At 59.7% G+C, this 57,671-nt stretch carries 45 protein-coding genes (2 of these 45 running past the window's edge); 20 read left to right on the plus strand and 25 right to left on the minus strand.

Annotated elements, in window-relative coordinates:
- The 8 genes in view from V1599_RS17485 to tssB are tightly spaced (at most 20 nt apart) and all read right to left on the minus strand, a layout consistent with a single transcriptional unit that may run on beyond the window.
- Positions 1-436 carry the beginning of a hypothetical protein gene (locus V1599_RS17485; protein ID WP_395300525.1) on the minus strand. The gene continues 455 nt to the left of window position 1, outside the view, so only the first 436 of its 891 coding nucleotides appear in the window; the start codon lies at positions 434-436; its stop codon lies off the left edge, out of view.
- Complete coding sequence (gene tssH, locus V1599_RS17490; protein WP_395300526.1) at positions 433-2,955, minus strand: type VI secretion system ATPase TssH; 2,523 nt, start codon at positions 2,953-2,955, stop codon at positions 433-435. Before tssH ends, V1599_RS17485 begins: the two co-directional genes overlap by 4 nt.
- Positions 2,946-3,878, minus strand: a complete 933-nt coding sequence (locus V1599_RS17495) for a type VI secretion system baseplate subunit TssG (protein ID WP_395300527.1) — start codon at positions 3,876-3,878, stop codon at positions 2,946-2,948. The genes tssH and V1599_RS17495 overlap by 10 nt, the downstream gene beginning before the upstream one ends.
- Complete coding sequence (tssF, locus tag V1599_RS17500; protein ID WP_395300528.1) at positions 3,842-5,563, minus strand: type VI secretion system baseplate subunit TssF; 1,722 nt, start codon at positions 5,561-5,563, stop codon at positions 3,842-3,844. Before tssF ends, V1599_RS17495 begins: the two co-directional genes overlap by 37 nt.
- A 19-nt stretch (positions 5,564-5,582) precedes the next feature.
- On the minus strand, positions 5,583-5,954 hold the full coding sequence (tssE, locus tag V1599_RS17505) for a type VI secretion system baseplate subunit TssE (protein WP_395300529.1): 372 nt from the start codon (positions 5,952-5,954) through the stop codon (positions 5,583-5,585).
- Positions 5,955-5,974: 20 nt separating this feature from the next.
- Complete coding sequence (locus tag V1599_RS17510) at positions 5,975-6,451, minus strand: Hcp family type VI secretion system effector (RefSeq protein ID WP_112010409.1); 477 nt, start codon at positions 6,449-6,451, stop codon at positions 5,975-5,977.
- Between the two features lie 19 nt (positions 6,452-6,470).
- The gene (gene tssC / locus V1599_RS17515; RefSeq protein ID WP_395300530.1) at positions 6,471-7,952 is read right to left on the minus strand and encodes a type VI secretion system contractile sheath large subunit; all 1,482 of its coding nucleotides are present in this window, start codon (positions 7,950-7,952) and stop codon (positions 6,471-6,473) included.
- A gap of 17 nt (positions 7,953-7,969) precedes the next feature.
- Positions 7,970-8,482, minus strand: coding sequence for a type VI secretion system contractile sheath small subunit (tssB, locus tag V1599_RS17520; RefSeq protein ID WP_112010407.1), 513 nt, complete (start codon positions 8,480-8,482; stop codon positions 7,970-7,972).
- Between the two features lie 551 nt (positions 8,483-9,033).
- Between tssB and V1599_RS17525 the strand changes: the two genes are divergently transcribed.
- The 6 genes from V1599_RS17525 to V1599_RS17550 are packed head-to-tail and all read left to right on the plus strand — an operon-like array spanning position 9,034 to position 16,308.
- Positions 9,034-9,384, plus strand: a complete 351-nt coding sequence (locus V1599_RS17525; RefSeq protein WP_395300531.1) for a T6SS protein Cts2N — start codon at positions 9,034-9,036, stop codon at positions 9,382-9,384.
- Between the two features lie 14 nt (positions 9,385-9,398).
- A complete protein-coding gene (tssK, locus tag V1599_RS17530) occupies positions 9,399-10,736 on the plus strand; it encodes a type VI secretion system baseplate subunit TssK (RefSeq protein WP_395300532.1) in 1,338 nt (445 codons plus the stop codon).
- Positions 10,717-11,466 carry a DotU family type IV/VI secretion system protein gene (locus V1599_RS17535; RefSeq protein ID WP_395300533.1) on the plus strand — a complete coding sequence of 250 codons (750 nt, stop codon included), beginning with the start codon at positions 10,717-10,719 and terminating at the stop codon, positions 11,464-11,466. The genes tssK and V1599_RS17535 overlap by 20 nt, the downstream gene beginning before the upstream one ends.
- On the plus strand, positions 11,463-14,999 hold the full coding sequence (locus V1599_RS17540) for a type VI secretion system protein (protein ID WP_395300534.1): 3,537 nt from the start codon (positions 11,463-11,465) through the stop codon (positions 14,997-14,999). Before V1599_RS17535 ends, V1599_RS17540 begins: the two co-directional genes overlap by 4 nt.
- The gene (locus V1599_RS17545) at positions 14,999-15,919 is read left to right on the plus strand and encodes an ImpA family type VI secretion system protein (protein ID WP_112010403.1); all 921 of its coding nucleotides are present in this window, start codon (positions 14,999-15,001) and stop codon (positions 15,917-15,919) included. Before V1599_RS17540 ends, V1599_RS17545 begins: the two co-directional genes overlap by 1 nt.
- Positions 15,916-16,308: a DUF4280 domain-containing protein gene (locus V1599_RS17550; protein WP_112010402.1), complete on the plus strand. Its 393-nt coding sequence runs from the start codon at positions 15,916-15,918 to the stop codon at positions 16,306-16,308. The genes V1599_RS17545 and V1599_RS17550 overlap by 4 nt, the downstream gene beginning before the upstream one ends.
- A 53-nt stretch (positions 16,309-16,361) precedes the next feature.
- Here V1599_RS17550 and V1599_RS17555 read toward each other — a convergent pair whose 3' ends face one another.
- Complete coding sequence (locus V1599_RS17555) at positions 16,362-16,622, minus strand: DUF2534 family protein (protein ID WP_112010401.1); 261 nt, start codon at positions 16,620-16,622, stop codon at positions 16,362-16,364.
- Positions 16,623-16,832: 210 nt separating this feature from the next.
- Here V1599_RS17555 and eco point away from each other — a divergent pair, with 210 nt between their 5' ends.
- A complete protein-coding gene (eco, locus tag V1599_RS17560; protein WP_112010400.1) occupies positions 16,833-17,333 on the plus strand; it encodes a serine protease inhibitor ecotin in 501 nt (166 codons plus the stop codon).
- Between the two features lie 106 nt (positions 17,334-17,439).
- Here the strand turns inward: eco and mqo are convergent, their stop codons facing one another.
- Entirely contained in the window at positions 17,440-19,089 is a 1,650-nt protein-coding gene (gene mqo / locus V1599_RS17565; protein WP_395300535.1) for a malate dehydrogenase (quinone), read from the minus strand.
- Between the two features lie 184 nt (positions 19,090-19,273).
- Between mqo and V1599_RS17570 the strand changes: the two genes are divergently transcribed.
- A complete protein-coding gene (locus V1599_RS17570) occupies positions 19,274-20,557 on the plus strand; it encodes a SulP family inorganic anion transporter (RefSeq protein WP_112010398.1) in 1,284 nt (427 codons plus the stop codon).
- On the opposite strand, the gene mgtE is transcribed toward V1599_RS17570, so the two are convergent.
- The 6 genes from mgtE to V1599_RS17600 form a co-directional block, all read right to left on the minus strand.
- Complete coding sequence (gene mgtE / locus V1599_RS17575) at positions 20,520-21,956, minus strand: magnesium transporter (RefSeq protein WP_112010397.1); 1,437 nt, start codon at positions 21,954-21,956, stop codon at positions 20,520-20,522. The genes V1599_RS17570 and mgtE overlap by 38 nt on opposite strands.
- 146 nt (positions 21,957-22,102) lie before the next feature.
- The gene (locus V1599_RS17580) at positions 22,103-23,746 is read right to left on the minus strand and encodes a multidrug ABC transporter permease/ATP-binding protein (RefSeq protein WP_112010396.1); all 1,644 of its coding nucleotides are present in this window, start codon (positions 23,744-23,746) and stop codon (positions 22,103-22,105) included.
- Between the two features lie 57 nt (positions 23,747-23,803).
- On the minus strand, positions 23,804-24,472 hold the full coding sequence (gene alkB, locus V1599_RS17585) for a DNA oxidative demethylase AlkB (protein ID WP_112010395.1): 669 nt from the start codon (positions 24,470-24,472) through the stop codon (positions 23,804-23,806).
- Complete coding sequence (gene ada / locus V1599_RS17590; RefSeq protein ID WP_112010394.1) at positions 24,472-25,530, minus strand: bifunctional DNA-binding transcriptional regulator/O6-methylguanine-DNA methyltransferase Ada; 1,059 nt, start codon at positions 25,528-25,530, stop codon at positions 24,472-24,474. Before ada ends, alkB begins: the two co-directional genes overlap by 1 nt.
- Positions 25,531-25,602: 72 nt before the next feature.
- A complete protein-coding gene (gene apbE / locus V1599_RS17595; RefSeq protein WP_395300536.1) occupies positions 25,603-26,658 on the minus strand; it encodes an FAD:protein FMN transferase ApbE in 1,056 nt (351 codons plus the stop codon).
- A gap of 116 nt (positions 26,659-26,774) precedes the next feature.
- Positions 26,775-27,866, minus strand: a complete 1,092-nt coding sequence (locus V1599_RS17600) for a porin OmpC (RefSeq protein WP_112010392.1) — start codon at positions 27,864-27,866, stop codon at positions 26,775-26,777.
- Positions 27,867-28,609: 743 nt separating this feature from the next.
- On the opposite strand from V1599_RS17600, the gene rcsD reads away from it, so the two are divergent.
- Both rcsD and rcsB read left to right on the plus strand, forming a co-directional pair.
- A complete protein-coding gene (gene rcsD, locus V1599_RS17605; RefSeq protein ID WP_297122065.1) occupies positions 28,610-31,282 on the plus strand; it encodes a phosphotransferase RcsD in 2,673 nt (890 codons plus the stop codon).
- A 16-nt stretch (positions 31,283-31,298) separates the two neighbouring features.
- Entirely contained in the window at positions 31,299-31,949 is a 651-nt protein-coding gene (rcsB, locus tag V1599_RS17610; protein WP_003859405.1) for a response regulator transcription factor RcsB, read from the plus strand.
- A gap of 74 nt (positions 31,950-32,023) precedes the next feature.
- On the opposite strand, the gene rcsC is transcribed toward rcsB, so the two are convergent.
- Together rcsC and gyrA are read right to left on the minus strand one after the other, a co-directional pair.
- The gene (rcsC, locus tag V1599_RS17615) at positions 32,024-34,870 is read right to left on the minus strand and encodes a two-component system sensor histidine kinase RcsC (RefSeq protein ID WP_395300537.1); all 2,847 of its coding nucleotides are present in this window, start codon (positions 34,868-34,870) and stop codon (positions 32,024-32,026) included.
- Between the two features lie 134 nt (positions 34,871-35,004).
- Positions 35,005-37,641, minus strand: a complete 2,637-nt coding sequence (gyrA, locus tag V1599_RS17620; protein ID WP_112010389.1) for a DNA topoisomerase (ATP-hydrolyzing) subunit A — start codon at positions 37,639-37,641, stop codon at positions 35,005-35,007.
- A 146-nt stretch (positions 37,642-37,787) separates the two neighbouring features.
- On the opposite strand from gyrA, the gene ubiG reads away from it, so the two are divergent.
- The 4 genes from ubiG (at position 37,788) to yfaE (ending at position 42,798) form a co-directional block, all read left to right on the plus strand.
- Positions 37,788-38,516: a bifunctional 2-polyprenyl-6-hydroxyphenol methylase/3-demethylubiquinol 3-O-methyltransferase UbiG gene (gene ubiG, locus V1599_RS17625; protein ID WP_100168266.1), complete on the plus strand. Its 729-nt coding sequence runs from the start codon at positions 37,788-37,790 to the stop codon at positions 38,514-38,516.
- A gap of 348 nt (positions 38,517-38,864) precedes the next feature.
- The gene (gene nrdA, locus V1599_RS17630) at positions 38,865-41,150 is read left to right on the plus strand and encodes a class 1a ribonucleoside-diphosphate reductase subunit alpha (RefSeq protein ID WP_395300538.1); all 2,286 of its coding nucleotides are present in this window, start codon (positions 38,865-38,867) and stop codon (positions 41,148-41,150) included.
- A gap of 263 nt (positions 41,151-41,413) precedes the next feature.
- On the plus strand, positions 41,414-42,544 hold the full coding sequence (gene nrdB / locus V1599_RS17635) for a class Ia ribonucleoside-diphosphate reductase subunit beta (protein ID WP_395300539.1): 1,131 nt from the start codon (positions 41,414-41,416) through the stop codon (positions 42,542-42,544).
- The gene (gene yfaE / locus V1599_RS17640) at positions 42,544-42,798 is read left to right on the plus strand and encodes a class I ribonucleotide reductase maintenance protein YfaE (protein WP_297122077.1); all 255 of its coding nucleotides are present in this window, start codon (positions 42,544-42,546) and stop codon (positions 42,796-42,798) included. Before nrdB ends, yfaE begins: the two co-directional genes overlap by 1 nt.
- Positions 42,799-42,901: 103 nt before the next feature.
- On the opposite strand, the gene glpQ is transcribed toward yfaE, so the two are convergent.
- Together glpQ and glpT are read right to left on the minus strand one after the other, a co-directional pair.
- On the minus strand, positions 42,902-43,960 hold the full coding sequence (glpQ, locus tag V1599_RS17645; protein WP_395300540.1) for a glycerophosphodiester phosphodiesterase: 1,059 nt from the start codon (positions 43,958-43,960) through the stop codon (positions 42,902-42,904).
- 11 nt (positions 43,961-43,971) lie between these two features.
- Positions 43,972-45,324: a glycerol-3-phosphate transporter gene (glpT, locus tag V1599_RS17650; RefSeq protein ID WP_297122083.1), complete on the minus strand. Its 1,353-nt coding sequence runs from the start codon at positions 45,322-45,324 to the stop codon at positions 43,972-43,974.
- Between the two features lie 256 nt (positions 45,325-45,580).
- Between glpT and glpA the strand changes: the two genes are divergently transcribed.
- The 3 genes from glpA to glpC are packed head-to-tail and all read left to right on the plus strand — an operon-like array spanning position 45,581 to position 49,603.
- Positions 45,581-47,209: an anaerobic glycerol-3-phosphate dehydrogenase subunit A gene (gene glpA / locus V1599_RS17655; RefSeq protein WP_395300541.1), complete on the plus strand. Its 1,629-nt coding sequence runs from the start codon at positions 45,581-45,583 to the stop codon at positions 47,207-47,209.
- Positions 47,199-48,416, plus strand: coding sequence for a glycerol-3-phosphate dehydrogenase subunit GlpB (gene glpB, locus V1599_RS17660; protein ID WP_395300542.1), 1,218 nt, complete (start codon positions 47,199-47,201; stop codon positions 48,414-48,416). The genes glpA and glpB overlap by 11 nt, the downstream gene beginning before the upstream one ends.
- The gene (gene glpC / locus V1599_RS17665) at positions 48,413-49,603 is read left to right on the plus strand and encodes an anaerobic glycerol-3-phosphate dehydrogenase subunit GlpC (protein ID WP_395300543.1); all 1,191 of its coding nucleotides are present in this window, start codon (positions 48,413-48,415) and stop codon (positions 49,601-49,603) included. Before glpB ends, glpC begins: the two co-directional genes overlap by 4 nt.
- A gap of 33 nt (positions 49,604-49,636) precedes the next feature.
- On the opposite strand, the gene V1599_RS17670 is transcribed toward glpC, so the two are convergent.
- The 4 genes from V1599_RS17670 to tctD form a co-directional block, all read right to left on the minus strand.
- Entirely contained in the window at positions 49,637-50,836 is a 1,200-nt protein-coding gene (locus V1599_RS17670) for a nicotinamide mononucleotide deamidase-related protein YfaY (RefSeq protein ID WP_395300544.1), read from the minus strand.
- Between the two features lie 94 nt (positions 50,837-50,930).
- Positions 50,931-51,470 (minus strand): YfaZ family outer membrane protein, encoded by a 540-nt coding sequence (locus tag V1599_RS17675; protein WP_112010380.1) that lies wholly within the window; start codon positions 51,468-51,470, stop codon positions 50,931-50,933.
- 127 nt (positions 51,471-51,597) lie between these two features.
- Entirely contained in the window at positions 51,598-53,007 is a 1,410-nt protein-coding gene (locus V1599_RS17680; RefSeq protein WP_395300545.1) for a sensor histidine kinase, read from the minus strand.
- On the minus strand, positions 52,994-53,668 hold the full coding sequence (gene tctD, locus V1599_RS17685; protein WP_112010378.1) for a transcriptional regulator TctD: 675 nt from the start codon (positions 53,666-53,668) through the stop codon (positions 52,994-52,996). Before tctD ends, V1599_RS17680 begins: the two co-directional genes overlap by 14 nt.
- Positions 53,669-53,820: 152 nt before the next feature.
- Here tctD and V1599_RS17690 point away from each other — a divergent pair, with 152 nt between their 5' ends.
- From V1599_RS17690 to V1599_RS17700, 3 genes are read left to right on the plus strand one after another with little or no spacing between them, the layout of a single operon-like run.
- Entirely contained in the window at positions 53,821-54,801 is a 981-nt protein-coding gene (locus tag V1599_RS17690; protein ID WP_112010377.1) for a tripartite tricarboxylate transporter substrate binding protein, read from the plus strand.
- Between the two features lie 11 nt (positions 54,802-54,812).
- Complete coding sequence (locus V1599_RS17695) at positions 54,813-55,244, plus strand: tripartite tricarboxylate transporter TctB family protein (protein ID WP_395300546.1); 432 nt, start codon at positions 54,813-54,815, stop codon at positions 55,242-55,244.
- Positions 55,245-55,255: 11 nt separating this feature from the next.
- Complete coding sequence (locus V1599_RS17700; RefSeq protein WP_297122107.1) at positions 55,256-56,770, plus strand: tripartite tricarboxylate transporter permease; 1,515 nt, start codon at positions 55,256-55,258, stop codon at positions 56,768-56,770.
- On the opposite strand, the gene menE is transcribed toward V1599_RS17700, so the two are convergent.
- Positions 56,771-57,671, minus strand: the 3' portion of a protein-coding gene (menE, locus tag V1599_RS17705) for an o-succinylbenzoate--CoA ligase (protein ID WP_395300547.1). Its footprint extends 461 nt past the window's final position; the window shows 901 of its 1,362 coding nt (coding positions 462-1,362); the start codon falls outside the window, past its right edge — the gene reads right to left on this strand; it ends in the stop codon at positions 56,771-56,773.

Raw genomic sequence — 57,671 nt, forward strand, 5'->3', positions numbered from 1 at the left:
GATGAATCATTTCTGGGTTATCTCCTCTCCAAAGAAGAACAAAAGCATGATCTATTCTTTTTGAGGAAACGTTACATACAGTCCATTCTGAAGAAAAATATTCCCGACATAAGACATAGGCCAAATCAGCGTGCTCCCCACAATTACCGGCACCAACCATTTTTGCAGCCAATGCCGAACGCCTTGTTCCACTTTTCCCTTTCCTCATTCCTGAAGATAGTTCCTTTGCTATACTCCTTGTTTCATCAACAAGATAACGAGCTGGAAAGTTTGTTGTTATTTGCTCTTTACTACTGTATGAAAACTTTGTGGGAATATTAAAATGAACCTGATTTCCAGCCCCATACCTTAAAACGTTCTTTACTGTATGGATAATTATATCGGCTAAATCAATAGCGTACTTATAATCAGTAGGTATATATGCTTTTTTATTCATAACACACCACCGTAACTAAATCCCATCATTTCCCCAACCACCAGATTCTCAACATCCCTGGCACCCACACCCTTACATTTCTCCATCACTCTCTCTACCAGCCCATCCTCCATATTCAACCTCTCCCCCGTTGCCACTAAATACCGCTGTGCTAATTTCTCCAGCTTCGCCAGCACAATCCCTTTTAATATTTCCTCATCCAGCGCCCGATACGCCACCGTCGTCATCCTTGCTAAAAACGCCGGGCGGAAATGGGTTAATAATTCCTCGCGCAGCGCCTCGTTGAACCGCTCGCTGTTTAATTCAGCCGCAGGCGTGTCGAGAATTAACTCCGCGCCGACGTTGCTGGTGGCCAGCATCACCGTATTTTTGAAATCAACAATCAGCCCGGTGCCGTCCTCCATTACGCCTTTGTCAAACACGTTATAGAACGCCTCCAGCACGTCCGGGTGCGCCTTTTCGATTTCGTCGAGCAGCACTACCGAATAGGGGCGACGGCGCACGGCTTCGGTTAACGCCCCGCCGCTGCCGTAGCCGACGTAGCCCGGCGGCGCGCCTTTCAGCTGGCTGACGGTGTGCGCTTCCTGATATTCAGACAGGTTAATGGTGATCAGATTGCGTTCGCCGCCGTAGAGGGCATCGGCCAGCGCGTAGGCGGTTTCGGTTTTACCGACGCCGGTTGGCCCTACCAGCAGGAATACGCCGACCGGTTTTTGCGGATCGGTCAGGCCGCTGCGATAGGCGCGCAGACGCTGGGCGATGGTCTCCAGCGCGGCCTGTTGTCCCATTACCCGCTCGCTCATCCGTTCAACCAGCGTGCGCAGGGCGTGGGCTTCGTCGGTCAGCATCTGCCCGAGCGGAATACCCGTCCAGCCGCCGATCACCGCCGCCACGGTCGCGGGGTCCACGCAGTCCGGCACCAGCGGCACCTCCTCACGCAGTTGCGCAGCGGCGGTTTCCAGCTTGCCGATCAGCGCCGCGCACTCCACCAGCTCCTGCTCAAGTTCTTCGTCATCGTCCAGCCGCTCGCTGAGATCCAGCATCCGCTGGCGCGCCGCCAGCAATTCGCCGACGCGCTGACGCTCATCCTGCCAGCGGCCTTCCACTTCCCGCGCCTGAACCTGGAGTTTCTCCGCCTGCGCCTCCAGCTCGCACAGCCTGTCGTGATGATCGACACCCACCAGCAGTTCACGATTCAGACGCTCGCTCTCTTCTTCTATGGCTGCGACCTGCTGACGGATTTCCTCCAGCGCAGGCGGCACGTCATGCTGCGCCAGCGCCACCCGCGCGCAGGCGGTGTCGAGCACGCTGATGGCTTTGTCCGGCAGTTGACGCCCGGAGATGTAGCGCTGGGAGAGGCGCACCGCCTCGCGGATCGCGGTATCCAGAATTTGCACGCCGTGATGCGCCTCCAGCTTGTCGGCCACCGCCCTCAGCATGATCACGGCGCTCGCTTCGTCCGGCTCTTCAATCTGGATGCGCTGAAAACGCCGGTCCAGCGCCGGATCCTTCTCAAAATACTTCTTATATTCCTGCCAGGTGGTGGCGGCGACGGTGCGCAGTTCCCCGCGCGCCAGCGCCGGTTTCAGCAGGTTGGCGGCGTCGCTGCCCCCCTCGGCGCCGCCCGCGCCAATCAGCGTGTGGGCTTCGTCGATAAACAGAATGATTGGCTGTGAGGATTTTTTTACCGCATCGATGACGCCCTTCAGCCGCTGCTCAAATTCGCCTTTGACGCCCGCGCCCGCCTGCAGCAGGCCGAGATCGAGCGACAGCAGCGCCACGTCGCGCAGCGGCGGCGGCACGCTGCCTTCGGCGATGCGTCGCGCCAGCCCTTCGGCCACGGCGGTTTTGCCGACGCCGGGCGCGCCCACCAGAATTGGGTTGTTCTGCCTGCGGCGCAGCAGGATGTCGATGCACTGGCGAATTTCCCCGTCGCGCCCGATGATCGGGTCGATACGCCCTTCTCGCGCGTCGCGGGTCAAATCGTGGGTGTATTGCTCCAGCACCCCGCCGCTATGCGTCGGCGCATCGCCGGACGCGGCATCGCGCTGTTCTTCAACGGAACTGAGGCACCAGTTCCGCCACTGGCTTTCCAGCGTTTCCGCGGAGAGCCTCAGCAGCGACGGCATTCCCTGCGCCAGCTGCGCGCGCAGCCGCTCGCGGGTGAGCAGCGTCAGCAGCAGCAGCGCCGAACGCACCTGCGCGCTGCTCTGGAAGACGGCCAGCAGGATCGCCCCTTCCAGCAGTTCGACCAGCTGGACGGAAAAGACCGGCATCCGCGTGCAGCCGGTTTTGAACTGCGCCTGCGCCCGGCGGATCTCTTCGCGCAACGCGTCAGCAGCGATCGCCGCGCCGTTCAGGCAGCAGGCAACGTCGCCGCGTTCCTCATCCAGCAGCGCCAGCAGCAAATGCTCGGGCTCCACAAACCAGTGCCCCTGCGCCCGGCTGCGCTCAGCGGCCTGCTCCAGCGCCCGCAGGCAGATCGGGTTAAGGCGTTGTACCAGCGCTTTTAAATCCATGTGTTGTTCTCCTGAAGCGACTGTTGGCAGCGAAACGACGCGGGCCTGCGCCCCGCCAGCTGTGCGGTAAAGCCCAGGCGCGGCGGCGCGGCGCGTATTAAACGATTGTCCAGCGTCAGCGTGCCGCGCATCATCAGCTCAAGCGTTATCCCCGCGCCAAACCAGAGATAACCAAGCCGGGTAAGCTGAACAAACCCAGGCTCGCCGGGCAAAAAGGTGCGCCACCGCGCGGCGTCTCCGGCATGCAGATGCACCCGCAGCGCCGCGTGCTGGTTCCAGACCCGCCGTCCGGCCACGCTATTGCGCCCGAGTCGGCATCCGGTGCGGCTCTGAGACGCCAGCGGCAAAGGCTGCCAGCGCCCGACAAACTCTTCAGGCTCCACGGCAATGCCGAGCACCTCCGCCACCAGCGCGACAAATCCCGCCGTTGAGCGCCTGCGGTTGATAAGCCCCGCGCAATGCATCAGCGCAGCCTCATGCTTTTTCATCGCCTCCACGTCGAAACCGCACAGCGCCCGCATCACCGCCAGCCCCGGCGCGTCCTCGCGGCGGGCGTAGGGCGTCGCCAGTCGATATAAACTCAGGCTGCGGCAGTGATGCTGAATAAAACGCTGCTCAAACAGATGGATAAAATCCTGCGGCGCGCGGTTTTTATCCTGCGTCGCCTGCTGCAGCCACTCCAGCCAGCCGTAGGGCAGCACGCCGTCCGCGTCGCCCGGCCCCAGGCTGCGCACCTGAAGAGCGCCCTCCTCCAGCGAGCTTACCTCCGCCGGGCTGAACGCCAGCCCCAAATCGCCCCGCAGCTCGGGCGCTTCGCCCGCCGCTTCGAAGATGCGGACGCACTGCTCCAGCGAGAAGCGCCACGGCTCGCGCCTCAGCTGCGCCATTACGCTATCAGCGCGGTTCGGTCGGCTTCTGTCCATAGCGACAGCTCCTCTCCTTCGTCCTGCAATACCGTATGCACAAAACCGTTCGCGGTGGCGTTGCGCGCCAGAAAGCGGGCGATAATGCCGGCAAACAGCAGGCGGCTGCTGCCGGTAAACGCCTGCGGATCGAGCTCCAGCGTCACCCGGATACCGTTTCGCCAGCCGCGCCAGGCGTCCCGCCCGCGATGTTCACTCACCCGCTGACAGCGCATCCCGCAGATGCCGTTGATGTGCTGCCAGATAGCGGGTGAAGCGGCAGAAGGGGCATACAGCGCCAGCTGCTCCTTCAGCGTCTCCAGCGCCGCTTCCCCTTCCGTCAGCGACAGATGGTTGAGCGCCAGCGTTGAGAGCAGCTTCCAGCGCGCTTCCCGCCGGGAGGCCGGTGCAGAAGGCGCCGTCGGCGTGCCGAGCAGGCAAACCTGCGCCACCGGGCCGGGCTGTTCAAAGGTCAGCGCGGCTCCCGCACAGAGCTGCGCCGCGCTGTCGCCGTTGGTACACCACAGCTTTGCCGTCAGGCTGGTTTCCTCCGCGCGTTCAAACGGATCGAACCGGCTGTCCACCAGCGTAAGCCACAGTTCGTTCCCCTGAAGGCGATTGCGCCTTGCGTGCCAGAACCAGCGGGCATCGCTGTGCCCGCGCGCCGAATAGTACGGCGGGACGCGCCAGGCCTCCTCGCGGCGGCTCATCCACAGCTCCTGCAGACGATAGATCTGCACGCTGCTGTCGTGATGGTCCGCCACCAGCCGATGCTCGCTGCGGGTGTGTTCGGCCAGCAGCGGTTCAGCGGTGCGGGTGAAAAGGTTCACGACCGGCGTGCAGCCCAGGCGGATATCGCCGGGCTGAACGTGCTGCGCGGCCTGCGGCGCCCTGTCGAACGGGATGCAGAGCGTCAGCGTGTCGCCGTCGCCCGTCTCGGGGAGCGGCAGGTCGAAGTACATCAGCGCCTGCGGGCAGTTCATCCACGCGCTCAGCGCCAGCGCGCTGGACTCCATGCCCGGTTCGCTGGGCAAAATCTCTCCGGCATTCATTAGCCCCACCGGCAGCGGACGACGCGGGCCCGTTGCGTGGGCGTACAGCAGGTCAAACAGCGCGGCGTTGATTTGCGGCGATCCGCAGAGATGGATCCGCAGGCGGTCTATCGCCAGCGTCGAAAACCGATGCGGCGGCAGGCAGCGCAGCGTGATGCGAAGCGCACCGCGCGCCTGCGGCAGCCCGCTCAGCTGTCGGGCCTGCGCGGCGTCGCACCAGGCAACATCGTCGATAGCCAGCGGCCACAGGGTGTGGGCAAGCGCCGTGCGCCACCAGAGGGTTTCCCCGCCTTCTTTTAGCGCGTACAGCGGCGTCCCGGCGGGGATCGGATAGCCCTGGCTGAGATCGCCCGCCAGCGGATCGGGGGTAAAACAGGCGGTCGCGCAGGCGGGGAAAGGACGCATGACGTGAGGAGAGAGCTGTTCCAGCAGCGATTCGCACAGCTCGCCAAAGCCGTCGTCAAGGCGCTGATGCAGCCGGGCGCTTTGCAGCGCAAAGCCTTCCAGCAGCCGCTCGACGTGGGGATCGGGGCAATCGAACTCGCTCAGCCGCAGGCGGGCCGCGACGTGCGGATGCCGACGGGCAAACTCGCCGCTGGCGGCGCGCAGCCATTTGAGCTCCTGCAAATAGTCTTCAAGCAAGCGATCGTCCATTGATCTTCTCCCGCGGAGGTTACCGCCAGCTGCCGTGCAGATAGGTCAAGTTCAGCGTCAGCGGCCTGTCGTCGCTGTGCAGCATGACGTCGAGATGCAGCGTCAGCGTCTGATGATGCGCCTCTTCGGCACGCACCGTGAGCGCCTGGATGCGCGGCTCATGGCGTAAAATGGCGGCGCGAAGCTGGCGGCAAAACCAGTCAAGCACCCGCTCATCGCCCCCGTTCAGGCCGTGCCATTCCGGCACGCCCCAGGCGAGCAGCGGCGGCAGGGCATCGGCATCCGCCGGGGCGCGGGAGTTGAACAGTCGGCTCAGCTCCCGGCGCACCGATTCTCGCGGGGCGATCTCCTCATCCTGTAGCCTGTCAAATAGTGCGACTGGCAATAACATGCTATAGCCTCAGCTTACGATTATTTATTCATCGCCATATCCCAGACGGAAGAAACATTGCCCTCTTTCTGACCCCCCAGTTTCTGAGCGGTGATTTCCCATTTTATTTTGGTGAAGTTCAGCGACATGGTTTCGACCGGTTTACCGCCGGAACCACCGCTAACGCTCAGATGCGAGATAATCACGTTATCCAGGGTGTAAACGATAAATGGCAGCATTTTGGCGTCATCATTACGACATAGCGTCAGCACAGCTGTTTTGACCATCTTTCCGCTGCAGCAGTATTCATTCAGTTTCGGCGTGGCAAGATCGACAAACTTAGTCAGTGACATTTCTCCGACATGCGCCCGTCCGGAGGTGCGTTCAGTGTTGCTGACGTCGTTGGTAACCTGCATCGCCACGTTATGGCTGAAGGACATAATTTCGATTTGGTCTTTAAATCCTTCGACCTGACTTTCGCCTTTAACATCATCGAGCTTTAAAAAAATCGCATCCATGGTTTATTTTCCTTTTTTATCATGCTGTTGCTGGCGGCGGCAGTTCAGCAACCAGGCGGATAGAGGTCGTCAACTCTTCCAGTTGGAAGTGCGGGCGCAGGAACACGACTGCGCGATAAACGCCCGGTTTGCCAGGCACTTCACTCACGTCCACCCGCGCTTCGCGCAGCGGATAACGCGCTTTGATCTCCTGCGGGGCGCTGTCAGTCAGTAATACGTAATCTGCAATCCAGTTGTTGAGATAGCGATCCACGTCATCGCGGCTCATAAAGCTGCCGACCTTGTCGCGCATAATCACCTTCAGGTAGTGCGCAAAGCGGGACGCGGCAAGGATGTACGGCAGCATTGCCGAGATCCGCGCGTTGGCGTTAGCCTCCGGCGTGTTGTAAATCCTGGCCTGATTGGTCGTCTGCCCGCCAAAGAACGCGGCGGTGTTGGTATTCTTCTTGTGGCACAGCGCGATAAACCCGAGATCGTTAAGCTCTTTCTCACGGCGGTCGGTGATGGCGATCTCCGTCGGGCAGCGCAGGCTGATGTCGCCAGACGGCGTGGCGAAGGTGTGCGCCGGAAGGCTTTCCACCAGCCCGCCCCCCTCCGCACCGCGGATCGCCGCACACCAGCCGTACAGGGCAAAGGCTTCGGTAATGCGGTTGGCCAGCACCCAGGCGGCGTTGCCCCACAGGTATTTGCTGGCGTCGAGGCCGTTCACGTCCTCAACAAAGTTGACGCCCTCCACCGGCACCGTGTCCGGGCCGTACGGCAGGCGCTGCAGGACGTGCGGCAGCACCAGCGATACATAGCGGGAATCGTCGCTCTCGCGGAACGCCCGCCATTTGATTAGCTCGGTGCTCTCGAAGATCTTCGCCAGATCGCGCGGCACGTTCAGCTCGGCAAACGAACCCATATCAAACAGGCGCGGGCTGGCGGAGGCGATAAACGGCGCATGGGCCGCCGCCGCAACCTGGGAGATTTTCTCCAGCAGCGCCACGTCCTGCGGATGGCGGCCAAACTCAAAATCCCCCACCAGCACGCTGTACGGATTGCCGCCAAAGGTGCCGTACTCGTCCTCATACAGCTTTTTAAACAGCGTGCTCTGGTCGAACTCCACCGCTTTTTCCAGATCGTCCTGAAGCTCTTTGCGCGAAACGTTCAGCAGGCGCAGCTTCAGCCGCGTGCTGGTTTCGGTGTTCATGACAAACTGATGCAGGCCGCGCCACGAGGCCTCCAGCTTCTGCATATCGGGATGGTGCAGCACTTCATTAAGCTGATCGCTGATAAGCGCATCGATCTGCGCGATACGGTGGTTAATCATCGCCACGGTGTCGCTCTCTATCGCCATCCCCTCGTCGAGGATCTGCGTCGCCAGCTCTTCCAGCATGTCGCGCGCGTAGGTCTGCTGCAGCTCATCGCGCGCCATTCTTCCTTCCTGGATAATGCGATCCAGCACGCTCAGCGTGACCGTCTGCCCGCCGGTTTCAGCTTGTTCCTGAACATTGTCCATTGCGCTTCTCCTTTCCGTTACGCGTTTTCGGCCGGTTGTTCTTCGGCTGCCGGTCTTAACGTCTGTAGCTCAGCGTTATCGTTGACCACCTGCTGCAACAGCGCGTCCAAATCGTCATTGCCGTCCAGCTTGGTCAGCAGATCGCGCAGGCGCTGCCTGGCCTGCAGCAGGCGCTGAAGCGGCTTCACCTGGTTGATAATATTGAGGGGGGAGAAGTCATCAAATTCGCCAAAGTGCAGCTCAACGTTGAGCTTGCTGCCATCGTTAGCGAGCCGATTTTCAACCTGCATGGCCAGGCGTGGAGAGAGGGACGAGAGCACATCATCAAAATTATCACGATCGATTTCGACAAAACGGCGCTCGCGTAATTTTTCAGGCGGCGATGCGGGCTGCCCGGATAAATCCGCTAAAATTCCCACGACAAGCGGAAGTTCTTTTTTCTCAATCGCACCGCCCGTTTCGACGTCATAGGTTATTTGCACGCGCGGCGGCCTAATACGGTTGAGTTTATGCTGAATGCTCTCTGCCATATTTAATCCTTTTTTAAAGCAATAGTATCCCTGGTGCTAAACCGGCAGCACCATTATTCGAAAACACGATTTTTCTGAATAACTACGGCTAATATAAAAAACACAGCCAAAAATAAATATCAATCTAATTTTTTACTTTTTTCACAAGAAATTATTTATTTGATAAATATCAATCACAAGAATTTAACCATTGAAATTCAAGGAGATAAAACAAAGATCATCAAAAAATAAAATACAAACACGCAAAACATTCATCATACGAATGCATTTCGATGGATACTTTTGTTCGGGAATATGGCTTGAATAATGATTCAAATCAAAAAGCAAACCAGGATCATTAATTACCTTCTTTAGAAAGAGACATTCCCCAAATGGCGCATATACAGTGATTACGCCTGGCTAATATATGTCATATTTCGTATGGCAGGCATAAAAGGATGTTTATGACAATCGGTCAATATCGGGCAGCCAAAATACTATTTCTGGGTTTCTTAATTTTTCTAAATAGCGGCTGTTCGTTCTGGCAAAACCGGGTTGAATTAAAGGCTGTCGTGATTGAAACCGTTCCAGATGCAAATGATAACGCTCCTGTTGCTGTGGATATTGTCGCCGTTTCCGATAGCGCGCTGATCCCCACCGTGCAGGCGCTCACCGCTGCGCAGTGGTTCAACGCCAAATCGCAGCTGCTGCGCGACGTGCCCGACGGGCTCCGCGTCTGGTCGCTGGAGCTGGTGCCGGGCTCCCGCTTCGTTGCCAATGAAAACCCGCTGCTGGGTGCCCAGGCAGAAGCGATCCTGCTGTTTGCCCGCTACCACAGCGAAGGCGAGCACCGGTTACGCCTGGATAACGCCGATGCTGTGCACCTGTTACTGATGACCGATGAGGCCGTCCTCGCGCCCTGAACAAGGAAGAAACGATGAGCACAATTCCGGCAATGGTCTGCTGGTATGAAGGAATGGCAATGCTGCCCCAGCATTTCCAGCTGCAGGCATTGCGTAATGAAATTCTTTCCGCCGCGCTTGCGCGGAGCGCTAACCCCTTTTTCTGGGGCGTAAAAGAGCTGCAGATCGATGAGGCGGCGCTGTGCGCTGGCGTGCTGCGCATTCTGCACCTGGAGGCCATCATGCCCGATGGTACGCCGGTTGATTACCGCGCGTACGGCGATTCACCGCTCGAATTTGACTGCGCGCGCCTGCTCCCGGCAGCGCCGGACAGCGAGCAGCGGCTCTGGCTGGCGCTGGCGCCGCACAGCCGCGCCGGAGAGTGGCAGCAGATGAGCACCCGCAACCGCTCCATTAACAGCGCGCCGCTGCCGGACCTGTGCAGCGGGGAATTTCCCGAAAGCATCCCCCTCTGGCAGCCCGCACCGCGCCTGCTGATGTCGCACGAGCGCGCCGATTTCGTCTGCCTGCCGCTGCTGCAGGTGGTCTACACCGAAGGCGGTTTTCGTCAAAGCGAGTGGTTCCCCCCCTCGCCCCGCGTCAGCGAAGCGAGCTATCTCAGCCGCCATGCGCGCCAGATCTGCCTGCAGGCAAGAGAGAAAATCCTGTTCCTGAGCCGGGAGATGCAGCTGGCGCAGCAGAATCAGCGCGGCGACGACTGGCTGTGGCTGACGCTGTCGCTACAGAGCATTCAGGGAACGCTGCCGCTGCTGGAAACGCTGGTCAACGGCGGAGAGACGCATCCGCAGGATCTCTGGCGCGCGCTGTGCCTGTTCGTTGGGCAGACGGCGATGCTGACCCAGGACAAAACGCTGCCCCTGCTGCCCGCCTTCGATTACCAGAACATGCATCACGGCTTTGCCACGCTGTTTTCACTGCTGAATGCGCAGCTGGCGCACGTTCATCGCCGCTACCTCCGGCTCAGCTTCAGCAGAGAAGGCGGCCATTTCTCCCTGCGGCTTCCGGCGGATGTGCACGCCGGGGAAGAGGTCGTTATCGGCATTCTGATGCCCAACGGCGACGCCGCCCGGGCCGACGCGTGGCTCCAGCGCAGCCTGATTGCCAGCCAGCCCTTTCTGCCCATCCTGCGCCGCCAGCGAATGCACGGCATGGCTTTCGTCCCGCTGGCGTCACAAAAGCGCGGCGACTGGGAGATCGACGGCAGCATCGCGCTGTTCACCCTGACGCTGCCCCCCCAGTGGTTTGAAAAGGAGGCGCCGCTGGTGGTCGCGCCGCTCCATGAAACGGACGCGATGCCGCAGCAAATGATGCTTTACCGACAGGAGGATCGCCATGACGCCCGCGGCTCCTGACATGCCCGCCAGCCGGCTGTTTGATGACGCCTTCTCCCGCTGGCTGGTGCAGTTCGACGGCTGGAAAAGCAGCACGCTGCCGCCCGATGCGCTGCATCTTCAGGCGTTTGAATACGCGAATCACCTCGTGGCGGAATACGGCCGACGCCTGACGCGCGAGCTGGGCTCGCCCTTTCAGCAGCAGATTGATGACGCCATTTACGCGCTGGTGGCGCTGATCGATGAAACGGTTCTTTACAGCGACTGGCCCGCGCTCGGCCTGTGGCAAAGCTGTCCGCTGGAATATCATCTGTGGCAAACCCACAGCGCGGGGGATCGGATCCCGCGCAAGATTGACAGCGTGCTCAGCGAGCGTCACCCGGGGCAGCGAGATATAGCCGCGGTCTGGCTACGCTGCCTGACGCTCGGGTTCGGCTCCCGCCGCGAGGATTTTAACCCCCAGTTCCGACAGGAAACCTGCCGCCTGCTCTGGCTTTTCGCCTTCCAGTGCGACGCGCAGGCCGATGATATCGCCGAGCGTATGGCCTCCGCGTCGCTGGGCTCGCCCCTGCTGCTCCCGGCGCGCCGCCGCCTGCCGGATAATTCCCAGCTGCACCTCATCGCCATTATCGTGCTGCTGGCGCTGCTGCTGCTAAGCCAGCGCCTGTGGTTCAGCATTGAAGAGGCGATTGGCGTCAACACGCTGCCGGACTTTCCGGTCACCCAGTCCTGCCCGGGAGATGAAAAGTGACGCAACCCTGGCTGACGCTGTTGATTATCGTGCTGGTAGTGCTGGCCCTTACGCTCTGGTGCGTCTGGTGGCAGTGGGAGTATCGCAACAATACCTTCATCCGCGCGCAAAAGGAGATCCAGCGCGCCTGCGGCGATCGGGATCCCTATGACAACATGCGCGTCCTGATGCTCGGCAACGAAGAGGACAACCGCCTGCTCTGCCGAAGCTGGTCGCTGACCGACGGCGCGGAAAACTGGTTCGGGCAGTGGTGGTTTAACCCGCAGTGCAGCCTGCTTTGCGTGCCGCAGGCGTTACAAGCCGCCGGAAAGAAACGGCTTATCCGCCAGAATGACTGGCAAAAACTGCTGGCCGCGCTGGTGAAAAGCCGCCCTCAGCGTCCGCTCGATGCCCTGGCTATCACCCTGCCGCTGGAGGCGCTGAGCGGCGATGGTGCCGCTCGCGCCGGCCTGCTGAACCACTGTCAGCAGATACAGCAGGTTTGCGGGCTAAGCCTGCCCATCTACCTGCTCATCAGCGGCATGGAATCGCTGGACGGTACCGCCGCGCTGCTTGCGCAGCTCCCTCCGGAGGCGCGCCGCAGCCCTGTCGGCAGCGCGATCCCCATGGCCAGGGAAGCGGTCTGGAAGCCGCAGCGGATCGACGATGCGCTGGACAGTACCCGGGCAGCGCTGCGCCAGACCATTACCGAACTCGGCGCGCTGCAGGGAAATACGCCGCCCGCGCTGTTCCGGCTGCCGGAGTCTATTCCGCCGCTCGCCGCGCCGCTCCACGACTATTTTGATACGCTGCTCAACAGCAACGCCCGCGACGAGCCGCCGCTGCTGAGGGGGATCTGGTTTGTCGCCAGAACCCTGACGGAGGACAAACCGCAGATGCAGTTTTGCCAGGCGCTGCTCGGCGGAAAAATCGCCGCGGAGCGCGGGCTCGCCCTGCCCGTACGCCGCCTGCTGCGCCTGAACCTGCGCCGCCATTTTATCACCCTCGCCTGCTACAGCTGTCTTTGCGTCGCGTTGCTTATCGCCATGATCTGGTGCTGGCGGTACCAATATCCTAACGCCCAGCAGCTGCACGACCGCCTGCAGATACTGGCGGCGCAAACCGCCGATGCCCCCGGCGATCGCTCGGCCGCCCTGTACTGGCGCGTGCTAAACGCGATCCCGCAATGGCAGTTTCGCTCCGTCGTCTGGCCCGGCTCGCTGTTCAGCCGTACCGATACCAGGCTGCGGGAAACCTTCAACAGCGCCACCCTGAGCAGCCTGCTGGTGCCCGCGACCAACGGCATCTGCCTGCAAAGCCGGGAAAACGACGGCCGGGACGGGGACGATCTGCTGCCGGAAGAACGCTACCGGCAGATCCAGCACCTTCTGGCCCAGGCAAAGCAGATGGAGTCGCGCTATCTGCCCTTGCTCCAGCTGATGCAGGTAAAAAAACCTACCGTGCAGACGCTGGCGACCGTCAGCGACAGCGTCTGGGGCGTGAAGGTCGACGCCGACTCGCTGCCATCGCAGGAGGCGCTGAACGCGATGTTCGCGACGCTTAACCTTTCTCGCCTGCGGTTGCCCGACGCCAGCGAACTGACCCAGCGCAACAGCGCGCTGTTTTCCCGTGAAACCCTGCGCTGGCTGGAGCAGAACTATGGCAACACCAGCCTTGATACCCATGAAGAGCAGCTCGAGCAGCTGCTTACGCTGTTCAGCAACGGCACGCGCGTCACCCCGCTGTTCGTGCGTTCGCTGGTCCGCCAGGTGAGCCGCCTGCAGGGTACGCTGACGACAATCAACAACCTCAGCCGCGACGCCACGCACACGCCGATCCGCCTGCCGCTGGACGAGCTGCTGGCCCAGGCCCGCGCGCTGCGGCTGATCGACAACGGCGTGATTGGGGCGCTGCTGCGTCACGAAGCCCTGCTGCGCCAGCGCTTCCTGGCGCAGGTCGACGGCTCCCGGCTGCACTTCTCTTCCCTGACCGAACAGGCGCCGGAAGGCGATTTCAACGTATCGCCGGATATTCTGGCGCTGCAGAAAAGCCTGCGCGACCTGCTGAATCAGCCCTTCTGGCAGCAGGGCGTTAGCGCGGATACGGAACCTGACGCGGGATACCCGGGCAACCTGCAGCTTCAGCAGGCGCAGGCGCTGTACGCCGGGTATGAGCGCTTTATGCAGCAGCTCCCGGACAGCGTCTGGCGTCCGAGGCTGGCCCAGCTGGCGCAGCAGGCGGCGGAAAACGCCATGCGCCAGGCGCTCTACGCGGGCGCGGCCAGCGTGGCGCAAAGCAACGCTATTAGCACCGCCAGCGCGGACCGGGTTATTGACGCGTTCGGCCAGCTTAATCGCCCTCAGGCCGCCGACGCGCTGCGCCGGCAAATTGCCGCTCAGGTGATTGCCCGGGTGCGTCAGGACGGCAGCGCGCTGCTCCCGGCGGTGGATCCCCCGCCCGTCAGCTACGCCACCGCCGAACAGGCGCAGGCCAGCGGCCAGAAGGCGGCAGGCTGGGCCGCCGCGCAGGCGGAGCAAATCTCCGCGGCGCTGGCCCGCTATCAGCAGGACATTGACTGGCTCGACAGGCAGCGCGGCTGGCTCGCGCCGGAGGATAATCAGCCGATCGCCCGCTGGAGCAGCTCGCTTCGGGCCATGCAGCGAATGCAGGAGCAAGATCCGGGGAGCCCGCCGGTCCAGATGAATGCCCTTGCCGCGGCGCTCCCGACGATGAGCGCGCAAAACTGCCGGGACGAACTGGCGCAGTACGGGGCGTCCGGCGGCATTGATTTTTACAGCCAGTCGCTGAACGCGCTGGTCAACGCCTCGCAGCAAAAGTGCCGTCAGCTGCGCCAGCAGGCGAGCGTCGGCGCGACGCAGAAAATTTTCACGCTCTACAACGCCTGGCTGTCGGGGCGGTTTCCCTTCACCGCCGTGCCGCACGCGCCGGATGCCGACGTCGACCGGGTGCGGGAGCTGAACGAGCTGCTCGCACAGCTTCCGGCGGAGGCGCTAGCCGAACAGCCGCCGCTGATTCAGCAGCTGGCGGCGGCACGGCCGCTGCTGGCCGCGCTGGTTGCGCCCGAAGGGGTGACCGTGCGGGTTATCTGGCGAACCTCGCGCCAGCGCGAAAGCGGCGCGGACCAGATAGCCGACTGGCGGCTAATCGGCAATCAGCAAAGCATCAGCTATCCGGGGGGAGCAACCGATCTCCAGTGGCGCAGCGGCGATAGCCTGAGCTTCAGCCTGCGCTGGGCCGCGAACTCCGCCTGGCGGCCCCTGCCGGGCAGCGCGCAAGCCAGCGTGACGGTAAGCGGAGATACGGGCCGCTGGCGCTGGCAGGGGGCGTGGTCGCTGCTGAGAATGATTGGGGAACAGCGCGTGGGCGGCGCGCTGGCGCAGCCTCTGCCGCTGCGCTTTATGCTTCCGGTGGGCGAGGGTCATCAGCAGATGCAGGCGACCGTCTTTTTGCAGATCGCCCTGCTGGATAGCAAAGAAAAGACGCAGCTACCGTGGATCCCCCTAACCGAGCAGGGATTATCAGGAGGACAATGATGGAACATATCGAGGCGCTGCTGGCGCCCATTGCGGCGGATAACCGCTGCGGAGATCCAATCCGCTACTCGCCGGCGTTCGACAGGCTGGTCGCCGCCCGGCAGCAGGATGACGAAACGCTGCCCACCGGCGTCTGGCAGAGCACGCCGCGGCGCGCCGACTGGGAGGACGTCGCCAGCATCGCCGTTGAGCTGACCGAAACGCTGAGTAAGGACCTGGTGATTATGGGCTGGCTGGGCGAAGCGTGGATCAGAACGCGCGGCCTGGCCGCCCTGCCCGACGCGCTGGCGCTGGCGACGCTGGCGCTGGAACGCTACCCGGAGGAGCTGCATCCGCAGATCAAAGAGGGGGATTACGACTATCGCGCCGCGCCACTGCGCTGGATGGCGCAGCATTACGCCGCGCTGATTGCCGAGGCCCCGCTCTTTTGCGTCAACGGGGAAAACGTCTCGTTAGCGCAATGGCAGCAGGGGAAGCTTGCGGCAATCCCACTGCCCGGCGCAGACGCCGCGCAGGTTCAGGCGTTGACGGAAAGCCTGGAGTGGCTTACGCGCCTGAATGCCGTATGCCAGAGCTGGCCCGCCGCCTCGGCCCCCTCCTTCAGCGCGCTGGAGCAAAAGATCAAAACGGGCCTGCAGGCGCTGGGGAACGTTGCGCCGCAAGCGCCGCCGCCGCTGGTAATGGAGACGCCGCCCGTGGCCAGCGAGGCTATCGCGTTGGCGGATCGGGAACAGGCCTATCGGGTGATGAAGCAGGTGGCGGATTACCTGGCGCGCACCGAACCGCACAGCCCGGTGCCCTATTTGCTGTACCGCGCCTTTGCCTGGGGGCATATGCCGCTGCCGGAGCTGCTCTCGGAACTGATTAACAGCGATGAATCCGCCCGCCGACTGTGGCGGCAAATGGGGGTGTTACCATGAGTTGTCCAGGAGTTTGTACCGGCGCAGTCATGCAGTGTTCATTCGGCGTCGCGCCCGCCACGCTGAACGTCATGCCCGTCAGCCGAACAATCGTCAACAACATGCCGATGGCAAATATTCTGGATAACAAGCCGTTTATTAATATCTTGCCCTTCGGGATGTGCAACAGCATCGCCAACCCGACCGTAGCCGCGGCCACCGCGGCGGCGCTTGGGGTTCTGACGCCGATGCCGTGCATTCCATCGACCATTGCCCCCTGGGTGCCGGGCTCGCCAACGATAATGGTGGGCAATGCGCCCGCCCTCACCGCACAGTCACAGCTCATGTGCATGTGGGGCGGCGTGATTCAGATAAGCTTCCCGGGGCAGGTCACGACGGTGGTGGCATAGACGAGGCGCCGGCGCGCTTCAGGGATGAAACGCGTCGGCGTCGTTCGATATGCTCAGTGCTTGTCGCGCCCGCCGAGGAAGAAGATGCCCAGCGGGATGGCAAGAAGAACGGTGAAGACCAGGCTGTAAACAAAGATCATGGCGGATTGCAGGACAAACATGCTGGTCGTCCACTGGGAGAGCGGAATGTTGTACTGTTCAATCACGCCAACGATGGTTGCCCGGCCAACGCACGCTGCGGCAATCATAAAGACCACCAGCAGAGCGAGGAGAAATTTGCGCCCTTCGGGCGTTTTCAGTTTTTCGCGAACCATGTCTCAATTCCCTTTACAGATGAATAACAATATCTGGCGCTTAAAATAACACGATCCTTCCCCTGACTCCACATCAGCACAAACCACCAGTCAATGCCATCAAAGGCAGTTCATCACGCTGTTCATTTCGAAAATATAAGTAAATCACTCCAATCATTCATATGGATTATGCTAGTCTGAATCCGTTCGTTTTAACAAAAAGGAATAACTGTGAAAAACGCCCCTAAATTTGCCATTGCCCTGATTGCCGCTGCCGTAAGCGTCAGCGCGTTTGCTAATGACGCTCAGAAAGAGCAGCCGCTGGAAAAAGTCGCGCCGTATCCGCAGGCGGAGAAAGGCATGAAGCGCCAGGTGATTCAGCTCCCCGTTCAGCAAGACGAAGGGAACTTTAAAGTTGAGCTGCTAATTGGCCAGACGCTTGAGGTGGACTGCAACCAGCATCGCCTGGGCGGCCAGCTGGAAAGCAAAACCCTGGAAGGCTGGGGCTATGACTACTACGTCTTCGACAAAGTGACGTCTCCGGTCTCCACCATGATGGCCTGCCCGGACGGCAAAAAAGAGAAGAAATTTGTGACCGCGTATCTGGGCGACAATAGCCTGCTTCGCTACAACAGCAAGCTGCCGATCGTGGTGTATACGCCGGAAAACGTGGACGTGAAGTATCGCGTGTGGAAGGCGGATGAGACAGTCGGACAAGCGGTAGTACGCTAAGAATAAGTCGGGTGACGGCTTCACCGGGCCCTCACCCCAACCCTCTCCCACAGGGAGAGGGAGAAGACATAAAAACGGTAACGGATGTTACCGTTTTTCTTTTACATTACAGCGCGATATCCGCCACCGGCTTGTTTTCCGGCTGAGGCTTCAGCTCGGCTTTAGGCGCAGCGTCTGCCGCCTGCGGCTTCACGTACTGCAGCTGCAGCACGCGGCTGGTGTACTCCAGCTCTTGTTCCGTTGCGTCGACGTTGCCGTTCAGCTTCGTGCCGTAAGACGGAATAATGGTTTTCAGCTTCGCCTGCCACTCCGGGCTGGCAACTTTATCTTTAAACACTTTTTCCATCAGGTGCAGCATGATTGGCGCAGCGGTTGACGCGCCCGGTGACGCGCCCAGCAGCGCGGCAATGGTGCCATCCTTATCGCTCACCACTTCCGTCCCCAGACGCAGCACGCCGCCCTCTTTCGGATCGCGCTTGATAATCTGCACGCGCTGGCCCGCCTGCCACAAACGCCAGTCCTCTTTCTTCGCCTGCGGATAGTACTCTTTCAGCGCCGCGAAGCGGTCGTCGTCGGAGAGCATCACCTGGCTAATCAGGTATTTCACCAGATCGAAGTTATCCAGGCCTACGTCCACCATCGGCTTGAAGTTGGAGGTGGTGGTCGCGCTCAGCAGGTCGAACAGCGAGCCGTTTTTCAGGAACTTCGTTGAGAAGGTGGCGAACGGCCCGAACAGCACCACGCGCTTGCCGTCCAGCATGCGGGTATCGATGTGCGGTACGGACATCGGCGGCGCGCCGACGGAGGCCTGGCCGTAGACTTTCGCCAGATGGCGGTTAACCACTTCAGGGTTCTCGGATACGAGGAACTGGCCGCCCACCGGGAAGCCCGCGTAGTCGTCCGCTTCAGGAATCCCGGTCTCCTGCAGCAGCTTCAGCGCCGCGCCGCCGGCACCGATAAAGACAAACTTCGCCTTGATGACGCGCTCGGCGTCGTTGTTTTTCAGATCGGCAACGGTCACGCTCCAGCTGTTGTCCGCGTTGCGCTTAAAGCCGCGCACCTCGGTGCTGAGCTGCAGGTTGAAGTTCTCTTTCTTCTTCAGAGCGCCCACCAGCTGGCGGGTGATTTCCCCGTAGTTCACGTCGGTGCCGATTTCGGTACGCGTGGCGGCCACCTTCTGGTTCGGATCGCGCCCTTCCATGACCAGCGGCGCCCACTCTTTGATCTGCGCGTGATCTTCAGAATATTTCATGCCGCGGAACAGGGTGCTCTGCTGCAGCGCCGCATAGCGCGCGCGCAGGAAGTTCACGTTCTGGTCGCCCCAGACGAAGCTCATGTGCGGTACGGTATTAATGAAGGAGTGCGGATCGTGCATCACGCCGCTGTTGACCTGGTGAGACCAGAACTGGCGTGAGATCTGGAAGGCTTCGTTAATCTCCACCGCCTTCTCGATACTAATGGAACCGTCCTTTTTCTGCGGCGTATAGTTCAGTTCCATGAGTGCCGAATGGCCGGTGCCGGCGTTGTTCCAGCCGTTAGAGCTTTCCTGCGCCACGCCGTCGAGGCGCTCGACCATGGTCATCGACCAGTCCGGCTGAAGCTCTTGCAGATAGGTTCCCAGAGTAGCGCTCATGATGCCGCCACCAATTAAAAGGACGTCCGTCTCCTGCTCTTTTGGTGCGTCTGCTTTCGCCGCCATTGAGACGGCGTTCAGCCCCACGGCCAGAGAAAAGAGCATGGCAGTCATTTTTTTCATAATTTTGCCTTCGTTGAATGTACTTGTGCGTGGAAATTGCAGGTGAAAAAACTGCGGAGGCAACGGTAGCAACTTTTAAATATTGTTTAAAGGTTACGAAATTATTGTAATTGTGAAATTTAATGGTGGAATGTTTGTGTGGCATTCCGCGTGCGGGTAGCAAAGCGCGACGATTGTGGCTACTATGCTGCACTTTGTGATCGCGCGCACGGAAGCCTGCCCTAACCTGCGAACTGCTATGCCTTTAACTCAATCTCAAGATCGCGTTATCAACGTGATTCGTTCCCCCTCTCGCCTGATGCGCGAAACGCTGGCGGGCGTGATTACCGCCCTCGCCCTGATCCCGGAAGTGATTTCGTTTTCCGTTGTCGCGGGCGTTGATCCGAAGGTCAGCCTGGTCGCCTCCGTGGTGCTCTGCTTTGCCCTCTCCGTGCTGGGCGGCCGCCCGGCGATGGTGACCGCCGCCGCGGGCTCCGTCGCGCTGGTCATTGGACCAATGGTCCACCAGCACGGCGTTCAGTACATTCTCCCCGCCGTCATCATGGCGGGCGTCATCCAGATCCTCTTCGGCGCGCTGGGGATGGCGCGGCTGATGCGTTTTGTGCCTCAGCCGGTGATGACCGGTTTTGTTAACGCGCTGGGAATACTGATTTTCTTCGCCCAGGTTCCGCATTTCTGGAGCCGCAGCCCGCTGATCCTCGGGCTGTTCGTCCTGACGCTGCTGATCGTGCTGTGGGTGCCGCGCTACGTTAAAAGCGTGCCGTCGCCGCTGATTGCCATCGTGGTGTTAACCCTGTTCACCGTCACCACCGGGCAGATCCTGCCGACCGTGGGCGACGAAGGCTCCATGAGCGGCGGCCTGCCGGGGCTAACGGAACTGCTGGTGCCGCTCAATCTTGAGACGCTGAGCATCATCTGGCCCTGCGCGCTGAGCATCGCGTTTGTCGGCCTGCTTGAATCGCTGCTGACCGCGAAGCTGGTAGACGAGCTGACCGCAACGCCGTCAAGCAAGCGTCGCGAAAGCATTGGGCTGGGCGTCGGGAATATTCTGGCCGGATTTTACGGCGGCATTGCGGGCTGCGCGATGATTGGGCAAACCATCGTCAACGTGGAGATGGGCAAAGGCCGCAGCCGCGTCTCCACCATTGCCGCCGCCGCCGTGCTGCTGGTGCTGGTCACGGCGCTGAGCGAGGTGATGGCAAAAATACCGATGGCCGTGCTGGCCGGGATCATGGCCATCGTGGCGGTGAAAACGTTCAGCTGGCACAGCGTTCAGCCCGCGACCGTCAAGCGCGCGCCGGTAGCCGAAACGCTGGTGATGCTGGTGACGGTGGCCGCCACCGTCTCGACCGGTAACCTGGCGATTGGGGTATTGGGCGGGATCGTAGTGATGGTTATTCTCCCTGCCCGCCTCAGGCGCGCGCGCCTGGCTAAAGAAGAAACACCGTCGCCAGCCCAAGGAAAATAAAGAAGCCGCCGGTATCGGTAATGGCGGTGATCATCACGCTCGACCCCACCGCGGGGTCGCGCCCCAGTTTGGTCATCGTTAACGGGATAATAACGCCCATCATCGACGCCACCAGCAGGTTCAGGACCATCGCCAGCATCATTACGCCGCCCAGCGCCATATCGTCGTACAGCCACCAGGTAATGCCGCCCATGATCCCGCCCCACACCAGGCCGTTGATCAACGCCACGCCCATCTCCCTGAAGATCAGGAAGGCAAAGTTGCCGGGCTGAATGTTCTCCAGCGCCAGGGCGCGAACGATCATGGTGATGGTCTGGTTGCCGGTGTTACCGCCAATGCCCGCCACGATCGGCATCAGCGAGGCCAGCGCCACCAGTTGGGAAATGGTGTGCTCAAACCCGTCGATGACGCGGGAAGCGATAAACGCGGTGCAGAGGTTGATCGCCAGCCACGCCCAGCGGGTTTTCACCGCCTTGCCCACCGAGGCATGCACGTCATCTTCCGCGCTGATCCCGCCGAGGGCGCGCAGGTCGTTGTCGGTTTCTTCGTAGACGACGTCCACGATCTCGTCGATGGTCAGACGCCCCATCAGCTTGCCGACGGAGTCCACCACTGCGGCGCTGACAAGGTCATCACGTTCAAAGGTACGGGCCGCTTTCTCAGCGTCATCCTCCGGGGAGAAGACCATCGGCTCGGTTTCCATCACCTCGCTCACCCGCCGCTGCGCGCTGTTGAGCAGGATGGTTTTGAGCTCCAGCTCGCCGAGCAGGGTTTTGTCCCGCGAGGTGACGAACAGCTTATCGGTGTTGTCCGGCATCTTGCCGAGGCGGCGCAGGTAGCGCTGCACGGTGCCGAGCGTGACGTCCGGGCGCACCATGATGACGCCGAACTCCATGATGGCGCCGACGCTGTTTTTCTCGTAGTGCATCACCTGACGCACGCGGGCGCGCTCGTCCGCCGGCAGCGAGGCCAGCAGGCGTCCCGTCAGGTTTCGCGGCAGGTGCTGCACGAGGTAAATCTGCTCGTCGATGTCGAGCGTCTGAACCGCATCGAGAATGTCCCGGTCGCTCATCTCATCGATCAGGTCGTCCCAGACGTTTTCAGAGGCTTCAAGCAGAACCTGCCCGCGCTCGTGATCCTGCACCAGGCGCCACAGGGCGTGACGCTCCTCGGACGGGAGGGCTTCAAGCGTATCCGCCAGGTCAGGCGGCGGTAAATGGGCAACCAGCGCACCTACCTCAGCAATATCGTCGGCTAACGTACCGACATCATATTGCTCAGCCAGGGTCAATTTTCCCAATAGCGTAGAGGTGACCGCTTTATCGGTCGTAAGGAGCCAGATGAGGCGCGCACGCTCCTGATCGCGCAACCTTGCGCTGTTTTTGTTCAATACCGACATTAATCATAAATCCATGAAATGAGATGGCATTAAGCATAGCGCGGAGATATGTAAATAAGAATAAACAACGGCGGGAGATGGAGAAAAAAACGGCATACGGGCCGCGATTTGTCCCCTCTCCCTGTGGGAGAGGGTTAAGGTGAGGCTCAGGCCGTGCGCGCCACCGCATCACGCGACGCGGCGTCGCGCTCGTCGCCCGTCAGCTCGCTTAACCTGCCGTCGCGCATCTCCAGCAGACGATCGGCATGGATGAAGTAGTGGTCATCATGGCTGATCGCAAAGATGGTCTTGCCCATCTCCTTCATCAGCGGCAGCAGCACCTGGTAAAATTCGCGGCGGAAGTGCGGGTCCTGATCCGCCGCCCATTCGTCCAGCAGGATAATATCGCGCTCCTCCGCCAGGGCCAGCAGCAGCGCCACGCGCTTTTTCTGCCCTTTTGAGAGCTTAAGATTGAGGATCTTGCCGTCCTGGAGCTCCAGCTTGTGCGACATCTGCAGATGCGCCAGCCACTTCTCCACCAGCGCCGGATTAGCTTCCTGCCCTTCCGGCCCGAGCAGCCTGTCGAAGAGCCAGACGTCCGTAAACACTGCCGAAAACAGCTTGCGGTAGTCCTCCGGTTTCTCCGCGCTCAGCGCCTTGCCGTCGAGCAGAATTTCCCCCGACAGCGGCTGATACAGCCCGGTCAGCAGCATCGCCAGCGTCGATTTTCCGCTGCCGTTGCCGCCAATCAGAAACAGCAGCTCGCCGCGGTGCAGGGTCAAATTAATCGGCCCGACCGAGAAGGCATTCTCCTGGTAGCGGAACGTTACGTCGCGCAGCTCAAGCGTTTGCCAGTTCGGGAACGCCTGCGGGCGCGGAAACTCGGCCCTGAACGGCGCGAGCTCAAACTTCCTGAGCTTATTGAAGGCCACCTGGGCACTGAGCAGCGTGGGCAGCGCGCCGACGGCGGAGAGCAGCGGCGTGCGCAAAAACAGCAGCGTTAGCGAGTAGGTTGCCGCAACGTTAGTATCGGCCCAGCCGAGGCTGTTTGCCATCCAGAACACCAGCCCGATGGCGCCGAGCATCATAATGTTCGACCAGTTCACCGCGCTCAGGTGGAACGTATCGGCGCGAATAATATGGTGACGATACTCGCGCGCGTCCGGCATATAGAGGTGGTTAAAAATATGCTCGGCGCGCTCGCGGTTCAGCGTCAGCTCTTTACGCCCTTCCAGCACCGTCTGATAGTCGTTGTAGAGCTTATCTTCCGTTTCCCGCAGCACCGCCATGTGCTTATACACGCGCGATACCAGCACAAACCCGCCCCAGATGGTGATGACAATCCACAGCGCGGTCACGGCCAGCATTTTCGTCGACAGCCACGCCAGATACGCCGCGGAGCCGAAGGTCAGAATGATCCCCTGCACCAGCTCCGGCAGACGCACGAACGCAATGGTGATGGCGCGCACGTCGCTGGTCAGCCCCGCCAAAAGAGAGGCGCTGCCGAGCTGCTCAATACGCTCTACCGGAGTATCGAGAATTCGTTTGATAAACTCGCCGCGCAGGCGGAAAACGAAGTGGTGGCCCAGCGCGGTCAGGGCGAGCTGGGAGCCGAGCGTCACAGCCATCAGCAGCAGGAGGAGGCCAAGAAACTCCGGCAGAACGGAGAGCGAGGTGTCGACCATTTCGATGAGCCGCACGTTGATAAACGCAATCAGCCCAATCCCCAACGCCGCGCTGGCGAGGCTGAGCGCCATCACCGCGATAAATGGCCAGCGGTACTGACGCCAGACAAGAAGAAGTAGTTGCATGCAGAGCAATCCGAACAAGAAAAATCAGCCAGCAGTGTAAACTGCCCGGCGCTCACATCAAGAATAATTCTTATTTTTATTCGCCATCCCCGCCTGCCGGAAGGTCAGGTTATAGCGGAACTCGCCCGTCAGGGGATGAACGCCGGGTTTGAGCGGCTGAATGCCGTGATAGAAGAGCCGCGACTCCCTGCCCCAGACCACAACGTCACCGTGCTCCAGCATCAGGCGCTGCAGCGGATCGTTACGCCGAAGGCCGCCGAACTGGAAAATAGCCGGCAGCCCTAGCGAGACGGAGACAATCGGCGCGCGCAGGTCTGGCTCGTCTTTGTCCTGGTGCAGCGAGAGCTTTGCGCCCACGGCATAGCGGTTAATAAGGCAGGCGTCCGGCTGAAAATCAGGGTAGCCCGCCTCTACCGCCGCGTCATGGCACAGCGCCGCAAACAGAGGCGGGATCGGTGGCCAGGGCTTATCGGTCACGGGGTCGGTTTCGGCGTAGACATAGCCGCGCGCGTCCGTCGCCCAGCCCAGCGTGCCGCAGTTGGTCATCGCAACCGACATGGTGTAGCCTCCCGGCGTCACCATATGGCGAAACGGCGAGATCGCTGCGACCGAAGCCATTGCGTCAAACAGCGCCGCCGCGCGCGACAGCGCAAAGCGGCGCAGGATCGTCGCCCCCGGCGCCAGCGGTTCCTGCCAGGGTTCAGCGTCAGCAAAGAGATCGAGCATTAGCCCTCCTGCGTTTTAGTTTCGCGGCGTAAAAGATGCGCTTTACGCGCCGTTCCCCAGCGGTAGCCGGACAGCGCGCCGTCGTTTCGCACTACGCGGTGACACGGAATAACAATCGCCAGCGTATTTGCCGCGCACGCGCCCGCCACGGCGCGCACGGCGTTCGGCTTGCCAATGCTTCGCGCCACCTGCTGGTAGCTTGCCGTCTCGCCGCAGGGAATTGCCCTCAGCGCCTGCCAGACCTGCTGCTGAAAGGCCGTACCGCGGATATCCAGCGGCAGCGTTAGCGGCAAGGCCTGGCTGTCGATGCTGGCAATGACCTGCATGACGCGGCGGGCAAAGTCGCCCCGCATCGGCTCGGGCCGGGCGTGCGGAAACAGCGACACCAGCTCATTCGTGACCTCAGCGTCGTCGTCACCCAGCAGTATCGCGCAAATTCCCCGCTCGCTTTCGCCCACCAGGCAGCGGCCTAGCGAGCAGTCAGCGATAGCGTAACGCACGGCGGCGTCGCCTTTGCGATACTGCTTTGCGGTCATCCCCAGCGCGGCATCCGCTTTGCGATAGAAGCTGCTGCTGTCCGGGAATCCTGCCGCCAGCACGGCATCGGTAATTTTATCCCCCTGCGCCAGCGCGCGGCGCAGGCGCTTTTCCCGCGCCGCCTGCTGCCAGGCTTTAGGCGTCATGCCGGTGATCGATTTAAACAGCCGGTGGAAGTGGAAAGGACTCATGGCCACCTGCCGGGCCAGCCCTTCCAGCGTCAGGGCGGGATCGTGCTCCAGCAGTCGGCAGGCCTGCTCTACCTTAGCCAGCTTCTGTTCCTGCGGATTGATTTTGTCCGGCATGCAGCGTTTGCACGGCCTGAAACCGTCCTCGGCTGCGTGCTGCGCATCAGGATAAAAGCGGACGTTTTCACGCAGCGCGCGGCGGGCGCGACAGGACGGGCGGCAGAAAATGCCGGTCGTTTGCACGGCAAAGACAAACTGATTATCCGCATCCGGATCGCGGGCCAGCACCGCCAGCCAGCGCTCCTCATCGGTCGTAAAGGCTACATGTTTCATCATCGACTCCTCCTACAAGCATATGCCTACCTTGCCCGAGCGCCAGCGAAGAAAAACCTGCAACCTTGCTTTTTAATTTTTATCGCTCACCAGGAAGCTTTTGAACTGCGGCGAGCGCCAGGTTTTAAACCCGTCCGCGTCTTTCGTGATCATATAGACCGCCAGCCCCTGCTGGCGCACGACTTCTTTGGCTTTTTCCGGCCCCAGCACCATCAGGCCGGTATCCCAGGCATCCGCTTCCAGCGCCGTCGGCGCGATGACCGTCACGGAAACCAGATTGTGCTCAATAGGACGGCCCGTCTGGGGATCGATCACGTGGGAAATGCGTTTCCCGTCGAGCTCGTAGTAGTTGCGGTAGCTGCCTGAGGTGCTAATACCGTGACCGTTTATGTCCACCACCGCCTGCACCGCGTTTTGCCGATCGGTAGGCTGCTGGATCGCGACCCGCCACGGCCTGCCGCTGGCGTTCATGCCGCGGCTAACTAACGCACCGCCAACGGACACCAGATAGCGCGAGATCCCCTCTTCCGCCATCAGCGCGGCTAAGTGGTCTGCGGCATATCCTTCCCCTATCGTCGAGAGATCGACAAACAGATCGGGAATGTCTTTTTGCAGATACTGCTGGCCGTACTGGTTGATCACCGTCAGATGCTGCAGGCCCGTGCGGGCGCGGGCGTCGTCAATGGCGGCCTGGTCGGGGGTTTTCACCGGCTGCTGGTTGGGGCCAAACCCCCAGATGTTCACCAGCGGGCCGACGGTAACGTCCATCGCGCCGTGCGTTTTATACCCCACGCGCAGGGATTCGGTCACGATGTCCGCCATCGCCTCGCTCACCGGCCATAGCGAGGTGCTTTTAGAGAGATTAAAGCGCATCAGCGCGGAGTCGTTTTTATAGGTCGAGAGCAGCTGATCGTCTGCATCCAGCTGCGCCTGAATTTTGCCGCGCAGCTCGTTAGCCCGGGTGCTGTCGAGGTTCATCACGCTGACGCGCCAGAAGGTTCCCATGGTTTTCCCTTCCAGCACCGTCGCCGCAGGCGCGTCGGTTTTAGCGGGCTGCGTGGAAGAGTCGCACGCGGTCAGGAAAAAGAGCGTTGCCAGAACGCTTGCGCGTAAAAAAGTCATGTCCATTCGTTATTATCCTCATGCCAGGGCGGCAAGAGTACACCAAAAAAGTGGGTTTGTAAGACGTAAATAAGGCATGAAAAAAGGGGCCGGATGGCCCCCTTGCAATACTGAGTAACGAATTAGAACTGGTAAACCAGACCCAGCGCTACGATGTCATCAGTACCGATGCCCGCCTGACGGGTGAACTCGTTTTCATCAACCAGGTTGATTTTGTAATCAACGTAGGTAGACATGTTTTTGTTGAAGTAGTAAGTCGCGCCAACATCAACATATTTCAGCAGGTCCTGGTCGCCGTAGCCGTTTTCCAGGTCCTTACCTTTAGACTGCAGGTACGCCACGGATGGACGCAGGCCGAAGTCGAACTGGTACTGTGCAACCACTTCGAAGTTCTGCGCTTTGTTCGCCCAGCCCAGGTTACCGGCGCGAGTCGCGTTGTAGGTCTGGGTGTAGTTCGCTGCCAGGTAGATGTTGTTCGCGTCGTATTTCAGACCGCCGGTGTAGGTTTCAGCGCGATCGCCTTGGCCGTAGGCCAGGTTGTTCTGCGCGTCAGTACGCTTGGAGCTGGTGATAGCCGTACCGATACCGAAGCCTTCGCCCAGATCGTAAGTGATAGAACCGCCGAAGCCGTCGCCGTTCTGACGCAGTTCGTCACGGCCGTTGTTGGTCTGGCCTTCACCGCTGGCGCTGCCGTTTTTACCCTGATACTGCAGGGCAAAGTTCAGGCCGTCTACCAGACCGAAGAAGTCGGTGTTGCGGTAGGTCGCGAAGCCGTTACCGCGCTGCTGCATGAAGTTGTCAGCACCGTAGGTGTCGCCGCCGAATTCTGGCAGGACGTCAGTCCATGAGGTGACATCGTAAACTACGCCGTAGTTACGACCGTAGTCGAAAGAACCGGCATCGCCGAATTTCAGACCGGCAAACGCCACACGGGTCCAGGAGTTGTTTTCGTTTTCTGCAGAGTTACCCTGAATCTGGTATTCCCACTGGCCGTAACCGGTCAGCTGATCGTTAACCTGGGTTTCGCCTTTGAAGCCCAGACGCATGTAAGTCTGGTCACCGTCTGCGCTCTTGTCATCAGAGAAATAGTGCAGACCATCAACTTTACCGTACAGATCTAATTTGTTGCCGTCTTTGTTGTAAATTTCAGCCGCATTTGCTGCGCCTGCCACCAGCAGAGCTGGTACCAGGAGGGACAGTACTTTAACTTTCATTTTTTAACCCTCTGTTATATGCCTTATTATTTACCACTGCTTACTGGTCAACCCTCTTAACCAGTCGGCGTTTTCATTGTCCTTAAAAATACAGAATAATCCAACAGGAATATGATACGAAAACTTTGAAGATGTTTCATCTATCTATAAACATGTTTCAATTTGTAAATTTGAGGGAACTTTCACAAAGCACGCAAGGATTAAAAATACCGCACGGATAATCAATAAAAATTAAAATCCATTTAATATCAATATATTGCAAGGCGTTATTTTAGAGCACTGAATGACAAAACAAAATCGCTTGATCTCTCTAAAATAACTCTCGCTATCATCATTAACTTTATTTATTACCGTCATTCAGTTTTGAATGTCTGTTTATCCCTAATTGAACCGAATGCAATGCATTCGGTTTTTTTTTACTTTTCTTTACGCAAAATGACTTTTTTTATGCTACCGAACCGAAATTATAATGGCTATTAACTAAATCTCTCCACGGCACTCATTACGTATGAAATTTTACCGAAAAACTTAATTTCTTGTTTATTCGTGCTATTCCCTTCTCTTAATTGCCGCTTATTTGTACCGTTAACCCAGCGTTGTACACATTTAAAGCGCAGCGGCAGGCCCGTCATACGCGTGGAAAAAGTCCTTCCCTCATCCATAACGACGCTGGAATTTCAGGTATTACCCTTTATACTGCCGTATCCCCCTTAACGCGCGGCCACAATGGGTTAAACATATCAATGAGTCAGACTGAAACTTCCGCTCCGGGCAAATTCTCTCTTTTACCGGGGAGCATTACCCGTTTCTTTCTTCTATTGATCGTTGTCCTGCTCGTCACAATGGGGGTGATGATCCAGAGCGCAGTTAACGCCTGGCTTAAGGATAAGAGTTATCAAATCGTCGATATCACCCATGCGGTACACAAGCGCATCGACACGTGGCGTTATGCCACCTGGCAAATTTACGACAATATTGCCGCCGCGCCCGCCACGTCCTCAGGGGATGGCCTGCAGGAGACGCGCCTGAAGCAGGACGTCTATTACCTCGAAAAGCCTCAGCGCAAAACGGAAGCCCTGATTTTTGGCTCGCACGACAGCGCAACGCTTGAGATGACGCAGCGTATGTCCTCATATCTCGACACCCTCTGGGGCGCAGAGACGGTGCCGTGGTCGATGTACTATCTGAACGGCCAGGACAACAGCATGATCCTGATCTCCACCCTGCCGCTCAAAGACCTCTCGTCAGGCTTTAAGGAAACCACCGTCGGCAGCATCGTGGATTCCCGCCGGGCAGAAATGCTGCAGCAGGCGAACGCGCTGGACGAGCGCGAGAGTTTTTCTTCCCTGCGCCGTCTCGCCTGGCAAAACGGCCACTACTTCACGCTGCGCACGACCTTCAATCAGCCGGGGCATCTGGCGACGGTGGTGGCGTTCGATCTGCCGATTAACGACCTGATCCCGCCAGATATGCCGCTGGAAAGCTTCCGCCTGGACCCAGACAACAGCACGCAGAATATGCGCACGCCGCCTGATAAAGAGGGGGCGGAAAGCGTTTCGATTTCCTTTAATGGCTCGAAGATTGAAATTTCGTCCTCCCTTAACTCAACCGGCATGCGCCTGGTGTGGCAGGTCCCTTTTGGCACCCTGCTGCTTGATACGCTGCAAAACATTCTGCTGCCGCTGCTGCTGAATATCGGCCTGCTGGCGCTGGCGCTTTTTGGCTACAGCACGTTTCGTTTCCAGACGGGTCGTCAAAACGAATCCTCAGCGGTCTCAACCGGCACCAGCAACGAGCTGCGCGTGCTGCGCGCGCTCAATGAAGAGATTATCTCCGCGCTGCCCCTGGGCGTTCTGGTCCACGATCAGGAAGCCAACCGCACGGTGATGAGTAATAAAATCGCCGATCACCTTCTACCTCACCTGAATCTGCAAAATATCACCACCATGGCGGATCAGCATCAGGGGGTAATTCAGGCGACGATCAATAATGAGCTGTACGAAATCCGTCAGTTCCGCAGCCAGGTCGCATCGCGCACGCAAATTTTCGTTATCCGCGATCAGGACCGCGAAGTGCTGGTGAATAAAAAGCTCAAGCAGGCGCAGCGGCTTTACGAGAAGAACCAGCAGGGCCGCGCCGCGTTTATGCAAAATATCGGCGATGCCTTCAAGCAGCCGCTTAAAACGCTCGCCGAACGCGCCGCAGCCCTCAGCACGCCGGAAGGTCGCCAGCTGGCGAATCAGGCTGATTCTCTGGTCCGTCTGGTGGACGAAATTCAGCTTGCTAACCAGCTTGAGAACGACGGCTGGAAGGGCACGCCTACCCTCTTCTCTATTCAGGACCTGATCGATGAAGTGGTGCCGGACGTGCTGCCGGTCATCCGGCGCAAAGGGCTTCAGCTGCTGATCAACAACCATTTATCCGCCGCAGATGAACGCCACGGCGATCGCGAAGCGCTGCGGAAGATCTTACTGATGCTGATCCAGTACGCGGTGATCACTACCCAGATTGGCAAGATCACCCTGGAAGTCAGTACCGATGAGTCTGCTGACGATCGCCTGACGTTCCGTATTCTGGATACCGGTGAGGGCGTGACCGTCAGCGAAATTGATAATCTGCACTTCCCGTTCCTGAACGACACCCAGAGCGACCGCTACGGAAAAGCTAACGCCCTCACCTTCTGGCTGTGCGATCAGCTGGCCCGCAAGCTTGGCGGCCATCTTAATATTAAGACCCGCGAGTCGCTCGGCACGCGCTACTCGCTGCACGTTAAAATGGCCGCTAACCCGCAGGAAGAGGACGAAGAGCGCCTGCTGGACGACGTGGTCGTGATGGTTGACGTTACTTCGAATGAGATCCGCCATATCGTGGTGCGTCAGTTAGAAAACTGGGGCGCGGCCTGCATCACCCCGGACGAAAGGCTCTCAAGTCAACAATTTGATCTATTTTTAACTGATAATCCGTCTAATCTTACTGCCTCGGGCTTGCTTTTAAGCGATGATGAGCCAGGCGTGCGGAAAATCGGCCCTGGCCAGATGCGCGTCAACTTTAATATGAGCAATGCGATGCAGGACGCTGTACTCCAACTGATAGAGGAGCAGCTGGCGCAGGAAGAGATTCTGGAGTCCCCGTTAGGCGGCGATGAAAATGCCGAGCTCCATGCCAGCGGATACTATTCACTCTTTGTTGATACAGTACCAGATGATGTTAAGCGGTTGTATACTGAGTCCGCCGCGAATGATTTTGCGGCGCTGGCACAGACAGCACACCGGCTGAAAGGAGTGTTTGCCATGCTTAATCTGGTTCCCGGCAAGCAGTTATGTGAAACGCTGGAACATCTAATTCGTGAGAAAGATGCCTCTGGCATTGAAAAATACATCAGCGACATTGACGCCTACGTCAAAAGCTTGCTGTAGCAAGGTAGCCTTATACATGAACAATATGAACGTAATTATTGCCGATGACCATCCGATTGTACTGTTCGGTATTCGCAAATCACTTGAACAGATCGAGTGGGTGAATGTAGTCGGTGAATTTGAAGACTCAACAGCACTTATCAATAACCTCCCAAAATTAGACGCACACGTGCTCATTACCGACCTCTCCATGCCTGGAGACAAGTACGGTGATGGGATTACGCTTATCAAATACATTAAGCGCCACTTCCCGGACATCTCGATTATTGTTCTGACCATGAACAATAACCCGGCGATTTTGAGCGCCGTACTGGATCTGGACATCGAAGGGATTGTCCTTAAACAGGGTGCGCCAACCGACCTGCCAAAAGCGCTGGCCGCGCTGCAGAAAGGTAAGAAGTTCACGCCGGAAAGCGTTTCCCGCCTGCTGGAGAAAATCAGCGCTGGCGGTTACGGTGATAAGCGCCTTTCGCCAAAAGAGAGTGAAGTTCTGCGTCTGTTCGCTGAAGGTTTCCTGGTAACGGAAATTGCCAAGAAGCTGAACCGCAGTATTAAGACCATCAGTAGCCAGAAGAAGTCAGCCATGATGAAGCTGGGCGTGGACAACGATATTGCGCTGCTGAACTATCTCTCCTCCGTGACGCTGAGCGCGACGGACAAGGACTGATCTCTCTCTGATGCATCCCCCCGCCTCTCCCAATGGGAGAGGATGAAAACATAAAAGGCCCTTTCGGGCCTTTTTTATATTCTCGTTTTCCTCACGCGGTCCGCGTAAACAGACAACGTCTGCTTCAGCACGTCCAGCGTTACCGGCTTCGACAGGCAGCTGTCCATGCCCGATTCAATACACCGCTGCTTTTCTTCCGCCAGCGCGTTGGCCGTTACCCCAACAACCGGAAGCGTCAGGCCCAGCTGCCGGATGCGCTGCGTCAGACGGTAGCCATCCATGTTTGGCATGTTGACGTCGCTCAGGACGATATCAATGTGGTTTTTGCTTAGGACGTTAAGCGCGTCCACGCCGTCATTCGCCGTCTTGCACTGGTAGCCCAACGAGCCAAGCTGATCCGCCAGCAGCCGGCGGTTAATCGGATGGTCATCCACCACCAGGATCATCATGTCATCGTTAACCGAAGCCAGAGATTCCGGAGAAGCTAGCGCCGCAGCGCCCTCACCTTCGTCGAGCGCCACGCTGTAAATGCGCGCCAGCAGCCCCAGCAGCTCGTGTGGGTTGGCCACGCTGTGCACCCATTCCCCCGATGAGCGCTCAACGGGAATACCAATATGGCGGCGGCAGAACTGCACCACGCCTCTTCCGGCCCACTTTTGCTCCGGCACCGCGTCGGTGATGAGCATATCGTCCGCATCCGGCGTCTGTCCTTCATAGCGCGCAACGCGAACGCCGCTGTGGGTGAGCAGCGACGTCAGGAAATCATAGAGGGAGGCATTGTTCACCGCCAGCCAGCAGCGTTTATCGCTCAGTCCTTCAACCGTTGCTTTCGCCGGATATTGCGCCGAGTACAGCGGAATGCGGATGGTGAACTGGCTGCCCATGCCCGGCTCGGTGTCCACGCAGATATCGCCGTCCATCATGCTGATGAGCTTTTCACAAATCGCCAGGCCCAGGCCGGTGCCCTGGAAGTTGCGCTGCACGCCGGTGCCGACCTGGAAGAACGGATCGAACAGGCGGACAACCTCCTTGGCCGGTATCCCCACGCCCGTATCCCGCACGCGAATGCTCAGGTAATCTCCCGCGCGGCAAACGTGCAGAACAATACACCCGGTGTCGGTAAATTTAATCGCGTTGCTGAGCAGGTTTGAAATGACCTGCTGCAGACGCATCGGGTCACCGTGCAGCGTGAGCGGCACGTCCGGCTCGATGAAGCAGTAAAGCCCAAGCTGCTTGCGCACCACCAGCGGCAGGTAGTTGGCGCTGATGTGGTTCATCACTTCGCGCGGCGCAAATTCGCGCGGCTCGATTTTCAGCTGTTCCGACTCAATCTTCGAGAAATCAAGAATATCGCTGATGATTTTCAGCAGCAGGCTGGACGAGTTATTCATCGCCGTAACCAGACGATCGACCCCTTTCGGCAGCTCTTTGGTTTGCAGCAGATCGAGGTTACCGATGATCCCGTACAGCGGGGTGCGCAGCTCGTGGCTGACGGTGGCCAGGAACATGGATTTCGACTGGCTGGCCTGCTCCGCCGCCTGGGCCATTTCCTGCAGCGACTCTTCCATCTTCACGCGCGCCGACACGTCCACCAGCACGCAAATCGCCACGTTCTCGTTGCGATAACGTGAATGGACGAAGCTAATTTGCAGGTTAGTGTGGGTGCTGGTCAGCACGTCAACGAAGTTAACCTGCTGCCCGCAGATAATCTGCGTCAGCCGCTGCCTGTCCTCATGCGTCAGCATATTCAGGTAGTTATGCGCCAGCTCGTTGCTGAGGATATTGGTACCGTCCTGAGTGCGCAGGATGCAGATCCCGACCGGCGCGGAGGCGACGATTTTACGGTTAAACTGCTCGTGCTCCTCCAGCCGCTGGGCGTCGCTTTCGGCCGGAATAAAGATCCGGCGCTCGTACATGCGCGCCAGCATAAATAGCGCAATCCCCACCAGCACGTTGAGCACGATGGCGTTGAGGATGAGAATGCGGATACGTTCAAGCACCATGTCCACCGGCACGGAATAGACAATGCTGAGCGAAGACGGCGGTAAGCTTTTTTTCAGCGCCAGCTCGCGGAAGCCGGAGGTGTAGCCAAACCACGAGCGCTCCTGCATCCAGTGCGGATCGACCTTCAGACGGTTTTCCGGTCCGGCCAGTGAAATCAACGGATGGCCGTTTTCATCCAGCACGGTTACGCCCATCGGCAGGCTTCCCGGCGTGAAGAAATTCTCCATGCGGATAGTCTGCTCAACCCCCAGCAGCGCCTGCAGGCGGTTGCCCAGATAGACCGGCGTCAGCGCGTAGAAATAGCCCACGCCCATGCGTGGCCCCTGGCTTATCCAGAAAAGATTATTGCCGCGCTCGTCCTGCGGAGCATTGCGGTATTTCAGAATGCGCTCGTGCAGGCTTTTCAGCGCGTCGTCGCGCTCGACGGGCATATCGCGCAGGCCGAAATCGGCCATGCAGAGATTTTCGCTGCCGATCAGAAATACGCGGTTGAGATCGTAAGCCGCAGAAAAGTTGTCTCGCCAGTAGCGCATAAACCAGGCGAGCGACTCCAGCGAACCGCGCCAGGCGCTGCCCATGGCCGAGCAATCGGAGTCCGGGAACAGCGGCTCGAAGTCCGGCACGTCGGTTTTGTCGCTGCGCCCGCGCAGGGCAAGCACGCCGTTTTCCGCGCTCAGGCGGTTTTCGGCAATATACTTCAGCTCTTTCATAACGTCAGACGTGCGCTGAATGTAGCGCTGGGCCTGATCGGAGCTGAGATTAAACTCCTGGCGGATCTCCGATTCTTTCTGGTGCAGCGCGTTCACGATGTAAAACACCGAGAAAAGCGCAACCAGCAGCCAAAGCAGTAGCGCCAGCGCCCGAAACAGATAGCGAGAAACTTTTAGCGTGGTACGAAAGGAGACGAGGTATTTCAAAGGGGCGAGGCTCCGCCGTCGGGGTCAAAAGAATGTGGTTAAGGTAGCGGTAAACGCGGCTTGCCGCAACGTTCACTTGTCTGCTTCTGAAAATGAAAAGGGCCGGAAACCGGCCCTTTTGACGTCAGGAGACGTTACTCGTCAGCGTCATCCGCAACGTCGTCGTCGGTGTCCGCTTCCGGCGCGATTTCATCATCGCCCTCCGCGACGCTGCCGTCGATAGAGTCGAGCTCTTCGTCATCGACCGGCTCGGCTACGCGCTGCAGGCCCACAACGTTCTCATCTTCCGCAGTACGGATGAGGATCACGCCCTGGGTGTTACGGCCTACCACGCTGATCTCGGACACGCGGGTACGCACCAGCGTACCGGCATCGGTGATCATCATGATCTGGTCGGCATCGTCTACCTGCACCGCGCCAACAACGGAACCGTTGCGCTCGGTCACTTTGATAGAGATTACGCCCTGCGTGCCGCGCGACTTGGTCGGATATTCGCTTTCCGCCGTACGTTTACCGTAGCCGTTCTGCGTCACGGTCAGGATTGCGCCTTCGCCGCGCGGAACGATCAGGGAAACCACGGAATCTTCACCCGCCAGCTTGATGCCGCGAACGCCGGTCGCCGTACGACCCATTGCGCGCACCGCGTTCTCTTTAAAGCGCACCACTTTACCGGCCGCAGAGAACAGCATCACTTCGTCGGAACCGGAGGTCAGATCCACGCCGATCAGCTCATCGCCTTCGTTCAGGTTGACGGCAATGATACCGGCAGAACGTGGACGGCTAAACTCGGTCAGCGCGGTTTTCTTCACGGTGCCGCTGGCGGTCGCCATAAAGACGTTTACGCCCTCTTCGTACTCGCGCACCGGCAGGATGGCAGTGATACGTTCGTTCGCTTCCAGCGGCAGCAGGTTAACGATCGGACGACCACGCGCGCCGCGGCTTGCTTCCGGCAGCTGATAGACCTTCATCCAGTACAGACGCCCGCGGCTTGAGAAGCAGAGGATCGTGTCGTGGGTGTTGGCCACCAGCAGGCGGTCAATAAAGTCTTCTTCTTTAATACGTGCGGCAGATTTGCCTTTACCGCCACGACGCTGTGCTTCGTAGTCGGTGAGCGGCTGATACTTCACATAGCCCTGGTGAGACAGGGTAACCACCACGTCTTCGCGGTTGATCAGATCTTCAATGTTGATATCAGAGCTGTTCGCGGTGATTTCGGTGCGACGCTCATCGCCGAACTGATCGCGGACCAGCTCCAGCTCTTCGCGGATCACTTCCATCAGGCGATCGGCGCTGCCCAGAATGTGCAGCAGTTCAGCAATCTGTTCCAGCAGCTCTTTGTACTCGTCGAGCAGTTTTTCGTGCTCGAGGCCGGTCAGCTTCTGCAGACGCAGATCCAGAATCGCCTGGGCCTGCTGTTCAGTCAGGTAGTACTGGCCGTCGCGCACGCCAAATTCAGGGTCCAGCCACTCAGGGCGCGCGGCGTCATCACCCGCACGTTCGAGCATTGCAGCAACGTTACCCAGCTCCCAAGGTCGGGCAACCAGACCGGCTTTTGCTTCTGCTGGCGTTGGCGCGCGGCGGATCAGCTCGATAATCGGGTCGATGTTCGCCAGCGCAACGGCCAGTGCTTCAAGGATGTGCGCGCGATCGCGCGCTTTGCGCAGTTCGAAGATGGTACGACGGGTCACCACTTCACGACGGTGACGCACGAACGCGCTCAGGATCTCTTTCAGGTTCATGATCTTCGGCTGGCCATGGTGCAGCGCAACCATGTTGATGCCGAAGGAGACCTGAAGCTGAGTCTGGGAGTACAGGTTGTTCAACACAACCTCGCCCACCGCGTCGCGTTTGATTTCAATCACGATGCGCATGCCGTCTTTATCAGACTCGTCGCGCAGCGCGCTGATGCCTTCAACGCGTTTTTCTTTTACCAGCTCGGCGATTTTTTCAATCAGACGCGCCTTGTTCACCTGATACGGGATCTCGTGAACAATGATGGTTTCGCGGCCGGTTTTGGCGTCCGCTTCCACTTCCGCGCGGGCGCGAATGTAAATCTTGCCGCGGCCGGTGCGATACGCTTCTTCAATACCGCGACGACCGTTAATGATCGCCGCCGTTGGGAAGTCCGGGCCCGGGATGTGTTCCATCAGCCCTTCAATGCTGATCTCTTCATCGTCGATATAGGCCAGGCAGCCGTTAATCACTTCGGTGATGTTGTGTGGCGGAATATTGGTTGCCATCCCGACCGCGATACCGGACGAACCGTTAACCAGCAGGTTCGGGATCTTGGTTGGCATAACGTCAGGGATGCGTTCGGTGCCGTCGTAGTTATCGACGAAATCAACGGTCTCTTTTTCCAGGTCGGCCATCAGCTCGTGGGCGATTTTCGACATACGGATTTCCGTATAACGCATCGCCGCCGCGGAGTCACCGTCAACAGAACCAAAGTTACCCTGACCATCTACCAGCATGTAACGCAAGGAGAATGGCTGCGCCATACGAACGATGGTGTCGTACACGGCGGTATCACCATGCGGGTGATATTTACCGATAACGTCACCCACGACGCGGGCAGATTTTTTATAGGCTTTATTCCAGTCATTGCCCAATACGTTCATGGCGTATAGTACGCGACGGTGTACCGGCTTAAGGCCATCGCGGACGTCCGGCAGCGCACGGCCAACAATGACCGACATCGCATAGTCCAGATAGGAGCTCTTCAGCTCTTCCTCGATGTTAACCGGTGTAATTTCTCTCGCAAGGTCGCTCATCTAACCGCTATCCCTCTACTGTATCCCGGATTCAAAGGTCGCAAATTATAACACAGCCGCGATGAGAGAGGTAAACCAATACCGTTTATTCATACCAGTCTGCTGATATACTCCGAAGTCTTGCTAAATAAGGAGTAAAAGCGCCCATGAATGCCGAGAAATCCCCGGTGGCTCATAACGTTGACCACGAAGAGATTGCCAAATTTGAAGCGGTCGCCTCACGCTGGTGGGATCTTGAAGGTGAGTTTAAGCCTCTGCACCGTATTAACCCGCTGCGTCTGGGCTACATCGCCGAGCGTTCCGGCGGCCTGTTCGGCAAAAAGGTGCTCGACGTCGGCTGCGGCGGCGGCATCCTCGCTGAGAGCATGGCGCGTGAAGGGGCAACCGTCACGGGCCTGGACATGGGCTTTGAGCCGCTGCAGGTTGCGCGCCTGCACGCGCTGGAGTCCGGTATCCAGGTCGAATACGTGCAGGAAACCGTTGAAGAGCACGCCGCGAAGCACGCGCATCAGTACGACGTGGTGACCTGCATGGAGATGCTTGAGCACGTGCCCGACCCGCAGTCGGTGGTGAACGCCTGTGCAAAACTCGTCAAACCGGGCGGCCAGGTCTTCTTCTCGACCATCAACCGCAACGGCAAAGCCTGGCTCATGGCGGTAGTCGGGGCGGAATACGTGCTGCGCATGGTGCCGAAAGGCACGCACGACGTGAAGAAATTCATTAAGCCGGCCGAGCTGCTGGGCTGGGTTGACCAGACGTGGCTCAAGGAGCAACACATCACCGGCCTGCATTACAATCCGTTAACAGACAAATTCAAGCTCGCACCGGGCGTAGATGTTAACTACATGTTGCATACAACCGCCAAAAAAGACTAACGTCATCCGTTATTCTTATAAAGATTGCGCGACATCACGTTGCGCAATTTTCCCCACCCGTTGAAGAAATCAGCACTCGATCAAATTTTGAATTTTTTTTCTAGATTATTGACATCTCTTCCAGGCCTTACAGCATGAGGACTTAGGCTTTTTTACCCATTCACAACCTCAATTTAACGTCAAAATCAACCCTTGTGCTGAAATGATTCGATACTAGAATACTCACTATATAGCGTTCTTCTTATCGCAAACCCCCTATATGTAGTATTTATCCACAGAGTTAGTCACAAGACCGATCTGTGGATAAACGGGGGATATTTTTTTATTTCACGGACAGGTAAAACCCACATGAATCAGAGTCTGCTGGTGACAAAGCGCGACGGTACTACCGAGCGTATCAATCTGGACAAAATCCATCGAGTTCTCGACTGGGCAGCAGAAGGCCTGAACAACGTTTCGATTTCCCAGGTTGAGCTGCGCTCCCACATCCAGTTCTACGACGGCATTAAAACGTCTGATATTCATGAGACCATCATCAAGGCTGCGGCAGACCTGATCTCCCGCGACGCGCCGGACTATCAGTACCTCGCCGCGCGCCTGGCCATTTTCCACCTGCGTAAAAAAGCCTACGGCCAGTTTGAACCGCCGAAGCTGTACGATCACGTGGTGAAAATGGTTGAGCTGGGCAAATATGACACGCATCTGCTGGAAGACTATACGGAAGAAGAGTTCGAGCAGATGAACGAGTTTATAGATCACTGGCGCGACATGAACTTCTCCTACGCGGCGGTGAAGCAGCTCGAAGGCAAATACCTTGTTCAGAACCGCGTAACCGGTGAGATCTACGAAAGCGCCCAGTTCCTCTATATTCTGGTAGCGGCCTGCCTGTTCTCCAACTACCCGCGCGATACCCGTCTGGACTACGTGAAGCGTTTCTACGATGCGGTGTCGACGTTCAAAATTTCTCTGCCTACGCCAATCATGTCCGGCGTGCGCACCCCGACCCGCCAGTTCAGCTCCTGCGTGCTGATCGAGTGCGGCGATAGCCTGGATTCCATCAACGCCACCTCCAGCGCGATTGTGAAATACGTCTCCCAGCGTGCCGGTATCGGCATCAACGCGGGCCGCATCCGCGCCCTGGGCAGCCCAATTCGCGGCGGTGAAGCGTTCCACACCGGCTGTATTCCGTTCTACAAACACTTCCAGACGGCGGTGAAATCCTGCTCTCAAGGCGGCGTGCGCGGCGGTGCTGCGACCCTGTTCTACCCAATGTGGCACCTGGAAGTGGAAAGCCTGCTGGTGCTGAAAAACAACCGCGGCGTGGAAGGCAACCGCGTGCGTCACATGGACTACGGCGTACAGATCAACAAGCTGATGTATACCCGCCTGCTGAAAGGTGAAGACATCACCCTGTTCAGCCCGTCCGACGTTCCAGGCCTGTACGACGCGTTCTTCGCCGATCAGGACGAGTTCGAGCGTCTGTACACCAAATACGAAAAAGACGACAGCATCCGCAAGCAGCGCGTGAAGGCGGTCGATCTGTTCTCCCTGATGATGCAGGAACGTGCCTCTACCGGCCGTATCTACATCCAGAACGTTGACCACTGCAACACCCACAGCCCGTTTGATCCGGTGGTTGCGCCGGTGCGCCAGTCCAACCTGTGCCTGGAAATCGCCCTGCCGACCAAACCGCTGGAAGACGTGAACGACGAAAACGGCGAAATCGCCCTGTGTACGCTCTCCGCGTTCAACCTGGGTGCGATCAAGAGCCTGGACGAGCTGGAAGAGCTGGCCGTGCTGGCGGTTCGCGCGCTCGATGCCCTGCTGGACTACCAGGATTACCCAATCCCGGCGGCAAAACGCGGCGCGATGGGTCGTCGTACCCTGGGTATTGGCGTAATCAACTTCGCCTACTGGCTGGCGAAGAACGGCAAACGCTACTCCGACGGCAGCGCCAACAACCTGACGCACCAGACGTTTGAAGCCATTCAGTACTACCTGATGAAGGCCTCCAACGAGCTGGCGAAAGAGCAAGGCGCGTGCCCGTGGTTCAATGAAACCACCTACGCGAAAGGCATTCTGCCGATCGACACCTACAAGAAAGACCTGGACGGGATCGTCAGCGAGCCGCTGCACCTCGACTGGGAAGGCCTGCGCGAATCGATTAAAACCCACGGCCTGCGTAACTCCACGCTGTCTGCCCTGATGCCGTCTGAGACCTCTTCGCAGATCTCTAACGCCACCAACGGCATCGAGCCGCCGCGCGGCCACGTGAGCATCAAGGCCTCGAAAGACGGCGTTCTGCGTCAGGTGGTGCCGGACTACGAAACGCTGGGGAACAACTACGAGCTGCTGTGGGAAATGCCAAACAACGACGGCTATCTCCAGCTGGTGGGTATCATGCAGAAGTTTATCGACCAGTCGATCTCTGCCAATACCAACTACGACCCAACGCGCTTCCCGTCCGGCAAGGTACCGATGCAGCAGCTGTTGAAAGACCTGCTCACCGCCTATAAATTTGGCGTGAAAACCCTGTACTATCACAACACCCGTGACGGTGCAGAAGACGCGCAGGACGACATGGTGCCGTCAATTCAGGACGACGGCTGCGAAAGCGGCGCATGTAAGATCTAATAATACGCCCCTCACCCCGGCCCTCTCCCCACAGGGGCGAGGGTGAAAAAATGGCTCCGAACGGTTCCCTCTCCCCTCAGGGGGAGAGGGTTAGGGTGACAGGACGACGGCTGCGAAAGCGGCGCATGTAAGATCTAATAAATCCCCTCACCCCGGCCCTCTCTCCACAGGGGCGAGGGTGAAAAAATGGCTCCGAACGGTTCCCTCTCCCCTTAGGGGAGAGGGTTAGGGTGAGGGGGAAAATAACACCACAGGACATACTCATGGCATATACCACCTTTTCACAGACGAAAAACGACCAGCTCAAAGAGCCGATGTTCTTCGGCCAGCCGGTCAACGTGGCACGCTACGATCAGCAAAAATATGACATCTTCGAAAAGCTGATTGAAAAGCAACTCTCCTTCTTCTGGCGCCCGGAAGAAGTGGACGTCTCCCGCGACCGCATTGACTACCAGTCGCTGCCGGATCACGAGAAGCACATCTTCATCAGCAACCTCAAGTACCAGACGCTGCTGGACTCCATTCAGGGCCGCAGCCCAAACGTGGCGCTGCTGCCGCTGATCTCCATTCCAGAGCTGGAAACCTGGGTCGAAACCTGGGCATTCTCCGAGACGATCCACTCCCGCTCTTACACCCACATCATCCGCAACATCGTGAACGATCCGGCGGTGGTGTTTGACGATATCGTCACCAACGAACAGATCCAGAAGCGCGCGGAAGGCATCGCGCACTACTACGATGAGCTGATCGAGATGACCAGCTACTGGCACCTGCTGGGCGAAGGTACCCATAACGTGAACGGCAAAACCGTTACCGTGAACCTGCGCGCGCTGAAAAAGCAGCTGTACCTCTGCCTGATGAGCGTCAACGCGCTGGAAGCGATCCGCTTTTACGTCAGCTTCGCCTGCTCCTTCGCCTTTGCCGAGCGCAAGCTGATGGAAGGCAACGCCAAAATCATCCGCCTGATTGCCCGTGACGAAGCCCTGCACCTGACCGGCACTCAGCACATGCTGAACCTGCTGCGCAGCGGCGTGGATGACCCGGAAATGGCGGAGATCGCCAAAGAGTGCGAGAAAGAGTGCTACGACCTGTTCGTGCTGGCCGCCCAGCAGGAGAAAGAGTGGGCAGACTACCTGTTCCGCGACGGCTCCATGATCGGCCTGAACAAAGACATCCTGTGCCAGTACGTTGAGTACATCACCAACATCCGCATGCAGGCCGTGGGCCTGGATCTGCCGTTCCAGACGCGCTCTAACCCAATCCCGTGGATCAACACCTGGCTGGTGTCTGATAACGTGCAGGTTGCCCCGCAGGAAGTTGAAGTCAGCTCTTACCTGGTCGGCCAGATTGATTCTGAAGTCAACACCGACGACCTGAGCGACTTCCAGCTCTGATGAGCCGCGTCACGCTGAGCCTTTCCGGCACGCAGGTGCTGTGTCGGGAAGAGCACCCCTCCCTTCTGGTGGCGCTTGAGGCGCACCAGGTAGAAGTTGAATACCAGTGTCGTTCGGGCTATTGCGGCTCCTGCCGCTGCCGTCTGGTCGCGGGCCAGGTAGACTGGCTGACCGAACCGCTGGCCTTTATCAACGAAGGGGAAATTTTGCCCTGCTGCTGCCGGGCAAAAGGGGATATTGAGATCGAGATGTGATTGCCCTGGTTCCCTCTCCCTGTGGGAGAGGGTTAGGGTGAGGGCATCAGGCCGCAGAGCCTGATTGTCGGGTGGCGGCTTCGCCTTACCCGACCTACCAAACCTACTTCCGGTGAATGAATTCGACCGCCTTATCCGGGAAATCCGTAAACAGCCCGTCCACGTCCGCCTGGTGATACAGCACGTCGTAAAGCTGATTGACGTCCGTCGCGTAGTCCGGCAGCTGGTCGGCGCGCACCGTATACGGGTGCACCTGCATCTTGCTGGCATGCGCCTCTTTCACCATCGCCGTCAGCTTCACGTGGCCCGGCGCTGAGCCTTCCGCCACCAGCATGTGGTAATCCGGCCCGATGCCGTCCGCGTACTGCGCAATCTGCTTCATCGCGCCCGGCTTGAACATCCAGTCGTAGCTGTAGTTCACCCACGTGCCGTCGGGCTGCTTCTCCTGGGTTTCGTTCCAGTCGGTGTAGGCAATCAGCTGCACCAGGTTGAGGTTCATCCCCCGCTTCGGCTCCAGCTCGGTTTTAATGCGCTTCAGCTCGGCGGCGTCAAAACACTGCAGGTAAACCTTGTCCTTCTTGCTGGTGTAGCCGTACTGCTTCAGCACGTCCAGCGTCTTCGCCGCAATGTCCTTCCCTTCCTGATGGTGGAACCACGGCGCTTTGATTTCCGGGTAGATACCGATATTTTTACCGGTCGAGTGGTTCAGCCCCTGAACAAACTCAATCTCTTCCTGGAAGGTGTGAATGCGGAAGTCGGACTTGCCCATCGGGAAGCGCCCCGGATAGACCTGCACCTTCCTGCCGTTCTCAATCTCGAAGCCTTCGGTAAACTTCAGCGAGCGGATTTCGTCGAGCGTAAAGTCGATGGCGTAATAGCGGCCGTCCTTACGAGCGCGGTCCGGGAAGCGCTCGGCCACGTCCGTTACGCGGTCAAGATAGTGGTCGTGCAGGACAACCAAATGGTCGTCCTTGGTCATCACCAGATCCTGCTCCAGATAATCCGCGCCCTGCGCATAGGCCATCGCTTTTGCGGGAAGCGTGTGCTCCGGCAGATAGCCGCTCGCGCCGCGGTGGGCAATCACGATTTTCTCCGCCGCCAGCGCGGAGCCGGTCATCAGCCCCGCCAGCAGCAGGCCGGTCGCCATGTGGGTTAATTTCATTTTCATGCTCCTTATTGACGACGCGCCAGCACTTCAGCGTGATGGCGTTTTTCACCAATCATGACAACGATCAGCAGCAGTACCGCCAGCACGCTGCCGCCGATCATCACCATAAAGCCGCCGTCCCAGCCGAAGAAGTCAACGGTATAGCCGACAATGGCGCTCGCTGCGACCGAACCGCCCAGGTAGCCGAACAGGCCGGTAAAGCCCGCCGCCGTCCCTGCCGCTTTTTTCGGCGCCAGCTCCAGCGCGTGCAGGCCGATCAGCATCACCGGGCCATAAATCAGGAAGCCGATCACGATCATACAGGCCATATCCACACCCGGATTACCCGGCGGGTTAAGCCAGTAAACAACGGTCGCGATGGTGACCAGGGTCATAAAGAACACGCCCGTCGCGCCGCGGTTGCCTTTGAACACCTTGTCCGACATCCAGCCGCACAGCAGCGTGCCCGGGATCCCGGCATATTCATAGAGGAAATAGGCCCAGGAGGATTTATCCAGCGCGAAGTGCTTCACCTCTTTCAGGTAGGTCGGGGACCAGTCGAGGATGCCGTAGCGCAGCAGGTAAACGAAGACGTTCGCCACCGCGATGTACCACAGCAGCCTGTTCGGCAGAACGTACTTCATGAAGATCTGTTTTGCCGTCAGCTCTTCTTCGTGCTCCTTGCTGTAATCATCCGGATAGTCGTTTTTATACTCTTCAATCGGCGGCAGGCCGCAGGACTGCGGCGTATCGCGCATCAGCGCGAAGGCAATAATCGCCACCAGGATCGCGCCAAACGCAGGCATATACAGCGCGGCTTTCCAGTCGTTGAACCAGGCCATCCCAAGCAGGAACAGCAGAGGTGGAATACCGCCGCCCACGTTATGCGCGCAGTTCCATACCGACACAATGCCGCCGCGCTCCTTCTGCGACCACCAGTGCACCATGGTGCGCCCGCACGGCGGCCACCCCATCCCCTGGAACCAGCCGCAGAGGAACAGCAGCACGAACATCACCGCGATGCTGGAGGTGGCCCACGGTACGAAGCCCATAAACAGCATCACCGCCGCAGCCAGAATCAGGCCGGCGGGCAGGAACACGCGCGGATTCGAGCGATCCGACACCGAGCCCATGATGAATTTAGAAAAACCATAGGCGATCGAGATCCCCGACAGCGCAAAGCCTAAATCGCCGCGCGAGAAGCCCTGCTCCACCAGATACGGCATGGCAAGCGCAAAGTTTTTGCGCACCAGATAGTACGCCGCGTAGCCGAAGAAAATCCCCAGGAAGATTTGCCAGCGCAGGCGGCGGTATAGCGGATCGATGTCTGCCTCTGGCAGACGCGCCCGATGCGGCGCAGGTTTAAAAATACTCAGCATGACAGCCTCCGTGGCCAGGTGTTGAATTTTTCAGGGGTTCTTGTGCCCCAAACTCCAGAGAGGCGGCGATGTTAAGAAATCATGCGAATTGTTACTGTGAATCAACGCACAGATTGTTACAGAAATATGACAATATGCGCAAAATAGCGCATGAAATCACGTTTCATTTTCGAATTACGCTCGATTATGTTCGAAATCAAACAAACCACACTATCAATGTGTCTAAATGGTAAAAAAACGAACATGAGGGAAGACAATGACAATTCACGATCCTCGCTACAGCGATGTGATTATCATTGGCGGTGGAGCAACCGGTGCCGGGATCGCGCGCGACTGCGCGCTCAGGGGCCTTAGCGTGACCCTGCTGGAGCGCCACGACATAGCGACGGGCGCCACCGGCCGCAACCACGGCCTGCTGCACAGCGGCGCGCGCTACGCGGTCACGGACGGCGAATCCGCGCGCGAGTGCATAGCTGAAAATCAGATCCTGAAGCGTATTGCCCGCCACTGCATTGAGCCAACCGGCGGCCTGTTCATCACCCTTCCCGACGACGATCTGGCGTTTCAGCAGACCTTTATCAGCGCCTGCCGCACGGCAGGCATCAACGCAGAGGCCATTGACCCGGCCCTCGCCCGCCAAATCGAGCCTTCCGTTAACCCGGCGCTGATCGGCGCGGTGAAAGTCCCCGACGGCACCATCGATCCGTTTCGCCTCACCGCCGCCAACATGCTGGACGCCCGCGAGCACGGCGCGCGCATCCTGACCGGGCACGAGGTCACCGGGCTTATCCGCGAGGGCAGCACCGTTCGCGGCGTCCGGGTATTCGACGCGCGCTATCAGGAACACGGCGAACTGTATGCCAGCGTCGTCGTCAACGCCGCGGGGATCTGGGGGCAGCGCATCGCGGAGTATGCCGAACTGTCGGTCCGCATGTTCCCGGCGAAAGGGTCGCTGCTTATTCTCGATCACCGCATCAACAATCACGTCATCAACCGCTGCCGCAGGCCGTCGGATGCGGACATTCTGGTTCCCGGCGATACCATTTCGCTTATTGGCACCACGTCCACGCACGTTGACTACAGCGAGATCGACTACAACCGCGTCACCGCCGAAGAGGTCGATATTCTGCTGCGCGAGGGCGAAAAGCTCGCGCCCGCGATGGCGCAAACGCGCATTCTGCGCGCCTACGCGGGCGTGCGTCCGCTGGTGGCGAGCGATGACGATCCGAGCGGGCGCAGCGTCAGCCGCGGCATCGTGCTGCTCGACCACGCGGAGCGCGACGGCATGGACGGCTTTATCACCATTACCGGCGGCAAGCTGATGACCTACCGCCTGATGGCGCAGTGGGCAACCGATGCCGTCTGCCGCAAGCTCGGCAACAGCGAACCCTGCGTCACGGCCAAACAGCCGCTGCCCGGCTCTCGCCAGTCCACCGAAAAAACGCTGCAAAAAATTATCTCGCTCCCCGCCCCGCTGCGCGGCTCCGCGGTTTATCGCCACGGGGACAGAACGCCGACGTGGCTGGGCGACGGGCGGCTGAGCCGCAGCCTGGTGTGCGAATGCGAGGCCGTCACCGCGGGGGAAGTGCAGTACACCGTTGAAAACCTGACGGTCAATACCCTGCTCGACCTGCGCCGCCGCACGCGCGTGGGAATGGGCACCTGTCAGGGCGAGCTGTGCGCCTGCCGCGCCGCCGGGCTGCTGCAGCGCTTTAACGTCACCACCTCAACCCAGTCCCTCGAGCAGCTCAGCGATTTTTTAAACGAACGCTGGAAAGGAATTCAGCCGATCGCCTGGGGCGACGCGCTGCGCGAAAGCGAGTTCACCCGCTGGGTCTACCAGGGGCTGTGCGGCCTGGAGAAGGAGACACACCGTGAAATTTGATTCCGTGATTATCGGCGGCGGCCTGGCCGGGCTGCTGTGCGGGCTTAAGCTCACCGAGCGGGGGCTCCGCTGCGCCATCGTCAGCCGGGGCCAGAGCGCCCTGCACTTCTCGTCCGGCTCGCTGGATCTGCTGGACGGGCGGGACGTCAACGCGCTGCCGCCAGAACATCCCTACCGCCTCATCGGCAGCGAAAATATGGCCAGGCTGGCCCACGAAACCGAAACCCTGCTGGCGCGCTGCGGCGCGCGGATGCAGGGCAGCGCGGAGCACAATCACCGCCGCGTGACGCCGCTTGGCACCCTGCGATCCGCGTGGCTCAGCCCGGAAGAGGTCCCCGTCGCGCCGCTCAACGCCGAGCGCGTGCTGGTCGTGGGCATCAGCGGCTTTCTGGATTTTCAGGCGCATCTGGCCGCGGCATCCCTGAGCCAGCGTGGAATTTGTGCCGAAACGGCAGAGATCGATCTGCCAGAGCTCGACGTGCTGCGCGATAACCCGAGCGAATTTCGGGCGGTGAATATCGCCCGGCTGCTGGATAAGCAGGAGAACTGGCCGCGGCTGCTGGAAGCGCTAAGCCCGCTCGCCGAGCGCTGCGACGCGCTCTTCATGCCCGCCTGCTTCGGCCTGACGGACAATCAGCTCTGGCGCTGGCTGTCGGATCGTCTGCCCTGCTCGCTGGGCCTGCTGCCCACGCTGCCGCCATCCGTACCGGGCATTCGCCTGCATACCCAGCTTCAGCGGCAGTTTATTGCCCAGGGCGGCGTGTGGATGGCGGGAGACGAGGTGAAAAAAATGACGATGACCGACAATAACGTGAGCGAAATCTGGACGCGCAACCATGAGGATATCCCGCTTCGCGCGCGCTATGCGGTGCTGGCAAGCGGCAGCTTCTTCAGCAACGGGCTGATAAGCAGCCGCGAGGGCGTTCGCGAGGCCATTCTTGGTCTGGACGTTCGCCAGAGCGCGTCCCGCGCCGACTGGTATCAAAGTGACTTTTTCGCGCCTCAGCCCTGGCAGCAGTTCGGGGTCATTGTCGATGAACAGCTGCGCCCGCAGCGTGGTGGAACTCCGCTTAATAACCTCTACGCGATCGGCTCCCTGCTGGGCGGATACGATCCTATCGCGCAGGGCTGCGGCGGCGGCGTCTGCGCGCTCACCGCGCTCTACGTCGCGGAACAAATTAGCCAGCGCGCGGAGGCGGAACAATGAACGAGACCCGTTTTGAAAACTGCATCAAGTGCACGGTTTGCACCACGGTGTGCCCTGTCAGCGGCGTGAATCCGCGCTATCCCGGCCCTAAACAGGCCGGGCCGGACGGCGAGCGGCTGCGCCTGAAGGACGGCGCGCTGTACGACGAGGCGCTGAAATACTGCATCAACTGCAAGCGCTGCGAGGTGGCCTGCCCGTCCGACGTCAACATCGGCGATATCATTCAGCGCGCCCGCGCGCGCTACGGCAAACAGAAGCCGACGTTGCGCGACGCCATTCTCAGCCATACCGACCTGATGGGCAGCGTCTCGACGCCCTTCGCGCCGCTCGTGAATGCCGCCACCTCGCTGAAGCCGGTGCGCAGGCTGCTGGACGCGACGCTCAAAATCGACCACCACCGGAGCCTGCCGAAGTACTCTCACGGCACGTTTCGCCGCTGGTACAAAACCGTGGCGGCAGAGCAGGCGCGCTTCGCCGACCAGGTCGCCTTCTTCCACGGCTGCTACGTGAACTACAACCATCCGCAGCTGGGGAAAGATCTGCTGAAGGTCCTGAACGCCATGGGCACCGGCGTGCAGCTGCTTAGCAAAGAGAAGTGCTGCGGCGTGCCGCTGATTGCCAACGGCTTTACGGAAAAGGCGCGCAGGCAGGCGAAAAGCAACGTTACCTCCCTGCGCGAGGCGATTGTCGACAGGGGCATTCCGGTGCTGGCAACGTCGTCCACCTGCACCTTTACCCTGCGCGATGAGTATCCGCACCTGCTGGACGTGGATAACACCGGGCTGCGGGAACATATCGAGCTGGCGACGCGCTTTTTGTGGCGCAGGCTAGACGCCGGACAGACGCTGCCGCTGAAGGCCTTGCCGCTAAAAGTGGTGTATCACACGCCGTGCCATATGGAGAAAATGGGCTGGTCGCTGTACACGCTGGAGCTGCTGCGGCTGATTCCGGGGCTGGAGCTGACGGTGCTGGATTCACGCTGCTGCGGGATTGCGGGCACGTACGGCTTTAAGCGAGAAAACTACGAAACGTCGCAGGCCATCGGCGCTCCGCTGTTTCAGCAGATTGAAGAGAGCGGCGCGGATCTGGTGGTGACGGACTGCGAAACCTGCAAGTGGCAGATTGAGATGTCCACCAGCAGGCGCTGCGAACACCCCATCACCCTGCTGGCGAAAGCGCTGGCGTAAGCATTGCCGGGGTAAAGCGCCCCGGCAAACGCCTCATTCAACGAACAGCGACTCCACGACGTTAATCCAGCCGTGCTCGCTGGCCACCTCTTTTCCGCCGAGCCAGCGGCGCAGCATGTTGAGCGCCATCATCGCGCAGACCTCCTGGCGCACCGCCAGGCCGTGGCGCGTAATGCTCATTTTGACCCGCAGCGCGTGGGTGCCCTCCGGCGTTGCCAGCGCAAGGTTAAGATGCTCGTCGTCCAGCCCGCCCACGAACAGCGCCAGCCCGGCAAAATGCTTCACCCTGCGCTCGGACGCCCAGCGCGCGGTCTGCGCCAGCGTCTCCTGCTGGAACGGCACCACTTCGCTGGCCAGCAGCGGCGCAGCGGCGCGGGAAAGCTGGAGCGCCAGCAGCCCGCCGGTGAACTGTTCGCTGAGCGTCACGCTGAGCTGGCGAGCCTGAAGCGCCTGGGAAATCTGCGCGGGCAGCCCCTCCGTGCCTTCGAAGATCAGGCTCTCTCCGGCAACGCGCTGCACTTCCGGCCACAGCGCCAGCATCGCGGCCTTCTCGGTCGCAGGCCCCGTCAGCTTGAGTTCGATAATCGGCATCGAGGAGCGATAGCCCATTGAAACGCCGGGCGGCAGCTTCAGGTGGTCGAGGCTCTGGGCCAGATCGCTTTCCGAGCGGCCAAAGGTGGTCAGGCGCAGGCACAGCGGCGGTTCCGGCAGGGTAAACCGCGCGCGCAGGCGCGGGAGAATTTGCTGCTCGACCATCACCTTAAATTCAGACGGCACGCCCGGCGTGAAGAACATCAGGCAGCGGTTAAGCTGAACGGCAAACCCGCAGGCGGTGCCGACGGGGTTATCCACCAGCTCGGCGCTGGCGGGAATTTCCGCCTGCTTGCGGTTGCTGGGGGCCATCACGCGGCCGCGCTCTGTGAAGAAGCGCTTCATCTGCGCCAGCCACTCCTCATGGAGTACCAGCCCTTCGCCTTTCGCAGTTGCGGCGGCCAGCGCGCTGAGGTCGTCGCTGGTCGGGCCCAGCCCGCCGTTCACAATCAGCACGTCAGCGTGTTCGCTGCGCTCGCGCAGAATGTTCACCAGCGATTCAAGATTGTCGCCGACCGTGTTGCGGCGCGTTAGCGGTAATCCCTGCTCAAAGAATACGTCGGCAAGCCAGGCGGCATTGGTATCAATAATTTGACCGTGCAGCACTTCGTCGCCCGTGGATAGCATTTCCACATTTATCATTGTGTTCTCCCACTTCTATGGTCAAAACACTATAGCGCAATCGGGGAAAGGGAGAAGCGATAAACTGGCGCGGCAGGCCGCCGCGCCGAAGCGATTAGAAACCGGCGCTCACGCCTACGTACGGGCCGTCGGCCAGCGCGTTGTCGCGGTTGCCGTCTTTACCCGCCAGGTTCAGATAGCGATAGCCCGCTTCGATAGTGATCGGGCGCATGATGGTCCAGCGCGCGCCGGCGTTGGCTTCTTCATAGCTGTCGATACCGCTTGAGAGCGAATCCGGTGAGTAGTAGTACTCGCCGAACAGGCCGAAGCTGTCGCCGATTTTCCACTGCAGGCCGCCGCCCACTGCCGCCGCGTAGCCTTCGTCACCGTTGTTCGGGTTGGTGTAGATGCCTTTCCCGCCCACGGTCGCCAGGAATGGCCCCAGCGGAACGTTCAGGCCCAGGCCGAGGCTTGCCGCGTCGCCGTCGTCATCGTTATGCGTCCAGCCACCGGTCATCGCCAGGCCGGAGGTTTCCGTCCCCAGGCCAAAGCCCAGGTGGGTATATTCTTTCCCCGCCGAGCCGTTAAAGGAAATTGCGTTTGCCGCCGTCGACGCAAACATCAGGCCTAAGCCCGCTAATGCCACTTTTTTCATTGTCGTGATCCCGCACAATTTAAAGAGAAATGTCCCAAAACCGCGAGATTTTAACCTGAGCCGCTAAGGGATCAAGCTCTCCGTGTGCGCCTGACGATTTGATTGTAACGATTTGATTCTGTCGGCCTTATTCCATCCTCAGAAAGCGCAGCTTCACGCACAGGCCACCCAGCGTGTCGCTACGCGAAAGGTGAAGATGGCTACGGTGAAGCCGGGCGATGTCGCTCGCCAGCGCCAGGCCAATGCCCGAGCCGGGCGCGTCGCCCACGTTATCCAGCCGGTGGAACGGCAGCATGGCCTGGTGCATCAGCGCCTCATCAATGCCGGGGCCGCTGTCCTCCACGCGAAGCTCGACGGCATCGCCTTCACGGCGCAGGAAAACCGTTACCACGCCGTTCTCTGGCGTATATTTAATGGCGTTCTCCAGCAGGGTAGCGCAAAGCTCGCCCAGCAGTACGTCATCGCCCTCTATCATCACCGGCTGCTGAACTCCGTCATAGCCCAGGTCAATGCCCTTGCTGCGCGCCTGCGCCACACGGGAAAAGCAGCCGTTCTGCACCACCTGAACCAGGTCAACGGCCGCAAACAGTTTCTCGCCCTGCTCCTTGCGCTTCACCGCGGCAAGCTGCAGCAGGCGCTCGGTTAACAGAATGGTATTATCCAGCGTGACGTTCATCGCCCGCAGGCTCTCCTGCCAAAGCGCGGGGTCGTCGCGCGTCAGGGCGACGGAGACCTGCGTTTTCAGCACCGCCAGAGGGGTTTTCAGCTGGTGAGACGCATCCGCGCTAAAGCGCTCCTGGCGGGATAACACCCCGCGAAGCCTGTCGATGTAGCGGTTAAAGGCCACGATCAGCAGCCGCGTTTCAGACCACGGCAGCAGCTCCGGCAGCGGCGCCAGCAGCCCCGGCTCGCGGCGGACCATCAATGACGAGAGCTGGCGCATCGGGCGCAGCACGCGCCGCAGCAGCCAGGCGGTGAGGATGAGCGTCAGCAGCACCAGCATCCCCTGAGAGACCCACGAAGAGAAGAGCAGCTGGCTGGCGAGGTAGCGCCGTGATTGCAGGGTTTCCGCGACGTAGATTTCCGCCATCCCGACAATATTTCCCTCGTTGACCGGCTGGAGCAGCCGGGCCACCCGAATGGCCTGCCCCCGATACTCGGTATGGTAAAACCACGCCAGCGCCGGATAGAGCGTGGTGCGCGAGGTAGAGGGCGGCATTTTCGGCAGATCGTCAAAGCCTGAAATCACCCGCCCTTCCGGGTCCACCACCTTGTAGTACAGCCGATCGTTCATGTTTAGCTCAAAGCTGTCGAGCACCACCCAGGGCACGTTCACCTCAAGCCTGCCGTTGTGAACCACCAGCCGCTCCGACACCGTTCGCGCCGACGAGAGCAGCGTACGATCGTAGGCCTGCGTTGCCGCCTGCAGCGCGCTGACGTAGCTGTTAAACGTCGATAATCCCCAGAGCAGGAGCAGCGGCAGCCCCAGAAAGAGGAGCAGCTGCATATAGAGCGACTGCGGCTTAGCCCACCTCATCGCCGCACTCCAGCACGTAGCCCAGGCCGCGCAGCGTGGTAATGCGCACCCCGCTGGCGCTCAGCTTTTTGCGCAGGCGGTGAATATAGAGATCGATGCTCTCCGGGCTGACGTCATCGTTGAGGCTAAACACCTGGTCGAACAATTGCTGTCGGGAGACGGGGCGGGTCCGGCGGTGCATCAGCACCTTAAGCAGCGACAGCTCGCGCGGCGTCAGGGAGAGCGGCTCGTCGCGCAGCAGGAAAAAGCCTTCATCATCGTATTCCAGCTCCCCCAGACGCTGACGCTCCTGGGTCCGCCCTTCGCTTCGACGCAGCAGCGCGCGCAGGCGGGCGTCCAGCTCCTCCAGCTCAAACGGCTTGGGCAGATAGTCATCCGCTCCGGCATTGAGCCCTTTGACCCTGTCCGCCACGTTGCTGCGGGCAGTGAGAAACAGCACGGGCAGCGTTTGCCCCCGCTTTCGCAGGCGCTGCACCACTTCCAGCCCGTCAAAGCCGGGCATGCCGATATCCAGAATCGCGACCGCGTAGTCCTCACCCTGCAGCAGGTGATCGGCCGCCCGCCCGTCGCCCACGCAGTCCACGGCAAAGCCGCCCTGCACCAGCGCTTTCTCCAGCCAGTGCGCCAGCTCACGATTATCTTCCGCCAGTAAGAGACGCATATCACATCCTGTAAAGTTGGTGTCGTATTGAAAGGGAAATGAAAGGTTATTGTTTTAACAATCACGCAACGGAACCGCTACACGGTGGTTCACATAATCAGAAAAAAGACACCCGTACCCGTACTCCCGGTTCTCCGGCGTGAGGATAAACGATGAAAAAACAATTACTTTCTACCCTTGCTGCAAGCGTATTGATGTTGAGTGCCTCTGCTGTCCAGGCGCAGGACGCGCCCTCCCGCACCGAATGTATCGCCCCCGCCAAGCCCGGCGGTGGTTTCGATCTCACCTGCAAATTGATTCAGGTTAGCCTGCTTGAAACCGGCGCTATCGAAAAACCGATGCGCGTGACCTACATGCCCGGCGGCGTGGGGGCGGTTGCCTATAACGCCATCGTGGCGCAGCGTCCTGCGGAAGCGGGCACGGTGGTCGCCTTTTCCGGCGGCTCGCTGCTAAACCTCTCGCAGGGCAAGTTTGGCCGCTACGGCGTGGACGACGTGCGCTGGCTGGCCACCGTCGGCACAGACTACGGCATGATCGCCGTGCGCGCGGACTCCCCGTGGAAATCCCTGAAGGACCTGCTCAGCGCGATGGAAAAAGATCCGAACAGCGTGGTGATTGGCGCGGGCGCCTCCATTGGCAGCCAGGACTGGATGAAGGCGGCGCTGCTGGCGCAGCAGGCGAAGGTTGATCCGCACAAGATGCGCTACGTGGCGTTTGAGGGCGGCGGCGAGCCGGTGACGGCCCTAATGGGCAACCACGTTCAGGCTGTCTCCGGCGATCTCAGCGAGATGGTGCCGTATCTAAGCGGGGATAAAATTCGCGTGCTGGCCGTCTTTGCCGAAGAGCGCCTGCCGGGCGCGCTGGCGAACGTTCCCACCGCCAAAGAGCAGGGCTATAACCTGGTCTGGCCGATTATTCGCGGCTTCTTCGTCGGGCCGAAGGTGACCGACGCGGAATACCAGTGGTGGGTGGACGAATTTACCAAACTTCAGCAGACCGAGAGCTTCAAAAAGCAGCGCGATCTGCGCGGGCTATTTGAGTTCAACCTGAACGGCAAGCCGCTGGACGAGTACGTCAAAAAACAGGTGAATGACTACCGCGAACAGGCGAAAGCCTTTGGTCTGGCGAAATAGGCGGAGGCGCTATGAGCGATCGCATTTTTGCCGGGATCTGGCTTTTGCTGTGCGTGGGCGGGCTGTTCATCGCCTGGCAAATCCACAGCGAATACAGCTATGAACCCGTGGGGCCACGCCCCTTCCCGATGGGCATTGTCGGCCTGATGCTGCTCTGTTCGGTGGCGCTGCTGTTGCGCCATCCGGATACCTTGGAGTGGCCGCCACGCCGCACGCTGCAACGTCTGCTGGTGATGGTAATTATCCTGCTGATGTACGCCTGGGGCTTTGAGTGGCTCGGCTTCCCGATTGCCACCGCCATCCTGACGATGGTGATTGGTTTGCTTTTTAACGCCTCGCTGCCTGCGGCGGGGATCTCCGGGGTCGTACTGGGCATTTTGCTCTGGTACGCCTTCGACCGCCTGCTGGACGTGACCCTGCCGCTCGGCGCATGGTTTAACTAACGGAGCACGCTATGGATACCTGGATCTATCTCTCTCAGGGGTTCGCGGTAGCGATGACCCCGGAAAACCTGGTCATCGCCCTGATCGGCTGCTTCGTCGGCACGATCGTCGGCCTGCTGCCCGGCCTCGGGCCCATCAACGGCGTGGCGATTTTGCTCCCGCTGGCGTTCGCCCTGCACCTGCCCGCAGAGTCCGCGCTGATCCTGCTGGCAACGGTCTATATCGGCTGCGAGTACGGCGGGCGCATCTCGTCGATTCTGCTCAACGTGCCCGGCGATGCCGCCGCCATCATGACCGCGCTGGACGGCTACCCGATGGCGCAGCAGGGGCGCGGCGGCGTGGCGCTCTCGATTTCCGCCGTCAGCTCGTTCTTCGGTTCGATGATTGCGATCGGCGGCATCATTCTGTTTGCTCCCGCGCTGGCCGAGTGGTCGCTGGCGTTTGGTCCGGCGGAATATTTTGCACTGATGGTATTCGCCATTGCCTGCCTCGGCAGCATGATGGCGCAGAATCCGCTGAAGTCGTTTTTATCCGCGCTGATTGGCTTAGGTTTAGCCACCGTCGGCGTGGATGCCAACACCGGGGTTTATCGTTTTACCTTCGACAGCGTTCACCTCTCCGACGGCGTGCAGTTTATCGTCGTGGTGATTGGCCTGTTCTCTGTTTCGGAAATCTTACTGATGCTGGAACATACCAGCAGCGGGCAGACGCTGGTCCGTAAGACCGGACGAATGCTCTTTAATGCCAAAGAGGGGGCGCAGTGCGTGGGCGCCACCTTACGCTCGTCGGTCATCGGTTTCTTCGTCGGCGTGCTGCCCGGCGCGGGGGCGACCATCGCCAGCGCCATCACCTACATGACAGAGAAAAAGCTGAGCGGCAACAGCGATAGCTTCGGAAAAGGCGATATTCGCGGCGTCGCTGCGCCAGAGGCGGCCAATAACGCCTCGGCCTGCGGCTCGTTTATTCCGATGCTGACGCTGGGCGTGCCGGGCTCCGGCACCACGGCGGTGATGATGGGCGCGCTCACGCTCTACAACATCACGCCGGGGCCAGCGATGTTCACCGAACAGCCGGACATCGTCTGGGGCCTGATCGCCGCGCTGCTGATTGCCAACGTGATGCTGCTGGTGATGAACATCCCGCTGATTGGGCTGTTTACCCGCATGCTGACCATTCCGCTGTGGTTCCTGGTACCCGCGATTGCGGCGGTCTCGGCGGTGGGGGTGTATGCGGTTCACAGCACCACCTTCGACCTGGTGCTGATGGTGCTGCTTGGCGTGCTGGGCTATATCCTGCGCAAGATGCACTTCCCGATGTCGCCGCTGATTTTAGGGTTCGTGCTGGGGGAAATGCTTGAACAGAACCTGCGCCGCGCGCTCTCAATCAGCAACGGCAATATGTCGATTCTGTGGGAGAGCAGCGTGACCAAGGTGCTGCTGGGGATGGCCATCGTGGTGATCGTGGTGCCGCCGGTGCTGCGCCTGCTGCGTCGCCGCCAGCGCAGGGCGCAGCCCGATATCGGCTAACTAGCCTTTTAGCTGCGCATTAACCCACTGCCTTAACGCCTGGCGGGAGATTTTAATCCCGCCCGTTTTCAATTCCGGGGGCAGCACCAGCCAGCGCACCGGCTGCTGAAAGCGCGCCAGCTTATCGCTAACCCACTCCGGCAGGCGCGCAACGTCCGCTCCCGGCTCGCACTCCACCACCGCCACCGGGCGTTGACCAAATTCGGCATCGTCCAGCGGAACGATAAAGACCTGGCTTATCTGCGGGTGCGTGGCAATCACGCGCTCCAGCGCTTCGGGCTGAATGCCCTCTCCACCGCTGAAAAAGAGGTTATCCATTCGCCCAAGAACGGTCAGGCGGCCGCCGTGAAGCTCGCCGCGGTCGCGGGTGGCAAACCAGCCTTCGTCATTCACCAGCGGCAGCAGCGCGCCGTCTCGCCAGTAGCCCGCCGCCATGCTTTTCGCCTTCAGCCAGATTTCCCCCCCTACAATCTGCACCTCTCTGCCCGGCAGCGCGGGGCCGACGTCGGCTTCACCGTCCGCCTCCTTGGCGCAAACCGTTGAGGCAAATTCGGTCAGGCCGTAGCCGCAGAACGTGCGAACGCCCTGCTCCCGCGCCCTGAGGGTCAGCTCAACGGGAATGGCCGCGCCGCCGAGCAGCACCGCCCGGAGCGCGAGCGGGCACTGTGCGTTCAGCAGACGCCACAGCTGCGTCGGCACCAGCGACGCGTGCGTGCAGCCACGCAGCGCCTGCTCCAGCGGCTGCTTCTCGCGCACGGTTAAGCGCGCGCCCGCCTCTAGCCAGCGCCACAAAATGCCCTGGCCGGAGACGTGAAACAGCGGCAGCGACAGCAGCCAGTCGTCATCTGGGCCGTACGGCATCAGCGCCAGCACGCCCCGTGCGCTGGCGAGATGGGCAGCA

This window comes from Enterobacter sp. ECC-175, assembly GCF_043968675.1.
Classification (GTDB): domain Bacteria; phylum Pseudomonadota; class Gammaproteobacteria; order Enterobacterales; family Enterobacteriaceae; genus Enterobacter.

Bases quoted from the DNA above. Each gene is read 5' to 3' on its own strand.
- tssH (WP_395300526.1), bottom strand. From the start codon at position 2,955: ATGGATTTAAAAGCGCTGGTACAACGCCTTAACCCGATCTGCCTGCGG.
- V1599_RS17495 (WP_395300527.1), bottom strand. From the start codon at position 3,878: ATGGACAGAAGCCGACCGAACCGCGCTGATAGCGTAATGGCGCAGCTG.
- tssF (WP_395300528.1), bottom strand. From the start codon at position 5,563: ATGGACGATCGCTTGCTTGAAGACTATTTGCAGGAGCTCAAATGGCTG.
- tssE (WP_395300529.1), bottom strand. From the start codon at position 5,954: ATGTTATTGCCAGTCGCACTATTTGACAGGCTACAGGATGAGGAGATC.
- V1599_RS17510 (WP_112010409.1), bottom strand. From the start codon at position 6,451: ATGGATGCGATTTTTTTAAAGCTCGATGATGTTAAAGGCGAAAGTCAG.
- tssC (WP_395300530.1), bottom strand. From the start codon at position 7,952: ATGGACAATGTTCAGGAACAAGCTGAAACCGGCGGGCAGACGGTCACG.
- tssB (WP_112010407.1), bottom strand. From the start codon at position 8,482: ATGGCAGAGAGCATTCAGCATAAACTCAACCGTATTAGGCCGCCGCGC.
- tssK (WP_395300532.1), top strand. From the start codon at position 9,399: ATGAGCACAATTCCGGCAATGGTCTGCTGGTATGAAGGAATGGCAATG.
- V1599_RS17535 (WP_395300533.1), top strand. From the start codon at position 10,717: ATGACGCCCGCGGCTCCTGACATGCCCGCCAGCCGGCTGTTTGATGAC.
- V1599_RS17545 (WP_112010403.1), top strand. From the start codon at position 14,999: ATGGAACATATCGAGGCGCTGCTGGCGCCCATTGCGGCGGATAACCGC.
- V1599_RS17550 (WP_112010402.1), top strand. From the start codon at position 15,916: ATGAGTTGTCCAGGAGTTTGTACCGGCGCAGTCATGCAGTGTTCATTC.
- V1599_RS17555 (WP_112010401.1), bottom strand. From the start codon at position 16,622: ATGGTTCGCGAAAAACTGAAAACGCCCGAAGGGCGCAAATTTCTCCTC.
- mqo (WP_395300535.1), bottom strand. From the start codon at position 19,089: ATGAAAAAAATGACTGCCATGCTCTTTTCTCTGGCCGTGGGGCTGAAC.
- V1599_RS17570 (WP_112010398.1), top strand. From the start codon at position 19,274: ATGCTGCACTTTGTGATCGCGCGCACGGAAGCCTGCCCTAACCTGCGA.
- mgtE (WP_112010397.1), bottom strand. From the start codon at position 21,956: ATGTCGGTATTGAACAAAAACAGCGCAAGGTTGCGCGATCAGGAGCGT.
- V1599_RS17580 (WP_112010396.1), bottom strand. From the start codon at position 23,746: ATGCAACTACTTCTTCTTGTCTGGCGTCAGTACCGCTGGCCATTTATC.
- alkB (WP_112010395.1), bottom strand. From the start codon at position 24,472: ATGCTCGATCTCTTTGCTGACGCTGAACCCTGGCAGGAACCGCTGGCG.
- ada (WP_112010394.1), bottom strand. From the start codon at position 25,530: ATGAAACATGTAGCCTTTACGACCGATGAGGAGCGCTGGCTGGCGGTG.
- apbE (WP_395300536.1), bottom strand. From the start codon at position 26,658: ATGGACATGACTTTTTTACGCGCAAGCGTTCTGGCAACGCTCTTTTTC.
- V1599_RS17600 (WP_112010392.1), bottom strand. From the start codon at position 27,866: ATGAAAGTTAAAGTACTGTCCCTCCTGGTACCAGCTCTGCTGGTGGCA.
- rcsD (WP_297122065.1), top strand. From the start codon at position 28,610: ATGAGTCAGACTGAAACTTCCGCTCCGGGCAAATTCTCTCTTTTACCG.
- rcsB (WP_003859405.1), top strand. From the start codon at position 31,299: ATGAACAATATGAACGTAATTATTGCCGATGACCATCCGATTGTACTG.
- gyrA (WP_112010389.1), bottom strand. From the start codon at position 37,641: ATGAGCGACCTTGCGAGAGAAATTACACCGGTTAACATCGAGGAAGAG.
- ubiG (WP_100168266.1), top strand. From the start codon at position 37,788: ATGAATGCCGAGAAATCCCCGGTGGCTCATAACGTTGACCACGAAGAG.
- nrdA (WP_395300538.1), top strand. From the start codon at position 38,865: ATGAATCAGAGTCTGCTGGTGACAAAGCGCGACGGTACTACCGAGCGT.
- nrdB (WP_395300539.1), top strand. From the start codon at position 41,414: ATGGCATATACCACCTTTTCACAGACGAAAAACGACCAGCTCAAAGAG.
- yfaE (WP_297122077.1), top strand. From the start codon at position 42,544: ATGAGCCGCGTCACGCTGAGCCTTTCCGGCACGCAGGTGCTGTGTCGG.
- glpQ (WP_395300540.1), bottom strand. From the start codon at position 43,960: ATGAAATTAACCCACATGGCGACCGGCCTGCTGCTGGCGGGGCTGATG.
- glpT (WP_297122083.1), bottom strand. From the start codon at position 45,324: ATGCTGAGTATTTTTAAACCTGCGCCGCATCGGGCGCGTCTGCCAGAG.
- glpA (WP_395300541.1), top strand. From the start codon at position 45,581: ATGACAATTCACGATCCTCGCTACAGCGATGTGATTATCATTGGCGGT.
- glpC (WP_395300543.1), top strand. From the start codon at position 48,413: ATGAACGAGACCCGTTTTGAAAACTGCATCAAGTGCACGGTTTGCACC.
- V1599_RS17670 (WP_395300544.1), bottom strand. From the start codon at position 50,836: ATGATAAATGTGGAAATGCTATCCACGGGCGACGAAGTGCTGCACGGT.
- V1599_RS17675 (WP_112010380.1), bottom strand. From the start codon at position 51,470: ATGAAAAAAGTGGCATTAGCGGGCTTAGGCCTGATGTTTGCGTCGACG.
- V1599_RS17680 (WP_395300545.1), bottom strand. From the start codon at position 53,007: ATGAGGTGGGCTAAGCCGCAGTCGCTCTATATGCAGCTGCTCCTCTTT.
- tctD (WP_112010378.1), bottom strand. From the start codon at position 53,668: ATGCGTCTCTTACTGGCGGAAGATAATCGTGAGCTGGCGCACTGGCTG.
- V1599_RS17690 (WP_112010377.1), top strand. From the start codon at position 53,821: ATGAAAAAACAATTACTTTCTACCCTTGCTGCAAGCGTATTGATGTTG.
- V1599_RS17695 (WP_395300546.1), top strand. From the start codon at position 54,813: ATGAGCGATCGCATTTTTGCCGGGATCTGGCTTTTGCTGTGCGTGGGC.
- V1599_RS17700 (WP_297122107.1), top strand. From the start codon at position 55,256: ATGGATACCTGGATCTATCTCTCTCAGGGGTTCGCGGTAGCGATGACC.